This window comes from Rhizobium sp. WYJ-E13 (assembly GCF_018987265.1).
Taxonomy (GTDB): Bacteria; Pseudomonadota; Alphaproteobacteria; order Rhizobiales; family Rhizobiaceae; genus Rhizobium.
On record NZ_CP076853.1, the window covers coordinates 3,355,379 to 3,412,837 of the forward strand.

A 57,459-nucleotide genomic window follows, 5' to 3' on the forward strand; every position below is an offset into this window, starting at 1 on the left:
GCACTGCGCCGCGCCATGCACCTCTACGCGGATCAAAAAGTCTGGACCCAATTGCAAAAGCAGGGCATGAAGTCGGATGTCTCTTGGGAGAAGAGCGCCGAACGTTATGTTGCCCTGTATTCAAGCCTCGTCTCGAAAGGCATGTGAACTAAAATGATCAAGTCCGTTCCCACCACGCCCTATCAGGACCAGAAACCCGGCACTTCAGGTCTACGCAAGAAGGTTCCCGTCTTCCAGCAACCGAACTATGCTGAGAACTTCATCCAGTCGATCTTCGATTCGCTGGAAGGCTATCAGGGCAAGTGCCTGGTCATCGGCGGCGACGGACGCTACTACAACCGCGAAGTCATCCAGAAGGCGATCAAGATGGCCGCCGCAAATGGTTTCGGCAAGGTCATGGTGGGCAAGGGCGGCATTCTTTCGACACCCGCAGCCTCCCACATCATCCGCAAGTACAAGGCCTTCGGCGGCATCATTCTCTCGGCGAGCCACAACCCAGGCGGCCCGACAGAAGACTTCGGCATCAAGTACAATGTCAACAATGGCGGTCCGGCACCGGAAAAGATCACGGACGCGATCTTCGCCCGCTCCAAGGTGATCGAAAGCTACAAGATCGCCGACTTCGCCGACGTCAATATCGACCGCATCGGCAAGGAAGAGCTGCCCGGCGGCATGATCCTCTCGGTCATCGACCCGGTCGAGGACTATGCCGCGCTGATGGAAGAGCTCTTCGATTTCGGCGCGATCCGCAATCTGATCAGCCTCGGCTTCCGCATCGCCTTCGACGCCATGAGCGCCGTTACCGGCCCTTACGCCAAGGAAATCTTCGAGAATCGTCTTGGTGCTCCGTCGGGTTCCGTGCGCAACTTCATGCCGCTTCCGGATTTCGGCGGCCATCACCCGGACCCGAACCTCGTTCATGCCAAGGAACTCTATGACGAGATGATGGGTGAGGATGCGCCCGATTTCGGCGCCGCATCCGACGGCGACGGCGACCGCAACCTCATCATCGGCCGGGGCATTTTCGTAACCCCGTCCGACAGCCTTGCTATCCTCGCCGCCAATGCCAACCTGGCGCCGGGCTATTCCGGCGGTCTCGCCGGCATTGCCCGCTCCATGCCGACATCGGGCGCGGCCGACCGCGTCGCCGAAAAACGCGGCATCGGCATCTACGAAACGCCGACCGGCTGGAAATTCTTCGGCAATCTGCTCGACGCCGGCATGGCGACGATCTGCGGTGAAGAAAGCGCCGGCACCGGCTCCAGTCATGTCCGCGAGAAGGACGGGCTCTGGGCTGTATTGCTGTGGCTAAACGTTTTGGCCGTGCGCGGCGAAAGCGTGCAGGACATCGTCACCCAGCACTGGCAGACCTACGGCCGCAACTACTATTCCCGCCATGACTACGAAGGCGTCGACAGCGATGCTGCAAACGGCCTTGTCGATAATCTGCGCAGCCAGCTTTCCACCCTGCCTGGCAAGACCTTCGGCGATCTGACCGTCGAGAAGGCCGACGATTTCGCCTATCACGATCCGGTCGACAAGTCGGTCAGCGAACATCAGGGTATCCGCGTCCTCTTCCAGGGCGGCTCCCGCGTTGTCTTCCGTCTTTCCGGCACCGGCACGTCTGGCGCAACCTTGCGCGTTTATATCGAGCGCTACGAGCCGGATTCGACTCGCCATAATATCGAAACGCAGGAAGCGCTCGCAGATCTGATCGCAGCCGCCGAAAGCATCGCTAACATTCGTGAGCGCACGGGCCGCAACGAGCCGACCGTGATCACCTGATCCGGGGGGGCATATGGGGGGCAACAGTTCCGTGCAGGGCGGCGCCATCGTCTTCGAAACGGGCGTTGAATTTTCTGTTTGGTCGCATCATGCAGCGCAGATCGATCTCTGCCTCTTCGATGATGACGACAAGGAATATGCAAGGCTCCCCATGGCTCGCGACAGCGGCCATGTCTTCCGTCTTTTCGCCGACAGCGTGAAGGAGGGCGCCCGCTATGGCTACCGCGCGGACGGCATCTACGCCCCGGATAACGGCCTCTGGTTCGACCCTTCGAAACTGCTGATCGATCCCTATGCCAAGGCGGTGGACCGGCCCTTCCATTACGATCCGCGCCTCGGCATTTTCGGCGAGGATACGCAACATCTGATGCCTAAGTCGGTCGTTACCAAAGACGCGCCCGTCAAAATCCGAAAGCCGTTCTTCAAACCGGGCGGCTTTATTTATGAGGTGGCGGTCAAGCCCTTCACCGTCCTGCATCCGGAAGTGCCGGAAGTTCAGCGCGGCACGGTCGCCGCTCTTGCCCATCCCTCCGTTATCGCTCACCTGAAGCGCATTGGCGTCGATGCCGTCGAGCTGATGCCGATCACCGCCTGGATCGACGAGCGGCATCTGCCGCCACTCGGACTGACGAACGGCTGGGGCTACAATCCTGTTGCGTTCATGGCACTCGATCCGCGCATCGTGCCGGGCGGTATTGCAGAGCTCAGCGACACGGTGGAGAGACTGCATGAGGAAGGCATTGCCGTCATTCTCGACCTCGTCTTCAACCATACAGGCGAGAGCGACCGCTACGGCGCAACGCTGTCGCTGCGCGGCATCGACAATCTCAGCTACTACCGTCATGCGCCGGACCGGCCGTCTGTGCTCGTCAACGACACCGGCACCGGCAATACGGTTGCCTGCGATCATCCCTATGTTCAACAGCTCATCATCGACAGCCTGCGCCATTTCGTGCGCAATGCCGGTGTCGACGGTTTCCGCTTCGACCTTGCCCCCATTCTCGGCCGCACAGAAAACGGCTTTGAGCGGAATGGCACGCTGGCCGCGATCCTGACCGACGATCTGCTCACCGATCGCATCATGATCGCCGAACCCTGGGATATCGGCCCAAGCGGCTATCAGCTCGGCAATTTCCCGGCGCCCTTCCTGGAATGGAATGACCGCGCCCGCGATGACGTCAGATGCTATTGGCGCGGCGATGGCTGGAAGACAGGTTCGCTCGCAACCGTGCTGGCCGGCTCGTCGAACATCTTCTCAGCCAATGGCGGAACAGCGACCCGCAGCGTCAATTTCCTCGCGGCCCATGACGGCTTCACGCTCATGGATCTCGTCTCCTACAGCGGCAAGCACAATGAGGCGAACGGCGAGAACAATCGCGACGGTCACAACGAGAACCATTCGTGGAACAACGGCGTCGAAGGCGAGACGGCTTATCCCGTGATCCGCGAGCGCCGCAAGGCCGATGTCATGGCGCTCATCTCTACGCTCTTTGCCAGCCGCGGCAGCATTATGCTCACGGCGGGCGATGAAGGCGGACGCACACAGCATGGCAACAACAATGCCTATTGCCAGGACAATGAAATCACTTGGGTCGATTGGAAGCTGCTGGACGAAGACCTGATCGCCCATACCGCCTTCGTCGCTACGCTTCGTCGCCGCTTCTCGGTATTCTCCGATCTGACCTTCTTCTCTGGCAATGGTGATGTGGAATGGATATCTCCTTCCGGTGAACCGATGACAACAGGCGAATGGGAAACGCCCCCGCTCTCCACCCTCGGCATGATACTTGCGACCCGCGATCGTTCTTCCCGCAAGCAGACCCGCCTCGCCGTCCTGTTTAATCGCTCCGAGCAGCATCAGCTATTCACTCTTCTCTCAGCCGGCGAAGCAAACTGGCGCCAGCTTCTGCCCGGCGAGACGCGAAACGTCGCTGCCCGTGTCATGGTGGAACCGCGTTCAGTCGCCTTTTTCGTGGAAAATTGATCCACGTCACCGGCCTGCGAGAATCGTTGTCGCAATCGTCATGAATGCGCGATAAGGCTTGCGACTGCGGCTTTTTACGAGGAATGCATGGTCACGGAAATTTCGCTCTCGGATGTCCGGGAGCTGGTTCGCACGGAAACAGGATTATCTGACTGGATACTCGTCGATCAGAAGATGATTGATGCCTTTGCCGGGGCAACCGGCGACCATCAGTTCATTCACGTCGATCCTGTTCGCGCAGCAGCCGAAAGCCCCTTCGGCGGCACCATCGCCCATGGTTTCCTGACGCTCTCTTTGCTTTCGACGATGAACTACAACTGCTTGCCCAAGGTGCGCGAGCAGACCATGGGCATCAATTACGGCTTCGACAAAATCCGCTTCATGTCACCGGTCAAAAGCGGAACCCGCATCCGCGGCCACTTCGTGCTTTCGGATGCTCGCTTCAGGGGCGCCGGCATGCTGATGACGACCTATGACGTCTCGATCGAAATCGAGAACGAAAAGAAGCCGGCGCTCACCGCCCGCTGGATCACGATCATCCAGTTCGACCCAAAGGATCGACCGGAAGACGCTTAAGGCAAGCTGCGGAGCTTAGTGCCCCGCATCCTCGGCACCCTCTGCCAGCAGCCCGAAAACATAATCCGAAAACGACCGCCAGCATTCCACCCGGAACGTATCGTCCTCGGTTCGAAAGAGCACGATCTCGGCCTTACCGAAGATCGTCCGCGAGCAGGCGCCCACCGGAAAGACTTCGAGCGACAGGTCCTGCGGGCAACCAGCGGAAAGGGTTACCCCTGCGCCAGGTCCCGAGACGATGATACCGACATTGCGATGGGACACGTCAACTGCCGAATGAAGAGCGTCGGCACCAGTGAGAAGTGCAGGCAGGTCCGAGCCGGCCTCGTCGATCACAAGCCATTCATCCGGTCCAAGCCAAAGTACCGAGCGCCCCGCAGCGCGACTAGACGTCTTGGGTGCAGTCGGCAAAGCCACTCCCAAAGCGGAGGAGAGTGCCGATACGGATTCACCCGGCGCGCGCAGCGAAAGACGGCTGGCGACTGGCGCCACCGTCACGCGCACCGTCGCCGAACCGGCAAGGAGACCGGAAAGCGCCGGTTTGCGAATTGCGACCTCAGCCATGGATACGGCCTCCTTCCTTGTCAAAGAACACCAGATCCGTCACCTCGACCGGAATTGTCCGATCCGGCATAGGCACATAGAGCGTCTCGCCCATGAGGTTGCGCCCGCCTTCAACCAATGCAAAGGCGATGGAGCGGCCACAATTTTCCGACCAGTAGGCCGAGGTCACATGACCGAGCATCGTCATCGGCTTCGGCTGGTTCGGGTTGGCAACGATCTGCGCCCCCTCTTCGAGCACCAGCTTCTCATCCTTGGTGGCAAGACCAACGAGCTGCTTGCGACCTTCCTTCACAAGGTCCGGGCGCTTCAGGCCGCGGATACCGACGAAGTCCGCCTTCTTCTTGGAAACAGCCCAGGAAAGTCCCGCATCGTCGGGCGTCACGGTGCCATCCGTATCCTGGCCAACAATGATGTAGCCCTTTTCGGCACGCAGCACATGCATGGTCTCCGTGCCGTAGACGCAGGCGCCGAGCGGCTCGGCATTGGCCCACACGGCCTCCAGCACCGACTGGCCGTAGTCGGCAGGCACGTTGATTTCGAAGCCCGTCTCGCCGGTGAAGGAGACACGGAAGAGCCGCGCCGGAACGCCGGCTACATTGCATTCCGCAACACTCATATGCGGGAAGGCTTCATTGGAAATATCGAGACCCTCGACCAGCGGCGCTACGATGTCGCGCGCCTTCGGCCCCTGCACGGCGATCACGGCCCATTGCTCGGTCACCGAGGTCAGCCACACCTTCAGATGCGGGAATTCCGTCTGCAGGTAGTCTTCCATATGGTTGAGAACACGCGGCGCCCCCCCGGTCGTGGTCGTCACATGGAAGCGATCCTCGGAGAGACGGCCGACGACGCCGTCATCATAAACGAAACCATCCTCGCGCAGCATGATGCCGTAGCGGCATTTACCTGGTTTCAGCGTATCCCAGGCATTCGTGTACATGAGGTTCATGAATTCGGCGGCATCCGGCCCGACGACCTCGATCTTGCCGAGGGTAGAAGCGTCGAAAATACCGGCAGCGTCGCGTGCCGTCCGGCATTCGCGGGCAACGGCCTGATGCATCGTTTCGCCGGCACGAGGATAAAACCAGGCGCGCTTCCAGTTGCCGACATCTTCGAAGATCGCGCCCTTGGCCTCCTCCCAGGCGTGCAGGGGCGTCTTGCGCGTCGGGTCAAACAACGGCCCACGCGAATGCGAGATCAACGCACCATATGTCACCGGCGTATAGGGCGCGCGGAAGGTGGTGAGACCCACCTGCGGAATATCCTTGCCGAGTGTTTCGGCAGCGATCGCCAAGCCATGCATGTTGGAAAGCTTGCCCTGATCGGACGCCATGCCGTTCGTCGTGAAGCGCTTGATATGCTCGATCGAATGCATGCCCTCGCGCACAGCAAGGCGGATATCCTTGGCGCAGACGTCGTGCTGGAAGTCGATGAAGGCCTTGGCATTCGTGTCCGGCCCGGCACCTTCGGCCGCACCGATCATGCCACCCGTCCAGTTGAAGGCCTGCTCGACCGAAATCCCGATCTTGCTGCCCGCCTGTCTGCCAACAGCCCGCGCCATCAGCTCGCCGGCGGCAAGCGATTCCTCGACGGTTTGCTGCAGGCCGTCCGTCCCGTTGCATGCGCCGACGGAAAGGCAGTCCTGCGCGTAGGTGCCTGGCAGGAAACGCTGCGTCTCCGCATCGAAGGCAACCTTGCCCCGCGACTGCGAGAAGAGATGTACAGAGGGTGTCCAGCCGGCGCAGACGAGCAGCGCATCGACGGCGATCTTGCGTGGCGAACCACCGCCGTTGCGCGCCACCGTCATAGAGGAGATGCGCAACGCGCCCGATGTGTTGACGACCGACTGGCCGGTCATCACATCGATACCGAGCGCACGAGCCTCAGTGAGCACCGCCGCACCCGGCGCTTGCCTGATATCAACGATCGCTGCAATCGACACACCTGCGCGCTTCAGGTCAAAGGCAGCCTCGTAAGCCGAGTCATGCGCGGTATAGATACCGACCTTCTGGCCGACCGCGACTCCATAATGATTGAGGTACATGCGGCCAGCCGAGGCGAGCATGATACCCGGCCGGTCGTTATTCGGAAATACCATGTGCCGCTCGATCGCCCCGGTCGCAAGCACAACGCGCTTGGCGCGGACCTGCCACAGCCGTTCGCGCGGCAGATCGCGGGTGGGACGAGCAATATGGTCCGTGACCCGTTCGACGAGGCCGACGAAATTGTGGTTGTAGTAGCCGAAGGCTGTCGTGCGGGTCAGGACCTGCACATTCTCCATGGCCTTCAGCCGCGCAAGGGTCTTCTGTACCCAGGCGTAGCCGTCAAGCCCATCCACCTTGACGCCAACATCGAAACGCAACGCCCCGCCGGCTTCCGCCTGCTCGTCGCAAAGGATGACTTTGGCGCCGGCTTCTGCAGCGGCAAGTGCTGCAGAAAGCCCGGCAATGCCGGCGCCGGCGACCAGCACGTCGCAATGAGCGTAGCGGCTGGCGTAATGGTCAGGATCGCCCTCTGTGGGTGCGACGCCAAGGCCGGCAGCGCGGCGGATCATCGGCTCGTATACGCGTTTCCACGCAGCCCGAGGCCACATGAAGGTCTTGTAGTAGAAGCCCGCTGCGAAGAAAGGCGAGAACAGGTTATTGATCGCACCGATATCGAAGGAAAGCGACGGCCAGCGGTTCTGCGACTTCACGATCATGCCGTCGAAGACTTCCTGCACGGTTGCCCTGACGTTCGGCTGCTTGCGGGCGCTGTCGCGCGCGACATCGATCAATGCATTCGGCTCCTCGGCGCCAGCCGAAAGAATGCCGCGCGGGCGATGATATTTGAACGACCGGCCGACAAGGTGCACGCCATGGGCAATCAGGGCTGAGGCAACAGTATCGCCTTCGAGCGCCGTATAGCTGTTGCCGTCGAAGGTGAAACGCGCGGTCCTGGCGGGCGTCAGCCGGCCCTTGCCGGCAATACGGTTCGCGCCGCTCATTGGGCCTCTCCTTCAACAGCTTCATAAGTTTCGACCGGCGCATGCGGCTCGGCCGCAGTCCCGATGTCAGGCTTCGGTTCACCGGCCTTGTAGGTCATGATGAACTTGTCGCTCACGGTATCGCGCGCCGCGTTGAAGAAGCGCCCGCAGCCGTGCATGTGCCGCCAGCGTTCAAAGATCAGGCCTTTCGGATTGTCGCGCAGGAAGAAATATTCCTCGAACGCTTCATCCGAGATCGAAGCGATATTGGTCGGCCGAGCGATATGGGCGTCACCGGCTCCACGGAACTCGAGCTCGGAGCGCTCTTCCTGACAGTAAGGGCAGTAGATCAGCAGCATGTCGTCCTCCTGTCAGTGCGCGACGGCGGCAGCTGCCGCCTCGTCGATCAGCCGGCCGGATCGGAAGCGCTCCAGCGTCAGCCCGGCATTGAACTTGTGCGGCTCGTCGCGGGCGATCAGGTGGGCGAAGAGATTGGCCGAACCCGGCGTCGCCTTGAAGCCGCCAGTACCCCAGCCGCAATTGACGTAAAGCCCCGGAACGGGCGTCTTCGACTGGATGGCCGAACGATCCGGCGTGTTGTCGACGATACCGCCCCATTGGCGCATCATCTTCACGCGGCGGAACATCGGGAAGAGTTCGCAGATTGCATCCAGCGTATGCGTGATGATCTGCAGGCCGCCGGTCTGGGAGTAGGAATTATACTGATCCGTGCCAGCGCCGATGACGAGTTCGCCCTTGTCGGACTGCGAGATATAGGCATGCACCGTGTTCGACATCACGACGCAAGGGAAGATCGGTTTGAGCGGCTCGGAAACCAGCGCCTGCAGCGGGCTCGATTGCAGCGGCACGCGCACGTCCGCCATCTTCATGACCGTTGTCGTGTGACCGGCGGCCGAAACGCCGACCTTCTTTGCGCCGATGAAGCCCCTGTTGGTCTCGACACCGGTCACGCGTCCGTCCGGACCGCGGCGGATGCCGGTGACTTCGCAATTCTGTATGATGTGGACGCCACGATCGGACGCCGCACGCGCATAACCCCAGGCAACGGCATCGTGACGTGCCGTACCGCCGCGACGCTGCAGGGCTGCACCGTTGATCGGATAGCGCGCCGTCGCCGAAATATCGAGCGGCGGGCAATAGGCCTTGGCCTGCTCCGGCGTCAACCATTCATTGTCGATACCGTAAAGCCGGTTGGCATGGATATGCCGCTTGAAACTCTGCATGTCGTGCACATTGTGCGACAGCATCATGACGCCACGCGGCGAATACATGACATTATAGTTGAGCTCCTGCGACAGCCCTTCCCAGAGCTTCATCGAGTGCTCGTAGATATGCATGCTCTCTTCATAGAGATAGTTGGAGCGAATGATCGTGGTGTTGCGGCCGGTATTGCCGCCGCCGAGCCAGCCCTTTTCCAGCACCGCCACATTGCTGATGCCATGCTCTTTGGCGAGATAGTAGGCCGCGCCCAGCCCGTGGCCGCCGCCGCCGATGATGATGACGTCATATTCGGGTCGCGGCTCCGGCGAGGTCCACTGCTTTTCCCAGCCCCTGTGCCCGCGCAGAGCCTCCCGCGCTACGGCAAAAACCGAATATTTCCGCATCCGCCATCATCTCCTTCAGGCAAAAGCTGTTCGTCGTGGCCATACAAATCGCAAATCGAATTGCGGCACAACGGTTCTTTTGCGACGTGAAAGAGCTCTTGTTTTGACACGACGACAGCTGCACCGCCTCCATTTGTGGCCGTCTCCCTTCGCAAAAGCGGCATAACCCTTTTCTCACCCAACAGGGCAGGCAGAAGCGACCGACTGCAAATGCTAATGTTCCGATATGTGGAGTGTCACATGTTGGGTTTGCGTAGCAAAGGGATCGCGGGCTTCTGCCTCGCGCTGTTGAGCGCATGGCCTGCGCTTGCCGCAGAGCCCGTCGGCCAGGCAACCCTCATCAAAACCGAAGTAAGCGGACAGGCCGGTCCGATCATCGTCAATGACGAGGTCCATCGCAACGAGCGTATCCGCACCTCCCAATCGGGGCTCGGCCAGTTCGTCTTCCGCGACGGCACCAAGCTTGCCGTCGGGTGGGGCTCGTCCGTTGTCATAGACAAATATGTTTACGACGATTCCGACTCCGTCAAACGCCTCTCCATCAAGGCGGCCAAGGGCACGTTCCGCTGGGTCAGCGGCAACTCGAAATCCTCGGCTTACCAGATCCAGACGCCGGCGGGCACGATCGGCGTGCGCGGCACCGCTTTCGATTTCTATGTCGGCCCTGACGGTACGACTGCCGTGGTGTTGCTGAACGGTGCGGCCAGCTTCTGCGGCCCGGGCGGCTGCCGGCAATTGCAGCAGCGTTGCGATTGCGTCATTGCGCGGCCGAACGGCAACATGACGGATGCGCAACCCGTCAACCGCGCCGTGCTGCAGCGACTGGGCAACCAGCGCGCCCTTCCCTTCCTTTCCGGCAATCAGAGTCTATCAGGCGGCCTTGGCCTGCTTGGCGGCTGCCGGATGGCCTCGGTTGAGCCCGAGCGCAAAGACCGGCTTCGCCAGGAACCCCGGCCACGGGATCCGGATCCCCCACCCCAGCATCAACAGCAGAAGCCGGATGATCCGCCGAAGCAGCGGCCGGAAAAACCGCATCACGATAAGCCGCATCATGACAAACCCCACCATGACAAACCAGGGGACGGCTGGCACGACAAACACGACAAGCATGGCTGGAAGAATAAGGACGATAGAGGCGATCACGGAAGGCCGGACCGGCACGACGGGTCCAATCGTGCGGACAGACATGGCGCGTCTGACAGGCCAAGCCGTACGGAAAGGGCAGATAACCATCAGGACCAGCCGAGCAGACAGGAAAGAGGCGGTGGTGAAAACCAGACCGCCGGCAACGACCAGGGCACGGGAAGAGATCGGGATCGCGACCACCGTGGCCATGACCGGAATCACGGCTGGGGCGGAAACGGGAGCAGGGACTGGAATCGCAATCGCTGACTGATTATTCAACGGCCTGGTTTTCCGGCAGATCGATTTCCTCCCGGAAATGATCATTCCTGCCCGATATCCGCTCGTAGAATTCGGTGAGACCGGGCAAGACCTGTACTCCGGCGAGCTTTGCCGCACCGATCAGCTTGCGGCTGTTCCTCGAGCGCACACGCAAGGCACTCATCACGTCTTCATGGACGAGATGCAGGGCACCAAATTCCGGCGAGGTGGCGACCTTCTCGTCGCCGATCACGGCAAAGATCTGCGTTCGGCTGCTCTTTCCCTTGAGCGGAATGGCTCCCGCCTCCAAGAGCGCCGCGCCGCTCTGTGCCCGCGCCGTGCTGTCGGAGATCAGGATATCGAAACCGACGTCCTTGCAGCAGGATTCGATGCGCGCCGCGACATTCACGGCGTCACCAACCGCCGAATAGTTGAAGCGCGTCTTTGCGCCCATATTTCCGACACAGGCAAGGCCGGTATGGATGCCGATGCCGATCCTGACCTGCTGAGCGCTGCCGAAACCGAAGGCGTCACGCGCATTGAGCTCGGCTAACGTCTCACGCATGGCAAGCGCCGCTCGCAGCGCTTTTGTTCCATGATCCGAAACATCGACCGGTGCATTCCAGAACGCCATGATGGAATCGCCGATGAATTTATCGAGCGTTCCCTCGTTCCCGACAACATGACGGCTCAGCGCATCGAGCAGCGTATTGAGAAACTGGACGACGGCGGTCGGCGTCAGCCTTTCACTGATTTCGGTGAAATTGCGCACATCGACGAACATCATGGTGAGCTCTCGCTCGTCCCCGCCAAGCTTCAGCGCATCGGGCGTATGCTCGATCCTGTGGAGGAGCGAAGGCGAGAGGTAATGGCCGAAGGCGCGCCGCACCTCCCGTCGCTCCCTGTCGATGACGAGGATGCGGAACGATGTTGCTGCAAAATGCGTGATGGAGCCGCTGACGATCGGCGCCAACGGATCGAACAGCAGACCGGTATAGAGAAAGCAGAACCACGAAGCGGCAAGCGCCATCGCGGTGATCGCCAGGCCGCAGACCAAAGCCACGGCCGGACTGACGAAGGTTGTGACAAGAACAAGCAGGAAACCGAGCACGGCAATGGAGAGAATCTCCAGCCCGTCGGCCCAGTCCGGCCGTGACAGGTAGCGGCCCGAGAGGATCTGCTCGACCGTCTGTGCCTGTAGCGAAACACCGGGCACATTTTCTCCGAGCGCGGTGGTGCGGATATCCTGCAGTCCGACCGCCGACGTGCCGATGAAGATGATGCTGCCTTCGATCTGAGCAGCAACATCAGGGGCCGCTCCGCCGGCAGCAAGGACCTTTCGGGCCGAGATATAACGTTCCGCCCGGTTCGGCGTCACATAAAGCCAGATCTCTCCGGCAGCCGTCAGCGGGACGATGAAATCACCAATCTTCGCCGAGGTGATGATCCCTGCCCGGTCTGGCGCGCCGGCCAGCACATAGGTCGAAGCACTCTGCGCTACCCGCAACGCTTCGATCGCAAGATTGGGATAAAACTGCTCGCCATCGCTGAGGAACAACGGCACTGCGCGGACCACCGATGAGGGGCTGCCGGGATTGAGACTGACATGGCCAAGCCCCGCGGCATTCGCTTCCAGCCTCGGCCGGAGCGGCGTGGAAGCGTTAAGATGCGGAGGTGCGGCTAGCGGACTTTCGCCGGTAAAGGCAAAGCCGGCTTTTACCGGCGGCTTGTAATTGCCCTCGTTGGAAAGCCCGAAGCCCAGAACGACAGGCTTTCCTTCGATCGATTGCGCGAATATCTCGTCATTGTCGGGCAATTGCGCCGCGAGCGATGGATCGACGCCCTCCACCTCCTGGATGACATTGCGCGGCGACATTCGGTCGGGCTCGGCGAAGATGACGTCGAAGGCGATGGCCGCCGCTCCCATGTCGGAGAGACGCTCGACCAGCGTTGCCAGCCTGTCGCGCGGCCAGGGCCACTGGCCGAACTCCCGCAGGGAAGCCTCGTCGATATCGACCACCCGGACCGGCATCGCTGCGAAACTGCGCGGCACGAGGCGCTGATACTCATCGAAGGTAACGTCGCGGATCTGCTTCAGCACCGGCGGATCGCTTGCCCGGAACATCGTAAGCGCGGCCACGATGATCAGGCCGATCAGCACACCGATCTGCTGCAAGCGCGTCATGTTTTGCCCGACCTCCCCGCCGCAGGCAGGCTACGCCTGTTCGACGTCAAAGACCATTCGCTCATGCGCACAAGCTGAAAAACAAACAGACGGCAATGCAGAATCCGCCCATCGGCACTGGCTCAGTATTTTCGCTGAGATGTAACGGCAACACAGCGTGGAATTACTTCCAGATTTGGTCCTCGCTTTCAGCCCGACCTTCAAGCGTCGGCCTTGCCGCGCACGCGACGAAATGTTTCTGTGTCTCAGGGGATTTAACAATGCGATTGATGTCGAGGGGATGAGCCATGGCAGATCCGCAAGGAGAGACCACGGCAAGAACTGCCGAAGATTCGGCTTTCAGCGCGCGCAGAAGCGGCTACTGGCTGATCGTCGTCGTGCTGGCGATGCTTGCCGGACTGCCGCTCGCTGTCTGGCTTGATATCAGCGACCTCTCCGAAAGCGCCCTGCGCCGGCAGGCGCGGGACATGAGCTCGCTCGTCACAAGCATCCGCTCCTATTATTCGGCCAATGTCGTCGGCCGGGTGCTTGCTGCCCATCAGGCAGGTGACGTCAGCGGCACCGTCGTCTCCCACAACTATGCCAATATTCCAGGCGCCATTCCGCTGCCGGCGACGCTTTCGCTGGAACTCGGCGACGTCATCAAGGAGCAGCAGGCCAATATTACCTATCGCTTCCTCTCCGACCTGCCCTTCAAGAACCGTGCGCCTCACGATCTCGATAGTTTCGAAAAGGCGTCGCTCACGACTCTGCGCACCAATTCTGGCCAGACGTTGACGGATCTCACCCGCGTCGGATTTACCGATACCCTGCGGCTCATCACACCTGTCGTCATGGGTCAGGCCTGTGTAGCCTGCCACAATACCCATCCTGAAAGCCCGAAGAAAGACTGGAAGGTGGGCGATGTGCGCGGCATCCAGGAAGTCATCATCCGTCAGCCCTATGCGAGCAATATTCTCGCCTTCAAATATCTGCTCTGCTACTTCTTCTTCGTCGCCATCATCGGCATCAGCTTCATCGTCCTGCAGCGTCAGCAGACGCGCGTCATCCATAGCGCCAACCGCGACCTTGAAGCCGCAAACGAATTCCTCGCCAGCGTTTCTCTCAAGATTTCCCGTTACCTGCCGCCGCAGATCTACAAGAGCATCTTCAGCGGCCAGAAGGATGTGGTCGTCCACACCGAGCGCAAGCGCCTGACGATCTTCTTCTCCGACATCAAGGATTTCACCGCGACGACAGAGCGCCTGCAGCCGGAAGCACTGACGGAGATGCTGAACGAATATCTGACCGAAATGTCCGCCATCGCACTTAACCACGGCGGCACGGTGGACAAGTTCATCGGCGATGCGATGCTGGTGTTCTTCGGCGATCCCGAGACCAAGGGGCCGGAGGAAGATGCCAAGGCATGCCTGCGCATGGCGGTGGACATGCAGCACCGGCTCGGTGAACTGAAGGACAGATGGCGCAGGAACGGCACCGAGGAGCCCTTCGTGGTACGTATGGGGATCAACAGCGGTTACTGCAACGTCGGCAATTTCGGCAGCAACGACCGCATGGACTATACGATCATCGGCGCCGAAGCGAACCTCGCCGCCCGCCTTCAATCGATCGCCCAGGGCGGCGAAATCGTCATCAGCTACGAAACCTATGCGCTGGTGAAGGATATCGTCGACGCCCATCCCCTGCCGCCGATCACCATGAAGGGGATCCAGCGGGAGATCGTACCTTACGCCGTGGACGGGCTGATGCTCGGCACCAATCAGAAGAGCCGCGTTCTGAGCGAACATCTGGCCGGCCTGGACCTGCATCTGGACATGGCCCGGCTTGAGCCCGCCGACCGTTCCCGCGTGATAGCCGCGCTGAAGGAAGCGATCGCCGCGCTCGACGAAACCAAGCCCGAGACGGCGCGTTCCTAGCGCCCTGTAATCATGGGCGGCATTTTTCCGCCCATTCGCACATGCCGTCTGGACTTCACTCCCTCGATCTGCTATCCCGCTTCACCAATCGCAAGGCTGCGGCCGCGCGAACGTTATATTTTTGCCCCAGGCGCTGCGCCGCCTTCCGGCATCAACCAAACCAAAGGAACGTGATTCTCGTGCAGGTACTTGTCCGCGATAACAATGTTGACCAGGCTCTCCGCGCTCTCAAGAAGAAGATGCAGCGCGAAGGCATTTTTCGCGAAATGAAGATGCGCGACTACTACGAGAAGCCGTCGCAGAAGCGTGCTCGCGAAAAGGCCGAGGCTGTTCGTCGTGTTCGCAAGCTGGCCCGCAAGCGCGCGCAGCGCGAAGGTCTGGTTGCAGCACGCTGAGGCGGTGCCGTCGTTTTTTCGACGTTTTCAGGTGCATGTGTGGCGGGGGCGATGAGTTTCGCCGCCGCCTTTTTTAGTTTGCTGCTGAAGATTGCATATCCGCCTTGCCGGATATGATGCATGGGGAAAGCGAGCCCGAATGGCTATAATAACCTTCAATCCGTCCCGCTCGTTGCGTTCGCAGAAATCGGTCTTATTTGCCTCTTTGGCTCTTATCGCCGCCCTTGGCCTTGCCGGTTGCGAAACGACCAACACGTCTGATGCTGTGATCCGCATCGACAAGGCGCAGGGCTCGCAGGAAAACATCGCGTCGCTGACGGCCGTCATCAATGCCAATCCGCGCGATCCGGAAGGCTATAATGTCCGCGGTTCCGCCTATGGTCGCGCCGGCGAGTTCCGCAAGGCGCTCGACGACTTCAATACCGCGCTGCAGATCAATCCGCGTTTCTTCCAGGCCTATGCCAACCGCGCGCTGGTTTACCGCAACATGGGTCAGCAGGCGCAGGCGATCGGCGATTACAATGCCGCGCTGCAGATCAATCAGAGCTATGACGTCGCCTATATCGGCCGCGGCAATGTCTACCGCATGGCCGGCCAGGACGATCAGGCCTTTAACGATTTCTCGAAAGCGATCCAGCTCGGCACGACGGATGGCCGCGCCTACCACAACCGTGGCCTGATCTATCAGAAGCGCAATCAGCAGGATAAGGCGATCGACGACTTCTCGAAGGCGATCTCGCTCTCGCCGAACTCGCCCGAGCCCTATAATGGCCGCGGCATTTCCTATATCGCGCTGAACGACGACGACAACGCCTTCGCGGATTTCAACCACGCGATCGAACTGAATGGCAACCTCGCCGAATCCTGGGCAAACCAGGCTCTCGTCTACGAGCGCCGCGGCGAGAAGGATAAGGCAATCCGTTCCTACCGCCACGCTGTCGGCCTCGATCCGAAGTACCAGCCGGCCCGGGACGGCCTTGCCCGCGTCGGCGGCACGGCCGGCTAGCAGAAACAGGAAGAGGTGATGACGATGACAGCGAAACCGCATGTAATCGTCGTCGGCGCCGGCATCATTGGCGCCTCCATCGCCTGGCATCTCACACGCAAGGGTGCAGCAGTCACCATCATCGGCGAAGAACTCGGCGGCGTGGCGACACCTTGCTCTTTTGCCTGGATCAATGCGAGCTGGGGCAATCCTGAATTCTATTTCCATTTCCGCCGCAGGGCGATGGCCGAATGGAAGCGGCTGGCGCGGGAACTGCCCGGCCTGCCGCTTGCCTGGTGCGGCGGTCTCTGCTGGGATATGCCGCCGGCCGATCTCGAAGCCTATGCCGATGAGCATGGCCGTTGGGGCTACGGTATCACCCGGCTGAACCGGGAGGAAAGCGCGCTGCTCGAACCCGGCCTCGGCGAGTATCCGGATTTCGCCCTCCATGTCGCAGAAGAGGGCGCGGTCGAGCCCATTGCCGCCGCACGTTTGCTGCTTGCGGATGCCGAGGCGCATGGTGCGACGTTCGTTCATGCCACGGTCAACGGTCTGCTGCAGAGTGGCGGACGAATCATCGGGGTCGTCACGTCGGAAGGCATGCTCGAAGCCGATCATGTCGTGCTGGCCGCAGGCGCAGGCGCAGTTCCGATCGCTGCCTCGGCGGGAATAACATTGCCGCTCTCCACGCCGGCCGGCCTGATCGTGCACTCCCGTCCTGTCTCGAAACGCTTGAACGGCCTCGTCATGACACCGCGTCTGCATATGCGCCAGACAGCGGAGGGCCGAATCATCGCCGGCACGGATTTCGGTGGCGGCGACCCCGGCGAAGACCATCAGGCAAGCGCTGCGGAACTCTTCGCACGCGTGAAGGCGACGATCATAGACAATGGCGATTTGACGTTCGATTTCTTCACTATCGGCTATCGCCCGACACCGGCTGATGGTTTCCCCATCATCGGAAATGCTGGCCTGCCGGGTCTTTATGCCGCGGTGATGCACTCCGGTGTCACACTTGCTCCGCTTGCAGGCCTGCTTGCCGCCGACGAGCTTCTGTCAGGCAAGAGTGACGAAAGCCTCATGCCCTTCCGGTTGCAGCGCTTCGCCGACGCAGAACAGTCGGCAAAAAATTGACGATTTTACACCTGACTATTTTAGTAGGTTGCAACCAAATGCCCTGCCCCCTAACATGGCCTTGCTTTAATAGCGGGCTATTGGGCGGTACGAATGTAAGGGGCGTTTGCGAGTGATGCGGATTCTTGCTTTCGTGACGGCAGGCGAAACCGTGCTTCCGCAACATCAAGCCCCGACAGACCGGGGGCGGCATCGATGAAGTTTGCCGTACGTCTTTTCCCGAAAGCTTCGATCGGAACATATCTCGTCGCCATGGCCGTGGCGATTGCACTGCCGATCTTCGCCTTCGTTGCCCTTCTCCTCATGCAGCTAGAGGACAATCAGCGGTCCACGCTCAAGCGCGAAACCGCGCAGGATGCGCTGGCGCTGTCGCGAACCATCGATCGCCAGCTTCAGGATATGGCCACGACATTGCGGCTGCTGTCCTCCTCTCCCGAGCTGGAGGGCGGCGACTATGAGTCTTTCTACAACCGTACGGAAACGGCACTGCGCGGCGATACGCTCTATGTGATCGCCGTCGACAGGACCGGGCAGCAATTTCTCAATACTCGTCGCGACTTCGGCACCCCGCTTGGCAAGATGACGAATCCAGCGGCTCTCGAAGCCGCCATGAAATCTGGCCGGATCGAAGCCTCGGACGTCTTCATGGGCGCAACGAGCGGCACGTGGGTCTATAACGTCACGCTGCCGCGTGACGAGGATCCTGTCGCCGCGCTGATCATCACCCAGAATGCCAGCGACCTCGCAAAACTCGTCACGACCGAAGGTCTTGCATCCGGCTGGTCGGCAGCGGTGATCGATCAGGGTGGTCATGTCGTAGCAAGCCGCGGCCCCGCCAATCTGCAGCCCGGCGAACCCTTCGACCCGCGCATTCTGCCATCGCTCGTCGCTTCCAGCGGCGTTTTCGAAGACAGCGACATCCTCCCGCACGCCATGCTGGGCTATGCGCAGATTCCCGGCTGGTCCTGGAAGACGGTGGTATGGGGGCCGATCGCAACTGCACAAGCACCGATCGTCAGCACTTGGCGCTTCCTGCTGATCGGCGGCCTCGTGCTGCTGCTCGTCGCCGTGCTTGCCACCTATGCCGTTGCCCGGCAGGTCCGCTCCACGATCCGTGAAATTGCCGACATGGCGAACCGGCTCGGCGAAGGCCATATCGTCTCGCCGGTCGAAACCAGCGTTATCGAGGCCAACCAGGTGGCGATTGCGCTTTCCAATGCCTCTTTCGACCGTAGCCAGAGCGAGGACCGGCTGCGCTTCGTCATGCATGAACTGGTCCATCGTACCAAGAACCTGCTGACGCTTGTTCTCGCCATGATGCGTCAACTCTCGAAGCGGGCCGACAGCGTCGAGACATTCCGGCTAGCCGTCGCCCATCGCCTTGAAGGGCTCGTGCGCTCGATCGAGCTTCTGACAGGCGAGCAGTGGTCCGGCGTCTCGCTGCATCGCGTCATCGATATTCATCTTCAGGCTTTTCCGCAGGCCCGTGAACAGGTGAAAATCGAGGGTACGGATTTTATCCTCAAGCCCGATGCCGTTCAGAACCTCGGCCTGGCACTGCATGAACTTGCTACCAACTCGGTAAAATACGGAGCGCTGTCCGTGCCTCAAGGCCGTGTGCGTTTCGAATGGCAGCCGGCAGAGGACAACATGCTGCGTTTCACCTGGACTGAAAGCAGTGGTCCGGTGGTGAAACCGCCGGCGCGCACCGGCTTCGGCACCACCGTCATCAAGGCACATGCCGCCGCCGCTTTCCGGGGCAAGGTCGATATTGACTTCCGCCCGGAAGGTCTCGTCTGGATCCTCACCGCCCAGCGTGGGATGATGGAGCGCGATTAGCGCGACCGGAACAATCACTGCAACCGCCCGTTTCGAACAGGTCATTCAGAAGGAGAAGGACCATGTTCAAGCAAACCATGATTGCTGCGGCAGTCGTTTCGGCTGCAGCCTGGGCCGGGTCCGCCGCAGCTGCCGACTATATATCGCTTGGCCGACTCGTGTGCGGATCGGATGGCGGCCAGGGGCTGATCGTCACGTCTGAGAAGAACCTGATCTGCACCTATACGCCAGCTTCCGGCGGCCCGAAGGCGGTCTATGCCGGCAAGATCGAGAAATTCGGCATCGATATCGGCCAGACCGGCAAGAGCGTGATGATCTGGCAGGTGCTTGCCAAGACCGGCACCAATGTTCCCGATTTCGCGCTGGCAGGAGAATATTACGGCATTGGCGCTGATGCCAGCCTCGGTGCCGGCGGAGGTGCCAAGGTCATTGCCGGCGGCACCAACAAGGCCTTCATGCTGCAGCCACTGAACCTGCAGGCCCAGGAAGGTCTCAATCTCGCCGTCGGTGTCGAGAAGATGACACTGGTGCCTGGCGAAATCTGATCGCTCGCGGCGCAAATGAAAAGCCCGCCGAAGCGGGCTTTTCGATTAATGACCGATCGCCTTGTTGATCTCTTCCGTCACCTTCTTGGCATCGCCAAGCAGCATCATCGTGCCGTCCTTGTAGAACAGCGTGTTGTCGATGCCGGCGTAGCCCGAGCCGAGCGAACGCTTGACGAACAGGCAGGTCTTGGCCTTATCGACGTCGAGGATCGGCATGCCGTAGATCGGCGAGGTCTTGTCGTCGCGCGCCGCCGGGTTGGTGACGTCGTTGGCGCCGATGACATAGGCGACATCGGCCTGGGCGAATTCCGAGTTGATGTCCTCAAGCTCGAAGACTTCGTCATAAGGCACATTGGCCTCGGCAAGCAGCACGTTCATATGGCCGGGCATGCGGCCGGCAACCGGATGAATCGCGTACTTCACTTCCACGCCGTTCTTCTTGAGATTATCGGCGAGTTCGCGCAGCGCATGCTGTGCCTGCGCCACCGCCATGCCGTAGCCAGGCACGATGATGACTTTCGAGGCATTCGCCATCAGGTAGGCCGCATCCTCGGCCGAGCCGAGCTTGACGGTCTTGTCCGAGTTATCCGCCGCACCACCCGACGTCTCGCCGCCGAAACCGCCAAGGATAACGGAGATGAAGGAGCGGTTCATACCCTTGCACATGATATAAGACAGGATCGCGCCCGAGGAACCGACCAGCGCGCCGGTGACGATGAGCGCCAGATTGCCGAGCGTGAAGCCGATGCCGGCGGCGGCCCAGCCCGAATAGGAATTCAGCATCGACACGACGACTGGCATGTCGGCGCCGCCGATCGGCACGATCAGGAGCACGCCGAGCGCCAGCGACAGAGCCACGACCGCCCAGAAGTCGAAATGGCTTTCCGTCACCGCCAGCCCAATGATGAAGAGCACGATCAGGGCAAGCAGGGTGATGTTGATCAGATGCCGGAAGGGCAGCAGGATAGGCTTGCCGGACATGCGCCCGTCGAGCTTAAGAAAAGCGATGATGGAGCCGGTGAAGGTCAGCGCGCCGATCGCCACGCCGAGCGCCATTTCGATGCGTGCTTCGGTATGGATCTGACCGATCTCGCCGATTCCGAAGGCATCAGGCGTATAGAGCGCCGATGCGGCGACCAGAACCGCGGCAAGGCCGACCAGCGAATGGAAGCCGGCCACAAGCTGCGGCATCGAAGTCATGGCGATGGTGCGGGCGATATAGGCGCCCGCACTGCCGCCGATGGCAAGGCCGAGGATGATGAGCACGAAGCCGCCGAAATCCGGCGTTGCCAGCACCAGCGTCGTGAGGATCGCAATCCCCATGCCGATCATGCCGTAGAGATTGCCCTTGCGGCTGGTGGCTGGATGCGAGAGCCCGCGCAGCGCCAGAATGAACAGCACGCCGGAGACGAGATAAAGGAAGGCTGCAAGATTGGTCATCGATGCCTCACTTGTCCTTCTTGCGGTACATCGCCAGCATGCGCTGCGTCACGAGGAAGCCGCCGAAGATATTCACCGAGACGAGCACGAGGGCCACGAAACCGAAGCCTGTCGCAAGCCCGCTGGTCGAAATGCCGACTGCAAGCAGCGCACCGACGACGATGACCGAGGAGATCGCGTTGGTCACGGCCATCAGCGGCGTATGCAGCGCCGGCGTCACCGACCAGACGACGTAATAGCCAACGAAGATCGACAGCACGAAGATCGCGAACTGGAAGACGAAGGGATCGATCGCCCCGCCGGTTGCGGCGCTTGCCGCCTCAGGTGCCTGGGCAGCAGCGGTGATAACCGCGGTGACGGCTTGGTCGAGCTGTTCCAGCGCCTTGTCCATTGCTTCACTGGCCATCAGTTATCCCCCTTCTTGGCGCCGCCGAATGCCGGATGCACGACATCCCCCGCATAGGTCAGCATCGTCGCCTTGATGAGCTCGTCTTCGAGGTTGAGCACGACAGATTTCGTTTCCTTGTTCACCATCGTCTCCAGGAAGGTGAGAAGGTTCTTGGCATAAAGCGCGGAGGCACTGGCGGCCACACGGCCCGCCATGTTCGAGAAGCCGACTACCTTCACGCCTTCGACATCGGCGACGTCGCCCGCGACCACGCCTTCGATATTACCGCCACGCTCGACCGCGAGATCGACAGCCACCGCACCCGGCTTCATCGAAGCCAGCATGGCGCGGGACACCAGCCGCGGCGCCGGACGGCCGGGGATGAGTGCGGTCGTGATGACGATGTCCTGCTTGGCGATGTGCTCGGCAACGAGTGCCGCCTGCTTGGCCCGGTATTCGGTGGACATTTCCTTGGCATAGCCGCCGGCGGTTTCCGCCGCCTTGAACTCTTCGTCCTCGACGGCGATGAACTTGGCGCCGAGCGAGGCGACCTGTTCCTTGGCCGCGGGGCGAACATCTGTCGCCGAGACGGCGGCGCCAAGGCGGCGCGCCGTCGCGATCGCCTGCAGACCGGCAACGCCCGCACCCATGACGAAAACCTTGGCGGCGGGAACCGTGCCTGCCGCCGTCATCATCATCGGCATGGCTCGGTCATAAACGACGGCGGCTTCGATGACGGCCTGATAGCCGGCAAGATTGGCCTGGGATGACAGCACGTCCATCGACTGCGCGCGGGTGATGCGCGGCATCAGTTCCATGGAGAAGGTGGAAAGGCCCGATCGCGCCATCGCGGCAACCGCCTCGTCATTGCCATAGGGATCCATGATGGCAATGACGACGGCACCGGTCTTGTAACCGGAAATTTCGCTTTCGCTCGGCCGGCGGACCTTGAGGATGACATCGGCGGACGCTGCATCCGCGAATGTGCCGATTGCAGCACCCGCGGCCTCGAACTCGCTGTCCGGAATGCGGGAAAGCGTTCCAGCGCCTGCTTCGACGATAATATCGAAGCCGAACGACTTCATCTTTTTCACGGTTTCGACAGACGCGGCAACGCGCGTCTCATCATCAGTGATTTCCTTTGCTACGAAAATGGTATTCGCCAACTGCCCCTCCTCCGGGTCAGCTGGACCGTCGCAGGCTGCTCGCCTGCGTGGGCCAAGCATCTACTTCACAAAGTTCGGAAAACTTGTCTTCCCGCGGGCCGCACTTAGCGGAGCAGGAAGATGCCGGCGACGAGAATGATGAGGAAGACGAGGATGCCGCCGAGGAAGCCGGCGCCGCCGAAGAAACCTGCAGTCATGGCAAGCATCAGGGCAATTAGAAGCATCGTGCCGTATTTCGTGCCGGCAATGAACATGTCGTAGGTCTTTTCATGTTCCTTGTAGTCCATCGGCGCGCCGGTCTCGACCGGTCCGGTATGATGTTCGGCCATGAATATCGTCTCCCTGAAATGCCTTAGCGCTGCCTGATTCCCTTGCCTCAGCAAGGCAAATCCCTACCCGCAGGGATTACACAATGACGGGCGAAAGCGCAATGCATGAGAATGCCGCAGGAACGCCCTTCTCCTGATACGGAGAGGGCATTCCCTATGGAAGAGTCAAAGCGGCAGATCCGTTCCGAGCTGGCCTTCCGGCACGAAACGGGCGGTGGGAACGATGGTGAGCGACGGCAGCGTGTTTTCCGCGCCGCGCGCGAACATCATCCGCTGCTCGCTGGCGCTGGAAATGAAGAAGGGATAACGCGTAAGAAGCTTGCGGCCGACCTCGATGACGTTGGTCGCCATCAGCGTCATGTCGATCCCGTAATTTTTGGCCTTCTGGCCCGGCACGACGGTGTCTGCATAGAAAACACGCTTGTAGAATGCCGCATGCGGCGGGCGGACGAACTGCAGAACCCGATGTGCGCGGAAATGCGCGGCCGCGACGATGCTTGGCCGCAGCGTCAGGTAGGGAATCCAGGTCAGATCGGCAGTCAGATCGGGATCGGCGGCAAAACGCGCCGGATCGATTAAGCTTAGGCCTGCATCGAGAAGCGCATCGATTGCTTCTGGGAAGGCGCCGGCCGACTGGCTAACGCGATGTTCCGGTGTCACATGGTGGATACGGATCGTGCTGACGAGTTCGCCGTAATAATAAAGCCCGAAAACATGAGCATGGCTGTCGAAATCCGTGTCGTCGAGCAGTCCCTTCGGGGCCAACGCCAGCGTGTCATGCGCCTTGTAGGCCTTGTAACGCAGCCGCTCGACATCCTCCATGTCTTCAGTGCTTTCGACGCGGCGATATTCGACATTATCAAGAACTTCGAGAACCTTTTTCGAAAAGTCACTCGTACTCAAAGGGACAGACGCCATAGATGCACCCCGTTGTTAACGGGTCATTAATCATACCACATTCATTAAAGCGCAAGATTTGATAAAAATTTGGGGCATATTTGAATCATTAAGGTTAATGGCCGCGAATATGCCCGTGGTCGTACCGCCAGATATGGCCCTGATCAGGCGACCTTGGCGCGGCGACGCGGCGCCGCGCGGCGGTTGAGAGCTTGGGAGAGGATGCCGATTTCCTTCGAGGGAACCGGCGGGGAAAAGACATAACCCTGTATGAGATCTGTGCTGCGGTGCTTGTTGAGAAGCGCCAGCTGCTCCGGGGTTTCGACCCCCTCGACGACGATCTTGAGACCGAGCTCGCGGGCAAGGTGGACCGTGCCGCGCAACAGTTTCAGGCGGCGCGTATCTTCGACGATGTTACGTACGAAGGAGCGGTCGATCTTGACGATATCGAGCGGCAGAGTGTCGAGATAGCTGAGGCTGGAGAAGCCCGTGCCGAAATCGTCGATGGCGATGGTGATGTCGCGGCTGCGCAATTCGGCAAGGATGGCGCGCACGACCGCCGGCTCGTCGATCAGGCTGCTTTCGGTGATTTCCAGATGCAGGCGCGATGCCTTAAGACCCGAGTGCTCCAGCGCGTCCGAAACGACCGACAGGATGTCCGCATCGCGCAAGTCGCGCGCCGATAGGTTGACCGAAACGGCGATATGATCCGGCCAGCTCATGCATTCTTCGCAGGCCTTGAAGAGTACGAACCGCGTAATCTGCGAGATGATGCCCATCTCTTCGGCAAGGCGGATGAAGACGTCGGGCGGAATGTATCCCTTTTCCGGATGTACCCAGCGAGCCAGCGCTTCAGCACATTCGATGCGCAGGCCATCGGCCTTGAACATCGGCTGGAAGACGAGATGAAGCGCATTTGCAGCCACGGCCTCGCGCAGATCCGCCTTGAGCTTCTGCTGCTCGATATAGCGGCCATCCATTTCGCGCTCGAAACCGGCAATTCCGCCCTTCAAGCGCGACTTGCTTTCGAACAGTGCAAGATCAGCCTTAACGCTCCATTCGTCCATGGCGAAGGCGTTGCTTTCGAGAACGGCGTACCCGGCACTGAGCGAGACGAGGAAGGTTACCTCGTCGACTTCATATTGACCCTGGATCGTAGCGTGCAGCTTACGGATGTCGGCATCCAGCACCTGCCGGTCACGCGCATGCGGGAAGAAGAGGATGAATTGATCGCCCATCAGGCGGCCGACGATGGCGTTGCCGGCCATCTCCTTGACCCGCATGGCGATGGCGCAGAGCAGGTGGTCGCCGGTCACGTGGCCCCGCATGTCGTTGACATGCTTGAACTCGTCAATATCGAGGATCATGAAGCCGACAGGACCGCGTTTCTTCGGATGTCTGGCGAGATAATCCTGCACGAGATGGCCGAAATATTCGCGGTTTGGCAGGCCGGTCAGTGCGTCGAAGCGCACCATGTGCAGGATCTTCTGCTCGGCCTTCACACGGCTCGAAACGTCTTCGAAGATCAATACGGCACCGCCATCTGCGCGTCGGCTCGCGGAAAATTCCAGCGACAGTCCCTCGGGGAAATGGATGAGCGTCCGCGACAGGCTGCCTTCGGCCACCTGTGTCAGCTGCCGCAGGATCAGCTCCGGCTGCGAAGCGTCCATGAAGCTGTAGCGGGCGCCATAACGCAACACCGCGCCGAGATCGCGATCCTTCAACCGATCCGGTGCCCCGATCTTGAGGAGCTCGCAGGCCTTGCGGTTGATGACCTGGATCCGGTTCTCCGTATCGACCATGACGAGGCCGTGCGGCATGTTGTTCAACGCAGTGTCAAAGCGCTCGGCGATCGAGGCAATCTCACGGCGCGCGATCACATTCTCATAGAGGAATTCACGTACACCGGTCGCCATGGCCCGTGTCGTCAGCCAGAACGGTATGAGGAAGACCGACAGGATGCCGCGGTAGAAATCGAGCGTCATCACGCTGCAGATGATCATCGGCAGGCAACAGGAGAATGTCTGCAGGTCGACCGCCATGCGCGAGCCATAATTGCGGCCGACGACGGAAACCATCGTCGCCATGGTCACTGCGATGCAGGCGAGCTCGGCAAAGGAATCGCGCGTGAAGAAGATGGCATAGCCGCTGCCGATACCGAGGAGTGTCGTCGTGCCCGCTGCTCCGACCACAAGAACCTTCTCCCACCGCTCGATCTCCGCAAAGGACAGCCTGTCCTTGTTTACCTTGTCGAACAGGCGGAAGATCGCCATGCGGGCGCAGAACACCACGATGAAGGCAACTGCCAGGAGTATATAAACGGAAGACTGAGTTTTGGCGGCGACGGCAAGGAAAGTTGCCGAATGTACAATGACGCCAGCCAAAAGCGTCATGCGGTTCCCGGAGAGAGAACTCACAAACGACAGATACACATCCTTAGGGACCCTGTTCGGGTTATGTGGCTTCATCCATACTTTCCCTGTGCGCGGGGAATGTAAACCGAACCCTTTAAAAATTGATTTCAAACGGTTCAAACATTTGGTCAATTTTTCTAAAACCACAGGATGAACTGCACATCCGGCACGCGATATTGCAGCTTTATCGCGAGATTAATGAAAAATATATCCGCGCGAAAGTTGCCGGAATTTTCACCGGGATCACAGGGGTCTGGCCGCATAAGACTATACTCCAAGGCGGGTCATTTATCCTTCCAATTTCAAAAACCCTGGTCTACACCGGTTGCAGGGGAGAACTGCCGAAACGGCAAGACAATAAGGGGAGGCGAATGTCGGTATTCCTGGCCGCCAGTCGGCTGATCGACTCGATCAGCCAGTTCATGGGCAAACTTTCCGAATACATGGTGCTTTTCTGCTGCCTGATCAGCGCCGGAAACGCCATCGTCCGCTATGCCTTCAACTACAGCTCGAACGGCTGGCTCGAGATCCAGTGGTATCTCTTCGCCTTCGTCGTGCTGCTCGGCGCCTCGCATGCGCTGCGCAACAACGAGCATGTCCGCGTCGACCTGATCTATGGTTCGGTTTCCGACAGGGCGAAGATCTGGATCGACGTCATCGGCCTCATCCTCTTCCTCATTCCCGTCTGCGTCTTCCTCACTTGGGTCTGCTGGCCCTTCTTCGCGCTTTCCTACCAACAGGGGGAAATATCGGGCAACGCCGGCGGGTTGATCCGCTGGCCAGTCAAGCTGATCCTGGTCGCCGGTTTCGGCCTGCTTTCCCTTCAGGGCGTTTCCGAGCTGATCAAGCGGATCGCAGCCCTTACCGGCCATATCAACATCGACACGAAATACGAAAAGCCGCTGCAATAACGCGCGCCTGGAGGAACGGATTTGTTTGATTTCGGTATCATTCCGCCGGCCATGTTCCTGGGCATGGTCGTCTTCATGCTCTACGGCTTTCCGGTCGCCTTTTCGCTGACCGCCGTCGGCCTGTTCTTCGGCATCGTCGGCATCGTCACCGGCCATTTCGGTGCGGTCTGGTTACAAGCACTGCCGCCGCGCTTCTTCGGCATCGTATCCAACGACCTCTTGCTCGCCATTCCCTTCTTCACCTTCATGGGTGCGATACTGGAGCGCTGCGGGCTGGCCGAGGATCTGCTTGAGGGCACCGGCAAACTCTTCGGCGGCATTCCCGGCGGCCTCGCCTATGCAGTCATCCTCGTCGGCGCCGTACTCGGCGCGATCACCGGGACGGTCGCCGCCTCGGTCATCACCATGGGTGTGATTTCGCTGCCGATCATGCTGCGCTACGGCTACAATCCGCGCCTTGCCACCGGCGTCATCGCCGCCTCCGGCACAATCACTCAGGTGATCCCGCCCTCGCTGGTACTCGTCGTTCTCGCCGACCAGCTCGGCAAATCGGTCGGCGACATGTATCGCGGCGCAATCGGCCCCTCGATCCTGCAGGTGGCGATCTTCGTGCTCTTCATCCTGGTGCTGTCGATCGTCCGGCCAAAATCGATGCCACCGCTGCCAAAGGAAGTGCGCGGCGACTTCAATTGGGCGCTGCTCATGAAAGTGCTGATGGGCATGGTGCCCTCGATCGTGCTGATCTTCCTGGTGCTCGGCACGATCTTCATGGGACTTGCGACGCCGACGGAAGCCGGCGCGCTCGGCGTCGTCGGCGCCATGGCGCTCGCAGCCATGAACCGGCGCCTGACGTGGCCGCTGATCCGCGAGGCGATGACATCGACCACGCACATCACCTCCATGGTTGTGATGATCCTGATCGGCTCCACCTGTTTCAGCCTGGTCTTCCAGGGCATGGACGGCTCGCGCTGGATCGAGCACATGCTATCGGGTATTCCCGGCGGCCCGGTCGGTTTCCTGATCTTTGTCAACATCTTCATCTTCGTGCTCGCCTTCTTCCTCGATTTCTTCGAAATCGCCTTCATCGTCATCCCGATGCTCGCCCCCGTCGCCTCCAATCTCGGCATCGACCTGATCTGGTTCGGCGTGCTGATTTGCGTCAACATGCAGACGAGCTTCATGCACCCGCCCTTCGGCTTCGCGCTCTTCTACCTGCGCTCGATCGCCGGCCGCGAGGTCAAAACCTCGGATATTTACATGGGTGCGCTTCCCTGGGTTGGCATGCAGCTCATTCTCGTGGCGATCGTGATCTTCTGGCCGGAATCGGTCACCTACTGGTTGGACCATGGCCCTAAGATCGATCCGAACTCGATTAAGATCGAAGTACCGGACTTCGGTGGCCAGCTGGGCCTGCCGCCATTGGGAGCCCCAGGTGGAGGAGGGTCTCCGCAGATTCCAGGCCTGACCTTACCGACGCTGCCAAGCACACCTCCGTCGCCACCTGCGCAGTAGAGCAATTCCAGCAAAAATGCGCAGCGGTTCCTAACCATGAATTCTTTGTGAAAACAAAGGGATAGAGCATCCCCGTATTCGATGAAAACTGGAAATGACCCATCGAAAACAAAAGCCCCGGATTTTTGTCCGGGGCTTTTTTGATCGGTGGCCTGACTAAGAAGCGACAGTCGCCTTACAGTTTGCCTGCACGCTGCTGGATCATCATGAACGTATCGAAAGTGTATTCCGAGAGCTGCATCCAGAGATAGGCATCCCGCTTGAATGCCGTCTGATCGTCGTAGATCTTCCTGAAATACTGGTTCTTCGAGGAGATGTCGCCATAGATGCCGGTTGCAGCCTGGAAGGATGCTTCCATGATTTCCTGGCTGAAGGGACGAAGTGTGGCACCCTCCGCGACGAGCTGCTTCAGCGCGCCAGGGTTCTTCATATCGTATTTCGCCATCATCTTCGTGTTGGAATAAGTGCAGGCATCAGCCAGGATCGTCTGGTAATGCTTCGGCAGGCTGTTCCATTTTTCGAGATTGAAGAAGGCGTGAATCGCCGGACCGCCTTCCCAGAAGCCGGGATAATAGTAGTACTTGGCAACCTTGTGCAGGCCGAGCTTCAGGTCGTCATAGGGGCCAACCCATTCGGATGCATCGATCGTGCCCTTTTCCAGAGCCGGGTAGATGTCGCCGCCAGCAATCTGCTGCGGGATGACACCGAGCTTTTCGAGCACTTTGCCCGCAAGACCGGCAATACGCATCTTGACGCCCTTGAGATCGTCGAGCGTGTTGATTTCCTTGCGGAACCAGCCGCCCATCTGCACGCCGGTATTGCCTGCCGGAAGGCCGTAAATGCCCTGCGTAGCATAGAACTCGTTCATCAGGCTGATGCCGTTGCCTTCGAAGAACCAGGCATTGGTCAGGCGCGCATTGAGGCCGAAGGGAAGGGCCGTACCGATCGCATAGGTCGGATCCTTGCCGACAAAATAGTAGGAGCAGGTATGCGCTGCCTCGACTGTGCCGGCGCTAACCGCGTCGGCTGCCTGCAGGCCGGGCACGATTTCACCGGCTGCGAAAGGCTGGATCGTGAAATTGCCGCCAGTGGCATCGGAAACATGCTTGGCAATATCTTCAGCGCCGCCATAGATCGTATCCAGGCTCTTCGGAAACGACGAGGTCATACGCCAGGCAATCTTTGGGTTTTCCTGCGCAATTGCAGGTGCTGCCAAAGCAGTTGCGGCAACGGCTCCGGCGCCGGCTGTTCCCGCCTTTTTCATAAATGAACGACGATCCATCAAAAACCTCCCGTACAGATGGCACTGCGTGGCAATCCTCACCCCTACCCGCAGTAGGGGCAAAGCTAAGCATGGCGGAAGAAGCGTTTCAAGCTTTCGTCTATTAGTCTTTGGGATCACGACGCTTCTGTGGCAGGCCTCGCCCATCCATCGGAATCAGCAGCTTAGCGCGCCCTGATATCAGTCGCACAGCTGGAACCGCCGCAATTTGGCCACCGCTTGAAACCAAGCGTTGACTTACCGGCCATTCTGGCCGCAGAAACGTCCGATATCTTTCTCAGGGGCGAAAATGACGAAACCGATCGTTGCGATTCCTGCCGATATCCGCAGTCTCGACGGTGCGACTTGGCATGCCGTACAGCATCAATATGTACGCGCGGCCCTGAATGCCGCCGGCGTGATGGCTTTCATCATTCCCGCCTTCGAGGAAGGGTACGACACGGATGCGATCCTCGACCGGGTAGACGGCGTGCTGGTATCCGGCTCAGCCAGCAATGTGCACCCCTCGCTCTACGGCCTCGAAGCTACCGAAGCCGACGGCCCCTTTGACCCGGCCCGCGACGCCACGAGCCTGCCGCTGATCCGCCGTGCGATCGACCGCGCCATTCCACTTCTTGCCATCTGCCGCGGCATTCAGGAATTGAACGTTGCCCTTGGCGGCTCGCTTGCCAGTGAAATCCAGGAGCAACCTGGCATCTGGGATCACCGTAAACCCGATGTCACGGATCGCGACCATATGTACGCGATCCGCCAGAGCGTTTTCATCAGGGAAGGCTCCTGCATTGCCGGTATCGTCGGCGCCGGCGAGATCCGCGTGAACTCCCTGCATCGGCAGGCAATCGCCAGGACCGCGCCGCGCCTTCAGGTGGAAGCAACGGCAGAAGACGGCACGATCGAGGCCGTTTCCGTCATCGGCGCCAAGGCCTTTGCCGTCGGCGTTCAGTGGCATCCGGAATATTGGGCTGAGACCGACAAGCCCTCAAACAAGCTCTTTACCGCTTTCGGCGACGCGGTCCGGGGTTACGCCGCGAGCAGGCTGCCGCCGTTGCGGGCGCAGGCGACCGCGTGAAACAGAAAGGCCGCCGGATCGCTCCGACGGCCTTGTTTCTTTCTGATCGAATGGCTCAGCGACCGCCTTCGATCTTGCGATGACGCTGATTGGCGCCGTGGACACCATAGGGATATTGCCCCGGTGTCGGCGCACTGATCTCATTGAGCGTCGCCGTCTCCTCCTGTGACAGCACCAGTTTCGCAGCCTCGAGATTGTCGGCAAGCTGTTCTGAGGTGCGGGCGCCGAGGATGACAGACGTCACGGCCGGACGTGCCGCGACCCAGGCGAGCGCCACCTGCGCCATGCTGACGCCACGTGCCCTGGCGATCTCTTCGACTGTGGCGATGATCGCCCAGGTGCGCTCCTGCGCATTGCGGGCCGCATAGGCTTCGCCGCCGCGATTGGGATTTTCGCCGAGGCGTGTAGCACCCGTCGGCATCTCGTCACGCTTGTACTTACCGGTCAGCCAGCCGCCGCCGAGCGGCGACCATGGCAGCAGCCCCATGCCGGCATCCTTGCAGGCATCGACGATCTCGTGCTCGATGTCGCGCATCAGCAAGTTATATTTCGGTTGCAGCGTTACCGGACGCGTATAGCCCTGGGCCTTGGCGATTTCGGAGGCCTTGGCGATATGCCAGCCGACGTAGTTGGAGAAACCATAATAGCCGATCTTGCCGGCGCGGACGGCATCGTCAAGGAAGCGCAGCGTCTCCTCAATCGGTGTCAGGGCATCCCATGCATGCATCTGGTAGAGATCGATATGCTCGACGCCCAGACGGCGCAGCGAGTCGTTGAGCGCCTGATTGAGGTGACGGCGGGAAAGACCGATATCGTTCGGCCCGTCTCCCATCGGGAAACGGCCCTTGGTGGCGATCACCGCCTGTTGTGCCTGCGTCGGGCGAGCCTTGAGCCAACGGCCGATGATTTCTTCCGATGCACCGGCGCTGTAGACGTCTGCAGTATCAATAAAATTGCCGCCCCAGGCGAAGTAGTCGTCGAGCATTTTGAAGGAAGCCGCCTCATCGGATTCCTTCCCGAAAGTCATGGTACCCAGGCAATATGCGGTGACGACGGCCCCGCTGGGACCGAGCTTGCGATAATCCATTTCTGCCTCCTTCCAGAAAACGCCGGCTGCCGGCGTGAAAAAAACGCCGGACGGAGCAGACGCTCCCCGATCAAATCGCTATGTATAAGCTTGAGACGGCGAAATGCCGCCGATGACAGTTACGGCCGCAACAAACGGGCGCGACCGGAACTGACCATAACCAATCCCTCCCGGCCTACCAAGTAGGGAAACGGGAAAAACTCCAAGGAAAAAAAGGAAAAAGCGAAAGCTCCCGCCGTCTTCGCAGAGGGAGTGCATGGGTGCCTAGTTCTTGACGGGCGTTTCCGCCACCGGGGTAACCGGCTTGCCCTGTTCGAACCAGGTGATCAGGTTTGCTGCCACCAGATCCGCCATGGCATTGCGCGTCGGAACCGAAGCCGAGGCCACATGCGGCAACAGGACCGTATTCGGCGCGGCGATCAGCCCCGCCGGCACGTTCGGCTCGTCATAGAAAACATCCAGGCCGGCAGCACCGATCGTGCCGGCATTCAGCGCGGCGATCAGGTCATCCTCATCGACCGTCCATCCACGGCCGACATTGACCAACACGCCGTCAGGGCCGAGCGCGGAGAGAACTTCCGCATTGATCGTCTTATGCGTCTGCGGCGTCTTCGGCACGATCGCAATCAGCGTATCGACGGCCTCGGAAAGCCCTTTCAGTGTCGGCTGGTAATCATAGGGCGCATCGGCATGACGCGAGCGGGTGTGATAGCTGATCTTCACCTTGAAGGGTTCCAGCCGCTTGGCAATCTCAAGGCCGATACGTCCGAGGCCGTAAAGGCCGACATGCCGGCCCTTCAGCGAAAAGCGCGTCAGCGGATAGGAAGCGCCCTGCTTCCAGTTGCCGTCCCGCAGCCAGTTCTCCGCCTTGGGGATTTCGCGGATGGTGTTGAGCAGAAGCGCAATCGCCGTATCGGCAACCTCGTCGTTCAGCACGTCGGGCGTATTGGTGACGATGATGCCTCTCGAGCCTGCGAGCTTGGCATCGATGCCATCATACCCGACGCCGAAACTGGCGACGATCTCGATAGAAGGCAACTGCTCGAACCACGCAGCCGGAAAGGCTCCGCTGACTGCCACACCGCGAATGTGTTTCGCTGTCTCGGCATCGAGCTTGAGCGTCTCGTCGCGATCGACGGTTATCACCTCGAAGCGGTCCTTAAGCTGGGCGAGAACGCGATCATGCATCTTCCCGGGAACGAGAACGGCGATACGGGACATGGCTTTTCCTCTTGGATTCGGCGGTCAGCTACGCGGCCGATAGGGACTGGTGGACTGGCGGATACGCATTTCCGGCTTGATGAGATGGATGCCATCAGGCTCATGGCTGCCGGCAAGCCGATCAAGTAGGGCGCGGGCGGCAAGACGTCCAACCTCGGTCTGGCCGTTCCAGACGGTGGTCAGCGCCGGCGTCGCAATCGAGGCCTCTTCCAGGTCGTCATAGCCTGTGACCGAAATATCGCGACCGGGCACGAGACCGGCGCGGGCAATGCCGTTCATCAGGCCGATGGCGACCAGATCGTTCCAGCAGACGGCCGCCGTCGGCTTCTGCGGCAGGGAAAGGAAATGCACCGCGGCTTCGAAACCGCCCTGCTTGGAACGCGGGCCGGGAATGCGCAGGTTCGGGTCGACCTCGATGCCGGCCTTGCGCAGCGCATTGACGTAACCCTGATAGCGGTCGCGTCCTGTCGAGGTCTGGTCCGTGCCACCGATCATCGCAATCGTCCGATGGCCGAGACCGATCAGGTGGTTGGTGGCAAGCGAAATACCGTAACTGTCGTCGCCGCGATAAGTCGGCACATCCTGACTGTCCATGGAGCGGGCGACGAGGATGGCCGGCATGCCGTTTTCCTCCGCAAGCTGGATATCTTCCGGCGGCGTACCGATCGCGGGCGACATAATCACGCCATCGCCGCCAAGCTGCAGCAGGGTCTCGATGAAGGTGCGCTGCTTTTCGACGGAATCGTAATGGTTGGAAAGAATGAAGGTGTGTCGGCTGCGGTCGAGTTCGCTTTCGATCGCCTTCAGGATCTCCCCGTAGAACGGGTTCATGATGTCGTGGACGACGACACCGATAATGCCGGAACGCGAGGTACGAAGGCTGGCAGCGCGGCGATTGTAGATATAACCTAATGCGCGGGCCTGCTCCTTGATCTTTTCGCGAGTATTACCTGCCACGAGGGGACTATCGCGTAAGGCCAGGGAAACGGTCGCCGTTGATATGCCGAGCGTTTCGGCAATCGTCGAAAGCTTGATCTTCTGAGCCACGTCTCCTCCTCCAGGCAACGCGTGAAGCCGACAAAGGACTGCCGCAGCGCAGCGACCGCCTTAAAAAATTTAATTAAAAGATTTAAGCGGCACAGGCAATTCGCCTTTTGAGGAAATTTTCAATCTTCCTCATCTTCCTCGGCATGCATCGCCTCGGCCTGCAGATTGGCATCGATCGCCTTCAGCAGCCGCACCAGATTGCGGATTTCCTTTTCGGAGAAATCGAGTGTCGCAAGCTTGTCGCAGGAGGAGGCGGCAAGCTCGATCGCCTGCACGCTGCCGCGGCCGAGTTCAGTGAGATAGACCTTGGTGAGCCGGGCATCCTCGGCATCGGGCTTGCGCTCGAGGAAGCCTTGCGCCTCCATGCGGCCGATGGTGCGGGTCATGGTGGGTGCCTTCACGCCAAGCTTCTGGGCAAGCCCGCCCGCCGTCATGCCATCGCTTTCGGCAAGCGAAAGAATGACACCGTCCTGGCCGGCATAGAGACCGCTTTCGAGCAGGTTGCGTGACAGGACCGTGCGCATGGAACGGGCAGCCTGCGTCAGGGCCGGCGAAAGATCGGCGAGCGTATACTCGGTCTGATCCTTCTTTTTCTTGTGCTTCTTGCCGTCCTTATGCTTCTTGCCCATTGCCATCCCTTTGATCTTTAAGCACTGCCCAGGCTGCGCTATGACATTGCCCATCATCTCGTCATAAACAAGAGGCAACGCCCGTGTTGGTTCCGCCGTTCCGTTTCGAGGACAATGATCCGGCGCTCGCTCCTGAGGCTCGCCACCACTGGATCGCGGTCCTGCCGCTCGGCGCCCATGAACAGCACGGTCCGCATTTGCCCTTCGAAACCGACACATTGATCGCGCAGGGCATCGTCAACAGGCTGAAAACCGCCCTTCCGGCCGGTTTGCCCATCACCGTACTCCCCATCGAATCGGTCGGCTACTCCTTAGAGCACATGGATGTTGAAGGAACGAAGACGCTCTCTTTTGATTCAGCCGTAAAGCGTTGGCTCGATATCGCTGAAAACCTCTCGAAGCTCGGCATCCGCAAATTCGTGATGCTGAATGCCCATGGCGGCAACTCACCGCTCATGACCATCGTCGCCACGGAAGCGCGCGTGCGCTTCAACATGCTGGCCGTCGCCACCAGTTGGACCCGCTTCGGCCTGCCGGAGGGTATCATTTCACCTCAGGAAAAGGCGATCGGCGTTCACGGCGGTGATATCGAAACATCCGTTATGCTGGCCTTGTATCCGGACAGGGTGGATATGGACAAAGCTGCCGATTTTCTCTCTCGCCAGACAGACTTTGCCGAGCGCTTCAAGCACCTGCGCGCCTATGGCCCGCATGCCTTCGGCTGGAAGATGTCGGATCTCAATCCGCAAGGCGTGGCCGGCAATGCCGCTAAGGCTACGGCGGAAAAGGGCGAAGCGCTGATTATCCATGCCGTTAACGGGTTGGTGGAGCTGCTGCAGGATATCGACGCCTTCGACCCAGAAACGCTGCGATGACCATCAGCTTTGCACAAAGGGCAATGTGATCTTATAACATACAAAACCCTTTGAACTGCCGCTTCCAAGCGCCTATATGAAACCGACCCATTCAGGCCCCGGACTTTGCCCTCGGGGTCAAGGCCCTATTCCCAGAGGTTCTCATGACCGACGCGATCCAGACACAGCAGAAGCCCATCCCCGTTACCGTGCTCACCGGTTATCTCGGCGCGGGCAAGACGACACTGCTCAACCGCATTCTTTCCGAAAGTCACGGCAAGAAATATGCTGTCATCGTCAACGAGTTCGGCGAGATCGGCATCGACAACGACCTGATCGTCGAATCCGATGAAGAAATCTACGAAATGAACAATGGCTGTGTGTGCTGCACGGTCCGCGGCGACCTGATCCGTGTCGTCGAAGGCCTGATGCGCCGTCCCGGCCGCTTTGACGGCATCATCGTCGAAACCACTGGCCTTGCCGATCCGGTTCCGGTTGCCCAGACATTCTTCATGGATGACGATGTCCGCGCCAAAACCGAGCTCGACGCCGTTGTTGCCCTTGTCGATGCCAAGCATCTGCCGCTGCGCCTGAAGGACAGCCGTGAAGCCGAAGACCAGATCGCCTTCGCCGACGTCGTCATCATCAACAAGACCGACCTCGTGACGCCGGAAGAACTGGCTCAGATCGACGATATCGTGCGCGCCATCAACCCGGCCGCCCGCGTCTACAAGACCAGCCGCTCCGGCGTCGATATCGCCCGTGTGCTGGATCAGGGTGCCTTCAATCTTGAGCGCGCACTGGAAAACGATCCGCATTTCCTCGAGCACGGCCATGACGATCATGTCTGCGGCCCGGATTGCGATCATGACCACCATCATCACGATCATGACCACGACCATCATCACCATCACCACGGCGAGATGTCGGCCATCCATGACGTGACGGTTCAGTCCGTTTCGCTGCGCGGCGGCGAAATGAACCCGGAGCGCTTCTTCCCTTGGATCCAGAAGATCACCCAGACGCAAGGCCCGAACATCCTGCGCCTCAAGGGCATCATCGCCTTCAAGGATGACGCCGAGCGCTATGTCGTCCAGGGCGTGCACATGATCATCGAAGGCGATCACCAGCGTCCCTGGAAGGAAGGTGAAAAGCACGAGACCCGTCTCGTCTTCATTGGCCGCGATCTCGATCGCGCAAAGCTCGAAGAATCCTTCAAGGCCTGCGAGGCTGCCGCCTGATGCCAACAGTTGCACCGCTTGATCTCGACGGCCACGTTCTGGCCGTCGAATTTTTAGGTGATGTCCCTTTCTTTGCGAATGCCAGCGGTACCTTCCACCGGCTCGAAGGCAGCGACAAGGTCATCGAAGCCCATCAGGGCATGCTGACGGCGATCCGCGATCCCTACAGCGAGAGCCTGATTTCGGGCGGCGAGGATGGCAAGGTGCTGCGCATCGATGCTAATGGCGATGTCAGCGAGATCGCCTCCGCCCCGCGCAAGTGGATTTCGCAGGTCGCAGCCGGCCCGCAGGGCGCGATCGCCTATTCCTACGGCAAGAGCACGCTGGTGCGCCTCGCCGATGGCACGACCAAGGATTTCGCGGAAGAGCGCACGGTCGAAGGCATTGCCTTTGCACCGAAAGGCCTGCGCATAGCCGCAGCCCGCTATAACGGTGTTTCGCTGCACTGGGTCGGCATGAGCGCCAAGCCTGTTGATCTCGAATGGAAGGGCGCCCATACCGGCGTGACCTTCTCGCCTGATGGTAATTTCCTCGTCACCTCGATGCAGGAAAACGCGCTGCATGGTTGGAAGCTTGACGTAAAATCGGGCACCGAAGCCCGCCATATGCGCATGACCGGCTATCCCGCCAAGGTCAAATCGCTCTCCTGGTCCGCCAAGGGCAAGTGGCTCGCATCGTCGGGTGCACCGGCCGCCATCGTCTGGCCCTTCCAGGGAAAGGACGGCCCGATGGGCAAGGCGCCGCTGGAACTCGGCACCCGCGCCAACATCATGGCGACCGCAGTGAAATTCCATCCGGCCGAGGATATCCTCGCCATCGGTTTCATCGACGGCATGATCCTCGCCGTCCGTCTCGCCGACAGCAAGGAAGCGCTATTGCGCCGCCCCGGCAAGGGCGCCATCACCAGTATGAGCTGGAGCAAAAACGGTAAGCTGCTCGCCTTCGCCTCCGAAGCCGGCGATTGCGGCGTGGTGGATATCGCAGCGGACTGACTCCATGACGGTCGAAGTATCACAACTTGATAGCGGGCATGCGTATCAGGGGGTGATGGTCGAGCGTACCGCTCTCAACCATTGGCATCGCCTGCCGGAACCGGTGGATAGTGCTGATCCACTCCGCCGCTGAACACTTGGCCGTGCGCAGACTGCAAGAACAAGGATCCGGGAATGCAAGCTCCGAATAACGCCGCCGCCAAGGAGTTGGGCGCCTTCGCGTCCGTCTGGTCGGCGATCCGTGCCGAAGCGTCGGATCTCGCGACGCGTGAGCCGGCGCTGCAGACTTTGCTCGAAACGCAGGTCATCGGCGCAGAAAGCGATGCTGATATCATCGCGCATGTGATCTCCGCGCGCCTCGCGGTGGCAAAGATCGATGCCCAAGACCTTTTCCGGCTGTTTCACGGCATATTGCTGGAGCATGCCGATATCCGCGCCGCCATTGAAGCCGATCTTCTGGCGGTGCGCGAACGCGACCCCGCCTGCACCACCTATCTGCACGCGCTTCTGAACCTCAAGGGCTTCCACGCCCTGCAGACGCATCGCATTGCCCATGCCCTCTGGACCGACGGCCGCTTCGAGATTGCGAGCTGGCTTTCCAACCTCGCCTCGCTGGTCTTCGGCCCGGATATCCATCCGGCGGCAAGGATCGGTTCCTCGATCATGCTGGACCATGGCTCTGGCATTGTGATCGGTGAAACAGCCGTCATCGAAGATGAAGTCTCTATCCTGCAGAACGTGACGCTTGGCGGTACGGGGAAGGAGACAGGTGATCGCCACCCGAAGATCCGCCACGGCGTGATGATCGGCGCCGGTGCGAAGATCCTCGGCAATATCGAGATCGGTGCTTTCAGCAAGGTCGCGGCTGGAAGTGTCGTGCTGAAGCCGGTCCCCGCGCATTGCACAGTTGCCGGGGTCCCGGCAGTTGTCGTGCGCATCCATCGCAATGATGAGATCCCCGCAGAGACCATGGATCAGAATATCTGAAAGCCAGGCCGCTCAGGCAGCTTGCTGGTTTTCCCCTGAGGCTTCGACACGGTTGCGGCCCTCGCGCTTCGAACGATAAAGCGCTTCATCTGCTCTCTGCACCAGCCGGTCGAAATCCACGGTGTTTTCCCTGCGCGTGGCGACGCCAATGCTGAGCGTCGGAAAGATTGCCAGATCCGGCATCTGCATGACGGCTGCCGCAAAGGAGAGACGAATGCGGTTGGCAATCGTGACGGCCTCGTCCTGATCGACATTCCGAAGCACCGCAAGGAATTCATCGCCGCCCTGCCGAGACAGCAGATCACTGGACCGCATGATGCCCTTCGACACGGCAGCAAAGAGCCGCAGGACCTCGTCGCCGGTGGCATGACCGTGCTGATCGTTCAACTGCTTGAAATGATCGATATCGATGACGAGCAGCGATACCGGCTGAGCGCCAAGCAACGGCACACGCTGAGCAAGGCCACTGCGGTTGAGCGTTCCAGTGAGTGGGTCGTGATGGGCAAGCTCGATGAGCTGATTCCGGCTTCGCTCCGCCGCCATCAACACCATCGCCATGCTGCGCAGCATGATGAAGGCGACGGCCGATACCGCCATCCAGCTGTGGATCACGCTGCTGCCGAAGGGATCCGGTCCGCCGATGTCACCGGTGGCGGCCAAGAAGCTGCGGACCGCGAAGATGGCCGCGGTGGCGACGTAGAGGCCGCAAAGAATGGCCGCCGAATAGAGCTTCTCACGGCGGACGATGCCTGCAGCTTCCCTGACGATGGTGAGATCGCAAAGGCAGCAGATCACCGAGACATAGAGCAGGCGTTCAGATATCGCCGAGGGATCGCTGATGAAAAGCGCCACCGGCATGCTGGCGCTGACGATCACGATCCAGAAATAACGCCGATGGATGGGATGGCCGGCAAAAGCGCGCACCGCAAAGAACATCAGCATGTAGCCGACGATGGTCAGCACATTGCCGGCGTCGACGGAGACATAATTGGGAACGAGATTGCGCAGCGCGACGAGGAAAGAACCGATGCCGACGAGCAGGTTGCTCGCACCCCACCAGAGCGGCCAGCGTTCGAAGCGGCCTGTTGCATAGGCGGCAAACTGCAGAGCGCTCAAAACGACGCAGCTCACCGCAACGATGAAATAGATTGTCCGCAGATCCAGCAGCATCGAGCCTGTCCCGAAGTCCCATGCGGCGAACCCTACAGGAAGCGATTTGCAGTTTGATTGGACGCTTCGCTAAAAATTTAGCGACGTCTCGTTTTTCTGCGTCAGGTTGCCCGTACCGTGCCGATGATGTCAGCCAGCAGGCCGTGCAGCGAATCACGGTAGCCGTTGCGGGCGGAAGGGCCGCTCTCTTCCGAGGTCATGACCACGGTGAGATTGAGCGACGGTACGATATAGAGCATCTGCCCACCGTAGCCCCAAGCGAAATGCACGTGCTCTCCGCCGATCTGCCGAGTGAACCAGCCATAGCCATATTCGTCGCCGGAGAAGCGCGAATTGGTGCGGTACTGCCAGGACTGGGCGACCCAGTCCGCCGGAACCACCTGTTTGCCATCGGCCGTACGCCCGCCATTGCGGTAGAGCTCGCCGAAGGCAAGCAGGGATCGGGCGCTCATCGCCATCTGGTTGCCGCCGAGATAGATGCCCTGCGGGTCACGCTCCCACGCACCGATGCGGAAACCCTCGACAGGGCCGAGCCATTCCCGCGCCAGCGCCAGCGTCGACTTGCCACCAACCTTGGTGAGAATGGCTGAGAGAAGATGCGTGGAGGCCGTGGAATAGAGCATCTCCCCGCCCGGCTGACCGGTGAAAGGTTGCGCCAGTGCAAAGCGCACCCAGTTGCGAGAGGAAACCCAGCGCCCGTAATTCGCCCCCGACAGGCGATCCAGCCCCGCCTGCATGGAGAGAAGATTGCCGACCGTGATCTCGTTGAGGCGAGGATCCGGACGAACGGGCAGATCCGCCTTCAGGATCGGCGCGATCTTCTGGTCCGGTCCTTCCAGCAGGCCCTTGTCGATGGCAATCCCGACCAGTGCCGAAATGATCGACTTCGAGGCGGACTTGATATTGGTCGATTCCGATGGCTTGTGGCCGCGATAGCCATGCTCTGCCACCACGCGCCCATCACGAGCGACAACGACGGTTTTCAGAGGCTTCAGCTCGTCCCGACTTCCGAGGCTGTCCAGAAGAACTGGGACGGAGCCCGCCGCCTGCTGAGCGGCAGCGGCAATCGGGACGAGCAGTAGAAGAAGTAAGAAAGCAAGGCGCTTGATCATGGAGCGATGAGCTAGCGCAAGTGGGCGACGAAATCAGCAGCAGAGACCGGCGATTCACGCAGACGTGAAACTATATGATCCGCGCACTGACCACTTGCAGTCTCGCGAAGCGGCACGACATACTGCACATGACCAGCCCACCTGCGCATCTGGAGGAGACAGCATGGCCCGCGTGATCGTCATCGGAGCAACAGGACATGTCGGCACCTATCTCGTGCCTCGCCTGGTCGAGGCCGGCCATGAGGTGGTGGCGATCAGCCGCGGCGCGGCCGCGCCCTACAAGACGAGTGAAGCGTGGAGCCGCGTCGATATCAGACACATGGATCGCGCAGCGCTCGAGGCCGAAGGCCGCTTCGGCCATGAGATCCGTGCGCTGAATGGCGAGATCGTCATCGACATGATCTGCTTCACGCCTGACAGCAACGAACAACTGACAACCGCCCTCGAAGGCCATGTCGGCCATTTCCTTCACACCGGGACGATCTGGACGCATGGTTTCTCCACCGTCGTCCCGACGCCCGAGGAAGCGCCGAAGAAGCCCTTCGGCGACTACGGCGTGAAGAAAGCGGCGATCGAAGCCTATCTGTTGCGGATGGCGCGGGAGAGGAACTTCCCCGCAACCCTCATCCATCCCGGCCATATCGTCGGTCCCGGCTGGAGCCCTCTGAACCCGGCAGGTCACTTCAATCCCAATGTTTTCACGACACTGGCGCGCGGCGAAACCCTCGCCCTGCCGAATTTCGGCATGGAAACCGTACATCACGTCCATGCCGACGACATTGCCGAACTCTTCATGGCCGCCATTGCCAAGCCGCAGGCGGCGATCGGCGAGGCCTTCCATGCGGTTTCGGAAAAGGCAATCACGCTACGAGGTTATGCTGAGGCGATGGCCGCATGGTTTGGCGAGGAAGCGAAGCTGGAATTCCTCGCATATGACGCCTGGGCGGAAAAACAGATCCCGGAAGAAGCGAGAGCCACCTGGGAACACATCGCCCGCAGCCCCAATTGCTCGATGGAAAAAGCCCGTCGGCTGCTTGGCTTCACCCCACGGCACAGCTCGTTGCAGGCTGTGCAGGAAGCCGTCCGCTGGCTGATTGACAATGGCCGGATACAGACAACGGCTCCCTGATCCCCAGACGACGGCCCCGAAGCAAAAAGCCCCTCCCGGAGATTGGGAGGGCCTTTGCCGGTCAGGCCGCCTTCCGGACCGTCGCGCCAGCCAGCATACGTCCCGAAGGGACGATCATACCAGCCGCGCCGCCAAGCCAGCCCTCAACAAGTTCGAGCGCCAGAAAACGCGAACGTTCGAAGGGGCCGGGCATGACAAGGTGACGAGCCTTTTCGGCGAAGAAGCCGAAACGCTCGTAATAATCCGCATCTCCGACGAGGAGGATTGCACCGTGGCCGCGCTTTTTTGCTTCGAGGATCGCCGCTCGCATCAGTGCAGAGCCGACACCCTTGCCGCCATGTTTGCCATCCACGGCGAGCGGGCCGAGCAACAGCGCATCGAGCGGCGAGCCTTCGTAATTGATGCCGGCTTCGACATTCCACAAGCGCACCGTGCCGATGACACGGCCGTCGCGGTCACGCGCGACCAGCGCTAGGCCCTCGGCCGGGACGCGGTTGCGGCGGATCATTTCCGACGACTTCTTGCGACGATCCGGACCCATGACGCGATCGAGCAAGCTCTCGCGAGCGACGACATCGGACGGATTTTCCACGTCGATGGTGAAAGCAACAGGCGCAAAGAATGCGCGGACAGAATCAAGAACAGCGGCCATCTTGGCCTCCCGTACCCAATACCGTTATCAGCGGTGATGACTGGAAATTGTGAAGTTGCCGCCCCGGCTGATTACGGGGCTGGCAGAAACAGGACCTTAGATGACGTAGGCCTTCAGCGGCTCGAAGCCGTTGAAAGCGACCGCCGAGTAGGTCGTCGTATAGGCGCCGGTGCCTTCGATCAGAACCTCGTCGCCAATCGTCAAGGATATCGGCAGCGGATAGAGGTTCTTTTCGTACAGCACATCGGCAGAGTCGCAGGTCGGGCCGGCGATCACGCAGGGTTCCATTTCGTCGCCGTCACGCTCGGTGCGGATCGGGTAACGGATGGCCTCGTCCATCGTTTCGGCGAGACCGCCGAATTTTCCGATGTCGAGGAAAACCCAGCGGGCGTCGTCATTATCAGACTTCTTGGAGATCAGCACGACTTCAGCCTTGATGACGCCGGCATTGCCAACCATGCCGCGACCCGGCTCGATGATCGTCTGCGGGATCTGGTTGCCGAAATGCGTGCGCAGCGCCTGGTAGATCGACTTGCCGTAAGCTTCTGCCGACGGAACGTCGCGCAGGTACTTGGTCGGGAAGCCGCCGCCCATGTTGACCATCTGCAGGTGGATGCCCTGCTTGGCAAGCTGGACGAAAACACGCTTGGCATCGGCAAGGGCCGAATCCCAAGCATCGACCTTAGTCATCTGCGAGCCGACATGGAACGAGACGCCGTAGGACTGCAGGCCGAGCTGATGAGCGTAGACGAGAACGTCGACGGCCATCTGCGGAACGCAGCCGAACTTGCGCGACAGCGGCCATTCGGCACCTTCGCCATCGGTCAGCACGCGGCAGAAAACGCGAGCGCCTGGAGCCGCACGGGAAATCTTCTCGACTTCTTCGTGGCTGTCGACGGCAAAGAGGCTGACGCCAAGCGCATGGGCGCGGGCGACATCGCGTTCCTTCTTGATCGTGTTGCCGTAGGAAATACGGGCCGCGGTCGCACCGGCTTCGAGCGCCATTTCGATTTCTGCGACGGACGCGCAATCGAAATTGGAGCCGAGGCCCGCGAGCAGTTTCAGCACTTCCGGGGCCGGATTGGCCTTGACGGCATAGTAGATAGCGCTGTCCGGCATGGCGTGACGGAAGGCATGGAAATTGTCGCTGATGACGTCGAGGTCAACCACGAGGCAGGGACCGTCGGGACGTCGGGTTGCGAGAAAGTCGCGGATGCGCTGGGTGGTCATATCGATTCCCTCTTCCAATTCCAGAGCTCCGGCATGAACCGGAGGACAAAGGGCATACAAGAACCGCTCAGGAACCAGCCGGTGGAGACCCCGGATCCTTGACGGCGCTTGATGCGCGAATAGTGAACCAACGCCGCTGACGCGGTATAGGTTCGGCTTTGTCTGCCATGGATTGGAGGGAGTATCCCTGCCGCACTTCCGGCAATGAAGGTGTGCCTCTTCAGTAACCCCCGCTGATGGAAAGCAGGGAGAGAACAAAAAGGCCCGCACCGTCGTTGCTTCAGGCGTCCTCGCATTTTCCGGTTGGCCGGAATAGCGACTGGAGGGGTTAATTCCAGGTACCTTACCGATTTCCTCACCAATTCGAGGGTTCGGCGGACACCCATGGGCACGTGCGACTTTGGGCTGACTGGGAAATAAGAATATTCGCCGACATAATCAAGAGAATTTTTGATGACGCCCAAAAAATAAATTGAACAGAACAGCCAGATTTGTTCAATATTCTGAAACAGATCGGAGGAATCATGGACACGCTGACCCGCATACGCGCCTTCATCGATGTGGTCGAAGCGGAGGGTTTTTCCGCTGCTGCACGGCGCACCGGTCGCTCCAAGGCGTTGCTCTCGAAATACGTGCGCGAACTGGAGGACGAACTCGGCGCCTTGCTGCTCAATCGCACCACCCGTCAGTTCTCGATGACCGAGGCGGGACACACCTACTATCGCACGGCGTCCGACATCCTGAAGGAGATCGACAACCTCGCAGACCTCGTGCGCGAGAACAATGCGCAGCTGAAGGGCCGCCTCAAGGTCTCCGTACCGCGCACCTTCGTCGATGCGGATGTCGGCCAGTCGTTGATCGATTTCGCCAAGGAAAATCCGAACCTGCAGCTGGAGATCGCCGCTGATGACCGTTTCGTCGACCTGATCGAGGAAGGCTTCGACGTTGCGGTCCGCGTCACCAAGCTTGAAGATTCCGGCATGATCGCCCGCAAGATTTCCGATTTCCGCGTGCATATCTGCGCCACGCCGGAATTCCTGGAGCGGTACCCCAATATCGAGCACCCGAGCGACATCTCCAATGTGCCGTTCATCGTCGACACCAATTCCCGCAGCCAGGCAAGCATCCGCTTCTACAATCCCGACAGCACCTCCTTTGCGGTCGCCGTTTCCGGCCCGATGGAAGTCAACAGCCCGCATGCCACGCTGCGCGCCGCGCTGTCGGGGATCGGTATTGCGTTGATTCCTGACTTTATCGCCCGCAAGCCAATCGAAGACGGCCGGCTGGTGACGTTATTCAACGATTATATTCCGACCGACCGCGGCATCTATGCCGTCTATCCGCACCGGCGTTATCTGCCGGCAAAGGTGAGAATCTTCGTGGATTACCTCCACAACTGGTTCAAGAAACATCCCTGAAGCGGGCGGGTGCGCGCCCAAGCGTCGCAGAGGCGGTCCCAATTCCGTCCCATTTTCTGGTGAGAGATCACTCCAACCGAACAGGGCAGCGGGTAAACATGAAACGATCGACACTTCTGACGGCTGGGCTTCTTTCGCTTGTCCCCGCCACCGCCTTCGCCCATCCGCATATCTTCGTGGAGGCCCGGCTGGAAGTCGTCGCAGCACCTGACGGCAGCATTCAGGAACTGCGCAACGTCTGGCGTTTCGACGAGGTCTTCTCCTCCTCGGTCGTCATGGATTTCGACAAGAACACCGATCTGAAGCTGGAGCCGAACGAACTTGCCGAGGTCGGCAAGACCGTTCGGGATTCGCTTGCCGATTACGATTACTACATGAACCTGACGATCAACGGGAAGAACATCACCGTCCAGAAGCCCGATATTATCCATGTCGATTACAAGGATGGCCAGCTCTTGATGTTTTTCGCCGTCAAGCCGGTCGAAAAGATGCCGCTGAAGGGCAAGCTCACCTTCGGCGTCTACGACCCGACGCTCTACACCTCAATCGATTTTCCGACCGACAACGAGCTTGCCATGGTCGGGACGAACTTCCAATCCTGCAAGCACGCGGTCGTGCGCCCGGATGCGGACGAGGTGATCTCGGAAAACAAGCAATCGCTGACCGACGCATTCTTCAACGATCCGACCGGCACCAATATGTCGAAGCTCTTCGCCACGCGGCTGGAGATCACATGCTGACAAAACGCCTGCCTCTCGCCCTGCTCGCGCTTGCCATCATGGCTGCCGCCGCCCACGCCCAATCGCCGCTCGGCATCGGCACTGCGGAGCCGAGCTTCCAGCCGACGGGCGGGCCGCTGGAGCCTCTTTTTCTCTATGTCAACTACGAGCAGCAGGCCTTCTACCGCGCCCTGACCAATGCGCTGAAAGCCATGCGGCAGGATCCCTGGCAGCTCTCTTCGCTCATCGGTCTTTCCTTTGCTTATGGCGTCTTTCATGCCGCCGGCCCCGGCCACGGCAAGGCCGTCATCTCGTCCTACATGATCGCCAACGAAGTCGAGCTTCGACGTGGCGTCTTCATCTCCTTCATCTCCGCCGTGGTCCAGGGCGTCATGGCGGTCGTGCTCGTCGGCGGCGCCTGGCTGGTGCTGCGCGGCACCGGCATCACGCTGACCATGGCAACACAGGCCATGGAAATTGCCAGCTTCGTGATGGTGATCCTCTTCGGCGGTTGGCTGCTTTTCCGCAAGCTGCGCTCGATCGCCGGTAGCCGGCCGCATCGGCAGCTGATGGCAACGCCAGCCGGCCCCGTCAGCATGATGCTGAATTGGAAGGATAATGTCGCCGAGCGCCAGAGCGCCGATTTCAGCTTCAACGGCAAGGCGCAGGCGGTCGAGCGCGGCCACACCTATGTGCCCGGCATGGTCTGCGAGACCTGCGGCAACGCCCATGTGCCCGATCCTTCGCTCGTCAGCGGCGACAAGTTCAGCATGCGCGAAGCCTGGTCGGCTGTCATCGCCGTGGGCTTACGCCCCTGCTCCGGCGCATTGCTGGTCATGACCTTCTCACTGCTGAACGGGCTTTATCTCGGCGGCGTGCTCTCGGTCGTCGCCATGTCGCTCGGCACCGCGATTACGGTTGCGGTTCTCGCCACACTTGCCGTCACCGCCAAAAGTACTGCTGTACGCCTCTCCGGCCGCGGCTCGTCAGCCTCCATCTGGATCGGCAATGCGATCGAGATACTGGGCGCAATTCTCGTAATCCTGATGGGTGTGTTGCTGCTCGGAGCCTCCCTGCAGGGATAGGCCCTCAGGGCTTCTTGCTGTGCTGGTAGCGTGCCCGCAGCCAGAATATACCGAAGAAGCACATCAACAGGCAGACGCCGACGATGACGGCCAATGTCGGCGAGAAACTGCCGATCCATAGCACGATGGTCGGCAGGAAATAGATCACCAGCCCAGCACAAACCAGAATGATAGCGGCTGCAATTGCCTGCGAACGGCTTTCCGGGCTCATGGACATGCTCACTCCTCTTGTCCGGGAGTGGAATAGGCCAGCCGCCTCGCAAAGGCAACCGGCCCTGATACTGCTGGAATCGTGATGCTATTGGGACAAAGTGACCTTGGCGGAAGAAACCGTCGCCTCGATATGATCGACAAGCTGATCGGGAAGACCCAGCCTGCCGGCGAGCAGATCGAGATAGCCGCGTTCGGCACGCGAATCCGGATCGATCGTCAGGCGCGAGGCGGTGTAGAGTTCGACCTTCTGCTCCTCGGTAACGGCGGCTGAGACAAGCGCATCGATATCCGTCGGCTCCGAAAGCTCGTGCTCGATGAAGGTCGCTGCCTCCCCGCTGACATCGGCGGCCTTGACCTTGTCCATGATGAGGGCGCGCTCCGCATCGTCGATATGGCCATCGGCCTTGGCGGCGGCGATCATCGCACGGATGAGGACGAGCACGAATTCATTGCTGTTCGCGGGTGAACCCGAGCCGAAACCGGATTCTGCAGGCGGCGGCAGGAGCACGGGATTGTTGGCCGTCGGCGCATCTGACGGTGCTGCAGGCGCCTGTCCGGCCTGATAGTTCTTCCAGGCCTGGTAGCCGAGACCTGCAATGGCTGCGAGACCGCCGATGGTGATGGCATTGCCCGCGATGTTGCGGCCGGCCTTGGTGCCCAGAAGGACGGCGGCAAGCGCGCCAGTCTTCAAGGGATTGTCCTTCGCCATCTGGATCGCATCGCCGGCCCGGTCGCGCACACTGCCGCCCACACCCGGCACCTGAGATCCCAGAAGCTGGTCGAGTAGTTTCTTCGCGTCGAACATGTCCTCACCTTCTCCCTGTTTTAGAGGCTGGAGCAGAACATAGGTTTGCGACTGCCGAAATACAAACGAGGGCGGCGCGGCCACCCTCGTTCAAAATCTATCGGCGTTCAAAACCGGAAAGCCTCGAGAGCTCAGCCCTTCAGCGCGAAAGCTTCCGAAGCGAGCTTGGTGATACCTGCCCAGTCGCCCGCCGCGACCAATTCCTTCGGCGCGACCCACGAACCGCCGACGCAGATGACGTTCGGCAGAGAGAGATAGTCATTGGCATTCTTCAGCGAGATGCCCCCGGTCGGGCAGAAAAGCGTGCCAGACAGCGGCGAGGACAGCGCCTTCAGATAGGCAGCACCGCCGGCCTGCTCAGCCGGGAAGAACTTCAGAACCTGGTAGCCTTCTTCGCGCAGCGCCATGACCTCGCTTGCGGTCGCTGCACCCGGCAACAGCGGCACCGGAGAATCGGCGGCGGCATCCAGAAGCTCCTGGGTCGTACCGGGGCTGACGATGAACTTGGAACCTGCCTGCACGGCGGCTTCCCAATGAGCAGCGTTGAGGATCGTGCCGGCGCCGACTTCCGCGCCTTCCACTTCAGCAGCAACGGCGCGGACGGCATCGAGAGCGGCCGGCGTGCGCATGGTGATTTCGATGGCCTTGAGACCACCGGCGACAAGCGCGCGCGCAAGCAGCACGGCCGACTTGGCGTCATCGACGATAAGAACCGGAACGACAGGCTGGAGTTTCAGGATGGAAAGGAGTTTCTCTGTCTTCTCGCCCATGGCCGCAGTTTCCTTGAAACGATTGAAATCGGGTTTCGAATAACGCCCTCATAAAGGCTTGTCGAGATAAAACCATCCTGCGCGACAAGACGGGTGTTAAATCACTATAAATTGGGTTACCGTACCGCAATCGTCACAAAAGGTTCATTCGTATGGCGAAAGAGATCGAACGGAAGTTCCTCGTGCGCAGCGATGTTTGGCGCTCCGCAGTTCAGTCGAAATCGGTCCTGAAACAAGGCTATATCGCCTCGATGGACGACCGCTCGGTACGCGTCCGGATATCGGATGAAAAGACCGCGCGGTTAACGCTGAAAATCGGCCGGAGCACCCTTACCCGCGACGAATTCGAATATGAGATCCCCGTCTCTGACGCCGAGGAATTGCTGGAAACCGCCATCGGCATCGTCATCGAAAAGACGCGTTACCGCGTGCCCCACGAAGGTTTCGTCTGGGAAGTCGATGTCTTCGCCGGCGCCCATCGCGGTCTCATCATAGCCGAGGTCGAGATGCAGGCCGAGACTGACAATCCCTCCCTGCCGGCCTGGATCGGCCGGGAGGTAACAGGTGACTTCCGCTACTCCAATCAGGCACTTGCCACAGAATTCGAGCACGACAGGCATGGGCTATCGCATACGGCCTGAGGCCGACTTTACGGACGAGTTCCAAAGCGCGGCCGTAGAACAGCTCACGCGTGCCATCACCGTTCTGGAGAAACGGCCGGAAGGCACCCATGAGGCGATCCACTCTTTTCGCAAGAATATGAAGCGGCTGCGTTCGCTCTATCGCCTCGTGTCCCACCAAGCGCCGGATTTCCAGAAGCGGGAGAATGCGCGACTGAGAGACACAGCAAGGTCGCTCTCGGCCATCCGCAATGCCGCAGCAATCGTCGACACTGGTCGTTACCTGCAGGAGAATGCTCGCAACGCGGAAGAGGCAGAGGCGCTCGGTCGCATCGTGTTCATTCTGGAAGCGCGTCGCGACTGGATGGCGGAAGCCGAAAGCGACCTCGAGCAGCGGCTGCATGATACCGCCGGCACGCTGCGGGAGGCGATCGCAGCACTCGACGATATCACCTTCGACAAGAGCCACCGCAAGAATGCCCGCATGTTGGCAAAGAGCTGGCGCCGGACGGCATCGCGTGCACGGAAGGCGCTGGATGCCTGCCACGAGGATGCAGCGGCTGAAGATTTTCACGAATTGCGCAAGCGCACCTATGACTACCGGCTCTATCACGCGCTTCTGCGCGATCTCTGGCCGAGCGCGATGAAGGCCAAGCGCGACTGCGCCAAGGACCTCGTCGAACGCCTCGGGCATATCAACGATCTCTCTGTGCTTTCAGGTCTCGTGGAGGCAGAACCGCAGCTCTTCACCCGCAACGACGATCTCGCCCATCTGCTGGATTCCATCATCTTCCGCCAGCAGGAGGCTCGGCGCGAGGCGCTGCTCTGCGCCGAAACGCTCTACGGCGATGAGCCGGATGATGAAGCGCAACGTCTCGAGCTGCTCTGGATCTCGATCCGCAATTGATGCAATTGTCTGTTGACCTCAACAATAGTTGAGGTTCTAGCCTCAGCCTGTCGATAAAACTGCTGAGGAAGATATGTCTGCCAATAACGCCATGACGCCGCAAATCCAGGGCATCTACGAAACCCATCTCACCGTCGCCGACCTCAGGACTTCCATATCCTTCTACCGCGATATTCTGGGCCTGGAGCTCGCCGCGGAATTTCCCGAGCGCCGTATTGCCTTCTTCTGGGTGAACGGCAAGAAGAACGCCATGCTCGGCCTCTGGGAAACCGGTACCGGTCCCTTGAAGATGCGCCTGCACATGGCCTTCCGCCTGTCGCAGGAGGAAATGATGCGGGCGCCGGCGCTGCTGATCGACAAGGGCCTGAAGCTGCATGGCTTTCACGGCGAGCCGATCACCGAAGCGATCGTCATCGGCTGGATGCCGGCGCTGTCGCTTTACTTCCACGACCCTGACGGACATTCGATCGAATTCCTGCACGTGCTCGACGAAGAACCGGATGCTGCGTTTGGCATGCGATCCTATGCCGAGTGGAAGGCGCGCGGATAGGCCGCAATCCCACAATACCGTCTTTGCGTAATGTCATTGCGCAGGGACGGCATATTCTGTATTTCCACGCGCATGACCGACAATGCGACCCAAACAAGCCCCTTCCTGGTGGCGGCGCTCTATCATTTTGTATCCCTGCCGCGCTTCGAGAGCCTGCAGGCGCCGTTGCAGGCCCTATGCGAGGAGAATGGCGTGAAGGGCACGCTTCTGCTTGCCCATGAGGGTATCAATGGCACGATTGCGGGACCGGATGCCGGCATCCATGCCGTCCTTTCCTTCCTGCGCGCCCAGCCGGAATTTACTGCCTTGGAGCATAAGGAAAGCCGTGCTTCCAAAATGCCGTTCCTGCGTATGAAGGTGAAGCTGAAGAAAGAAATCGTCACGATGGGCGTCGAGAACATCGATCCCAACAAGGTGGTCGGAACCTATGTCGATCCCAGTGACTGGAATGCGCTGATCTCGGATCCCGACACGATCGTCATCGACACCCGCAACGACTACGAGACGGCGATTGGCATCTTCCGCGGCGCGGTCGATCCGAAGACCAAGACTTTCCGCGAGTTTCCGAATTGGGTTCGCAACAATCCCGGTCTGCACAACAAGCCGAAGATCGCCATGTACTGTACCGGCGGCATCCGCTGCGAGAAGGCGACGGCCTTCATGAAGGAACAGGGCTTCGATGAGGTCTATCACCTCAAGGGCGGCATCCTGAAATATCTGGAAGAAGTGCCACAAGAAGAAAGCCTGTGGGATGGCGCCTGCTTCGTTTTCGACGAGCGCGTTTCTGTCGAGCACGGACTGAAGGAAGGCGAGCACAAGCTCTGCCACGCCTGCCGCAACCCGATCATGGCAGAAGAGCTCACCTCGACCTACTACGAGGAAGGCGTTTCCTGCAGCAATTGTTACCATACGCGGAGCGAAGAAGACCGCCTGCGCTATCGTCAACGCCAGCACCAGATCGCGCTCGCCAAGAAGCGCGGCCAGAAGCATATCGGCACCTAAGGCGGACTTTAACGGGCAAGGCGGCGCTGCGGCTGAACCTCGCGGCGTTCCCGCAACAGCTCGTTGATCTGGTCGGCAGCCATCGGCTTGCCGAAGAAATAGCCTTGCAGGCTGTCGCAACCAAAGAGGCGAAGCGCGATCGCCTGCTCCTCCGTCTCGATGCCTTCGGCGGTGACGGGAATATCCAGCGCGCGAGCAAGTGCGACCGTCGCCTGCAGCATTTCCCGCTGCTGGCCGTTGCCGGTGATGTCGGTCACCAGCGAACGGTCGATCTTGATGCGGTCGAAGCCGAATTGCCGCAGGTAGCCGATCGAAGAGAAGCCGGAGCCGAAGTCGTCGAGCGCCACCTTGACGCCGAGCGACTTCAATCGCTCGATCGACTGGCGCGTACGCTGCGGGTTCTGGATCATGTAGCCTTCGGTGATCTCCAGCGTGACGCGGCTCGCCTCGATCTCAGTCTGCTTCAGCACATAGCGAACATAATCGGTGAAGGCCGGATTGCGGAACTGGCCCGGTGAAACGTTGACCGAGATCTTCAGCTCCGGCCACTGTTTTGCCGTTTCGCAGGCCTTGCGCAGCACGAATAGCCCGAGGGATTCGATGAGCCCGCTGGTCTCTGCGATCGGAATGAAAACCTCTGGCGAAACCGGACCGTGGCCAGGCCGATTCCAGCGTACCAGTGCCTCCACGCCATTCGTCTCATGAGACGCTGCGTCGACGAGCGGCTGATAGGCAAGGGTGAGATCGCCGCTTTCGATCGCCATGCGCAGATCGAGCTCCAGCGCATTGCGCTGCGCGCGATCGGTATCCATGGCCGGATCGTAGAGCGTCATGCGGGCGCGACCGGCTTCTTTTGCCTTGTACATGGCGAGATCGGCGCAGCGCACCAGTTCTTCGCGGTCGATCGAGCCGAGCGGCGACATGGCGATGCCGATGCTGGCGCCGACCACGACGATCCGCCGACCGACCTCCAGGGGTTCGGCGAGGAAATCGAGGATCTGCTCCGCAAGCTGAAGTGCGGCGGCATTTTCCGCATCCGAAAGGAAAGCGATTGCGAATTCGTCGCCGCCGATGCGCGCGAGTACGGCACCATCGGGGATCAGCACATCCAGTCCCGCCGCAACAGCGCGGATCAGCTGATCACCGGTGCCGTGGCCATAGCTGTCGTTGACTTCCTTGAACCCGTCGAGATCGAGATAGAGCAGCAGGACATTCCGCTTCGTGTGCCGCGCTTCCGCGACGAAACTGTCCACCGCAAGGCTCAAGCCATCGCGGTTGGAAAGACCACTCAGGCGATCGCGAAGTGCTTCTTCACGCGCACTGTTTTCCTCCGCCTTCAGGCGCCGCCCGGCCAGCCAGCCGATGATGAGCAGGACGACGAAGAACAGGCCGACAAGACCAAGCGCCTGAATGACCATGGGCCGGACCTGCGCATAGCCGATATCGCCAGGCGAACGCGACACCCAGACAAGCCTGCCAAGAACCGCACGAGCGGGGTCTGCGATCTCGACGGAATAGGCCGAAGCAGAATCCGCAGGCACGAGCCGCAACCCGTTCAGCACATAAGTAGTGCCGAGAGCAGATACCTTGGCATCATCGAGATGCCGAGCGAAAATCAGATAGCGATGCTGACCGGCAGGTGCGTTCAACGCACCGGACTTCTCGCGCACAAGCGCGATGCCGACAGCCGCGATACCCTTTTCGGTCCTGATGAAGCCGGTCGCCTCCGGCTTGCCGTTGGCGTCAACTGCACGAACCTTATCCAAAAGCAGCCAGAGGGACGGGGTAAAGAAATCGCTGACCGGCTTTTGCATGGGCAGGCCGTCCTGATAGGCGATGACGGTCTTCTTCTCGTCGTCGATGACGATAGCCATGTCGAAGAGAGAGCTGTTGACGGACATCTCACCGTAATTGCTGATCGTCCATGGCGTGCCATCCGGCTTGTAGACATTGGCAGCCGCGTCATCCCAGGCGGCATAATCGTCGAGCGTGGCGGCAAGCTGATTTTCGAAGGTCTTGAGTGCACCGATCGTGGTTTCGCGCGAACGCTCTTCGTCGAGCACATTGGCATTTTCGGAAACACGTTCCAGCGCCGTCAGCACCATGACGGTGACAACGGCGACAATGACCGCAAAGGAAAAAAGCACACCAGTAACCGTGGTATGACGGCCCAAACCCGATCCGTTGCTTCTAGACCTCAAGACTGGCGGCAATTCATATAACTCCCCGTTCAGGAAACCTTCGCAGTCAACGGTCAAGAAACGCTTAAAATCATGAGAACAATCGAGAATCCGGCTCAGGATCTACCTGAATATCGCACACCACGGCATATTGACAACCAGTTTCCAATAATGGTAACTAGTTTCCATAAAATCGCTATGGAGAGCCGAAAGTTTTGAAGCGCACGATCGAAGCGGACCTGCTGACGGACATTATGCTGATGGTCTTCCGAATCAATGGACGACTATTGGATGGCGGCGATCGGCTCGGTGCACCGCTGAACCTCACCAGCGCTCGCTGGCAGGTGCTTGGTGCGATCTCGCTGTCTTCCGGAAACGTCACCGTCCCGGTCATCGCCGAGATGATGGGCATGACGCGACAGGGCGCCCAGAAACAGGTGAACAAGCTGGAAGAGGACGGCTTCATCGAAAAACGAGCGAACCCGCGCCATCAGCGCTCGCCTTTTTATGGACTGACACCGCAAGGCGCGGAAAGCTATGCACGGATAACCGACTTGCATACCGGTTGGGCCAACAGACTTGCCGATGGGCTGGATGCATCGGATCTCCGCACCGCGCTCAGTCTCCTGAACAGTTTCGACCAACGGCTGGCGCTCGACGCCACGGAAAGCGAGGAGCAGACATGAAAACGATCATTCATGCCGGCGCAGGCACTCTGGCGATGATCCTGATTGCGGGTTTTCTGACCGCAACGCTGATCTGCGAACTGCTTCTGAAGGAGACGGCCGTCCTTCTGGTCAAAGAGGCGATCCTTGCCGGCATCTGTTTGCTGATCCCAACGATGGCAATCACCGGCGGCAGCGGCTTCTCGCTGGCCGGCGGCCGTCATTCGCCGGCTATCGACAGGAAACGCAAACGGATGAAGCTCATAGCCGCAAACGGGCTGCTGATCCTCCTGCCATTGGCAATCCTGCTCTATCTGCGCGCGGCGGCGGGTCTGTTTGACGGTCTTTTCTACACTATGCAGGCGCTGGAGGTACTGGCCGGATCGGTCCAGTTCGCGCTCCTTGCCCGGAACTTCCGCGATGGACGAAGGATGACGAGGAGCAAACGCCGCGCCACGGCAAAGACGTTCCGCACGATCTGAAACGGCGGGGCACCCGTGCCCCACCGGAAATCTTCCGTTCTCACACGGCCTTGTGGTTGCCCTTCGGGAATTGGCTCGCTAATTCGCGATACCACTTGCCGCTCTTCTTGACCGTACGAACCTGCGTCTTGTAATCGACGTGAACGAGGCCGAAGCGCATGCGATAACCTTCTGCCCATTCGAAATTGTCCATCAGGCTCCAGGCGAAGTAGCCGCGCATGGGATAACCGTCCTTGATCAGATCGGCGACGACATTGAGATGGTCGCTGACATAGTCGAGGCGCATCACATCGTCGACCTCGCCGTTGACGACGCCGGTATTGTCGCAGGCGCCGTTCTCGGTGATGTAGCACTCCGGCAAATCGTAACGGCGATAGAGGTCCTCGACGACCAGCTTCAAGCCCGGCGAATAGACTTCCCAACCGATATCCGTCTTCACGTCGCTTGCCGGAGGCGCTTCCACCGTCCAGGGGAAATCGCCCCTGCGGCTGGCATCGTCGACAACGCGCTCGGGCTTGTAGTAGTTGAGACCCCACCAATCGAGCTTCTGGTTGATGATCCTGAGATCGCCATCTTCGATGACGGGCATGCGGTCGCCGAGCGCTTCGACGAATTCCTTTGGATATTCGCCCTTGAAGACCGGATCGAAGAAGGCGCCGTTGTGGAACTGATGGGCACGCTCACCGGCAGCAAGATCGGCAGCACTGTTAGACCCCGGAATGATCGAGGAGGCGTTAAGCACCAGGCCGACCGGCACGCCAGGCGCCTCCGAACGGATCGCCTCGACGCCGAGGCCGTGCGCCAGGTTCATGTAATGCATGGCGTGAAGGGCCGCCTGCACATTGCGCTCGCCTGGCGCATGAATGCCGTAGAGGTGGCTGAGCCAGACGATGCACCACGGCTCGTTGAAGGTCGCTACGCTGTCGAGGCGGTCGCCAAGGCGGCTCATGACAGTCTTTGCATAGCGCTGATAGGCATAAGCGGTCGAACGCGCCGTCCAGCCGCCGTCACCGGCGAGCAGCAGCGGCAGATCCCAGTGGTAGAGCGTCGCGAAAGTCTTGATGCCGCGTGCCTTGCAGCCATCGACGAGACGATCGTAGAAATCGAGGCCGGCTTCGTTCACCGGGCCTGTGCCATCAGGGATGATGCGCGGCCAGGCGATCGAGAAGCGATAGGCGTCGACACCCATATCCTTGATGAGATCGAGGTCCTGCTCCAGCCGGTTATAGTGGTCGCAGGCGACATCACCGTTATCGCGATTATAGACGCGGCCGGGCATGTTGCAGAAGGCGTCCCAGATGGACGGCTTGCGGCCATCGGCCTTGCTGCCGCCTTCGATCTGAAAGGCAGCGGTGGCAACACCGAAGGTGAAATCACCGGGGAAGCGGTCGGCAAGCTTTTTC

Annotated in this window: 53 protein-coding genes (2 of these 53 only partly in view); 28 read left to right on the top strand and 25 right to left on the bottom strand. The window is 60.1% G+C overall.

Annotated features, from left to right (window positions below; translation table 11 throughout):
• The 4 genes from glgA to KQ933_RS16775 all read left to right on the top strand — a co-directional run.
• Positions 1-147, top strand: the 3' portion of a protein-coding gene (glgA, locus tag KQ933_RS16760; protein WP_216755919.1) for a glycogen synthase GlgA. Its footprint begins 1,296 nt before the window's first position; only the last 147 of its 1,443 coding nucleotides appear in the window; the start codon falls outside the window, past its left edge; its stop codon occupies positions 145-147.
• Between the two features lie 6 nt (positions 148-153).
• Complete coding sequence (locus tag KQ933_RS16765) at positions 154-1,785, top strand: alpha-D-glucose phosphate-specific phosphoglucomutase (protein WP_216755920.1); 1,632 nt, start codon at positions 154-156, stop codon at positions 1,783-1,785.
• Positions 1,786-1,798: 13 nt separating this feature from the next.
• Positions 1,799-3,769, top strand: coding sequence for a glycogen debranching protein GlgX (gene glgX, locus KQ933_RS16770; protein WP_216755921.1), 1,971 nt, complete (start codon positions 1,799-1,801; stop codon positions 3,767-3,769).
• Positions 3,770-3,856: 87 nt separating this feature from the next.
• Positions 3,857-4,345: a MaoC family dehydratase gene (locus KQ933_RS16775; protein WP_216755922.1), complete on the top strand. Its 489-nt coding sequence runs from the start codon at positions 3,857-3,859 to the stop codon at positions 4,343-4,345.
• A gap of 15 nt (positions 4,346-4,360) precedes the next feature.
• On the opposite strand, the gene KQ933_RS16780 is transcribed toward KQ933_RS16775, so the two are convergent.
• Genes KQ933_RS16780 through KQ933_RS16795 form a run of 4 tightly spaced genes read right to left on the bottom strand, consistent with a single transcriptional unit; the run spans position 4,361 to position 9,499 of the window.
• Positions 4,361-4,909, bottom strand: coding sequence for a sarcosine oxidase subunit gamma (locus KQ933_RS16780; protein ID WP_216755923.1), 549 nt, complete (start codon positions 4,907-4,909; stop codon positions 4,361-4,363).
• On the bottom strand, positions 4,902-7,895 hold the full coding sequence (locus tag KQ933_RS16785; RefSeq protein WP_216755924.1) for a sarcosine oxidase subunit alpha: 2,994 nt from the start codon (positions 7,893-7,895) through the stop codon (positions 4,902-4,904). The genes KQ933_RS16780 and KQ933_RS16785 overlap by 8 nt, the downstream gene beginning before the upstream one ends.
• Positions 7,892-8,233 carry a sarcosine oxidase subunit delta gene (locus KQ933_RS16790; RefSeq protein ID WP_183735305.1) on the bottom strand — a complete coding sequence of 114 codons (342 nt, stop codon included), beginning with the start codon at positions 8,231-8,233 and terminating at the stop codon, positions 7,892-7,894. The genes KQ933_RS16785 and KQ933_RS16790 overlap by 4 nt, the downstream gene beginning before the upstream one ends.
• 12 nt (positions 8,234-8,245) lie before the next feature.
• Entirely contained in the window at positions 8,246-9,499 is a 1,254-nt protein-coding gene (locus KQ933_RS16795) for a sarcosine oxidase subunit beta family protein (protein ID WP_216755925.1), read from the bottom strand.
• A gap of 240 nt (positions 9,500-9,739) precedes the next feature.
• Between KQ933_RS16795 and KQ933_RS16800 the strand changes: the two genes are divergently transcribed.
• The gene (locus KQ933_RS16800) at positions 9,740-10,891 is read left to right on the top strand and encodes a FecR domain-containing protein (protein ID WP_216755926.1); all 1,152 of its coding nucleotides are present in this window, start codon (positions 9,740-9,742) and stop codon (positions 10,889-10,891) included.
• A 4-nt stretch (positions 10,892-10,895) separates the two neighbouring features.
• Here the strand turns inward: KQ933_RS16800 and KQ933_RS16805 are convergent, their stop codons facing one another.
• Entirely contained in the window at positions 10,896-13,067 is a 2,172-nt protein-coding gene (locus KQ933_RS16805; protein WP_216755927.1) for a CHASE2 domain-containing protein, read from the bottom strand.
• 287 nt (positions 13,068-13,354) lie between these two features.
• Here KQ933_RS16805 and KQ933_RS16810 point away from each other — a divergent pair, with 287 nt between their 5' ends.
• From KQ933_RS16810 to KQ933_RS16835, 6 genes are all read left to right on the top strand, one after another.
• Positions 13,355-14,983, top strand: coding sequence for an adenylate/guanylate cyclase domain-containing protein (locus KQ933_RS16810; RefSeq protein WP_216755928.1), 1,629 nt, complete (start codon positions 13,355-13,357; stop codon positions 14,981-14,983).
• A gap of 179 nt (positions 14,984-15,162) precedes the next feature.
• Positions 15,163-15,378, top strand: a complete 216-nt coding sequence (rpsU, locus tag KQ933_RS16815) for a 30S ribosomal protein S21 (RefSeq protein ID WP_003542939.1) — start codon at positions 15,163-15,165, stop codon at positions 15,376-15,378.
• Between the two features lie 139 nt (positions 15,379-15,517).
• Positions 15,518-16,384, top strand: a complete 867-nt coding sequence (locus KQ933_RS16820; RefSeq protein WP_216755929.1) for a tetratricopeptide repeat protein — start codon at positions 15,518-15,520, stop codon at positions 16,382-16,384.
• Between the two features lie 24 nt (positions 16,385-16,408).
• Positions 16,409-17,497 (top strand): FAD-binding oxidoreductase, encoded by a 1,089-nt coding sequence (locus tag KQ933_RS16825; protein ID WP_216758934.1) that lies wholly within the window; start codon positions 16,409-16,411, stop codon positions 17,495-17,497.
• A gap of 195 nt (positions 17,498-17,692) precedes the next feature.
• Positions 17,693-19,336: a sensor histidine kinase gene (locus KQ933_RS16830; RefSeq protein WP_216755930.1), complete on the top strand. Its 1,644-nt coding sequence runs from the start codon at positions 17,693-17,695 to the stop codon at positions 19,334-19,336.
• 62 nt (positions 19,337-19,398) lie between these two features.
• A complete protein-coding gene (locus KQ933_RS16835; protein WP_216755931.1) occupies positions 19,399-19,881 on the top strand; it encodes a DUF992 domain-containing protein in 483 nt (160 codons plus the stop codon).
• A 45-nt stretch (positions 19,882-19,926) separates the two neighbouring features.
• Here KQ933_RS16835 and KQ933_RS16840 read toward each other — a convergent pair whose 3' ends face one another.
• The 6 genes from KQ933_RS16840 to KQ933_RS16865 all read right to left on the bottom strand — a co-directional run bounded on the left by KQ933_RS16840 (position 19,927) and on the right by KQ933_RS16865 (position 26,569).
• Positions 19,927-21,321, bottom strand: coding sequence for an NAD(P)(+) transhydrogenase (Re/Si-specific) subunit beta (locus KQ933_RS16840; protein ID WP_216755932.1), 1,395 nt, complete (start codon positions 21,319-21,321; stop codon positions 19,927-19,929).
• A gap of 7 nt (positions 21,322-21,328) precedes the next feature.
• Positions 21,329-21,727, bottom strand: coding sequence for a proton-translocating transhydrogenase family protein (locus KQ933_RS16845; protein ID WP_007817406.1), 399 nt, complete (start codon positions 21,725-21,727; stop codon positions 21,329-21,331).
• On the bottom strand, positions 21,727-22,875 hold the full coding sequence (locus KQ933_RS16850) for a Re/Si-specific NAD(P)(+) transhydrogenase subunit alpha (protein ID WP_216755933.1): 1,149 nt from the start codon (positions 22,873-22,875) through the stop codon (positions 21,727-21,729). Before KQ933_RS16850 ends, KQ933_RS16845 begins: the two co-directional genes overlap by 1 nt.
• Before the next feature lie 104 nt (positions 22,876-22,979).
• Positions 22,980-23,204: an aa3-type cytochrome c oxidase subunit IV gene (locus KQ933_RS16855; protein ID WP_216755934.1), complete on the bottom strand. Its 225-nt coding sequence runs from the start codon at positions 23,202-23,204 to the stop codon at positions 22,980-22,982.
• A 165-nt stretch (positions 23,205-23,369) separates the two neighbouring features.
• On the bottom strand, positions 23,370-24,122 hold the full coding sequence (locus KQ933_RS16860; RefSeq protein ID WP_216755935.1) for a hypothetical protein: 753 nt from the start codon (positions 24,120-24,122) through the stop codon (positions 23,370-23,372).
• 143 nt (positions 24,123-24,265) lie between these two features.
• The gene (locus KQ933_RS16865) at positions 24,266-26,569 is read right to left on the bottom strand and encodes a bifunctional diguanylate cyclase/phosphodiesterase (protein ID WP_216755936.1); all 2,304 of its coding nucleotides are present in this window, start codon (positions 26,567-26,569) and stop codon (positions 24,266-24,268) included.
• Between the two features lie 317 nt (positions 26,570-26,886).
• On the opposite strand from KQ933_RS16865, the gene KQ933_RS16870 reads away from it, so the two are divergent.
• On the top strand, positions 26,887-27,426 hold the full coding sequence (locus KQ933_RS16870; RefSeq protein WP_216755937.1) for a TRAP transporter small permease subunit: 540 nt from the start codon (positions 26,887-26,889) through the stop codon (positions 27,424-27,426).
• 21 nt (positions 27,427-27,447) lie between these two features.
• Positions 27,448-28,938 carry a TRAP transporter large permease subunit gene (locus KQ933_RS16875; RefSeq protein WP_216755938.1) on the top strand — a complete coding sequence of 497 codons (1,491 nt, stop codon included), beginning with the start codon at positions 27,448-27,450 and terminating at the stop codon, positions 28,936-28,938.
• 175 nt (positions 28,939-29,113) lie between these two features.
• Here the strand turns inward: KQ933_RS16875 and KQ933_RS16880 are convergent, their stop codons facing one another.
• Positions 29,114-30,220, bottom strand: coding sequence for a TRAP transporter substrate-binding protein (locus tag KQ933_RS16880; RefSeq protein ID WP_216755939.1), 1,107 nt, complete (start codon positions 30,218-30,220; stop codon positions 29,114-29,116).
• A 289-nt stretch (positions 30,221-30,509) separates the two neighbouring features.
• Between KQ933_RS16880 and KQ933_RS16885 the strand changes: the two genes are divergently transcribed.
• Positions 30,510-31,289: a gamma-glutamyl-gamma-aminobutyrate hydrolase family protein gene (locus KQ933_RS16885; protein WP_216755940.1), complete on the top strand. Its 780-nt coding sequence runs from the start codon at positions 30,510-30,512 to the stop codon at positions 31,287-31,289.
• Positions 31,290-31,344: 55 nt separating this feature from the next.
• Here KQ933_RS16885 and KQ933_RS16890 read toward each other — a convergent pair whose 3' ends face one another.
• The 4 genes from KQ933_RS16890 to KQ933_RS16905 form a co-directional block, all read right to left on the bottom strand.
• Positions 31,345-32,376, bottom strand: a complete 1,032-nt coding sequence (locus KQ933_RS16890; protein ID WP_216755941.1) for an aldo/keto reductase — start codon at positions 32,374-32,376, stop codon at positions 31,345-31,347.
• 264 nt (positions 32,377-32,640) lie between these two features.
• Complete coding sequence (locus KQ933_RS16895; RefSeq protein WP_216755942.1) at positions 32,641-33,597, bottom strand: 2-hydroxyacid dehydrogenase; 957 nt, start codon at positions 33,595-33,597, stop codon at positions 32,641-32,643.
• Positions 33,598-33,621: 24 nt separating this feature from the next.
• On the bottom strand, positions 33,622-34,644 hold the full coding sequence (locus tag KQ933_RS16900; RefSeq protein WP_216755943.1) for a LacI family DNA-binding transcriptional regulator: 1,023 nt from the start codon (positions 34,642-34,644) through the stop codon (positions 33,622-33,624).
• A gap of 119 nt (positions 34,645-34,763) precedes the next feature.
• Positions 34,764-35,273 (bottom strand): MarR family winged helix-turn-helix transcriptional regulator, encoded by a 510-nt coding sequence (locus tag KQ933_RS16905; RefSeq protein WP_216755944.1) that lies wholly within the window; start codon positions 35,271-35,273, stop codon positions 34,764-34,766.
• A gap of 83 nt (positions 35,274-35,356) precedes the next feature.
• On the opposite strand from KQ933_RS16905, the gene KQ933_RS16910 reads away from it, so the two are divergent.
• The 4 genes from KQ933_RS16910 to cysE all read left to right on the top strand — a co-directional run bounded on the left by KQ933_RS16910 (position 35,357) and on the right by cysE (position 39,347).
• Positions 35,357-36,148, top strand: coding sequence for a creatininase family protein (locus tag KQ933_RS16910; RefSeq protein WP_216755945.1), 792 nt, complete (start codon positions 35,357-35,359; stop codon positions 36,146-36,148).
• A gap of 143 nt (positions 36,149-36,291) precedes the next feature.
• A complete protein-coding gene (locus KQ933_RS16915) occupies positions 36,292-37,368 on the top strand; it encodes a GTP-binding protein (RefSeq protein WP_216755946.1) in 1,077 nt (358 codons plus the stop codon).
• Positions 37,368-38,360: a WD40 repeat domain-containing protein gene (locus KQ933_RS16920; RefSeq protein WP_216755947.1), complete on the top strand. Its 993-nt coding sequence runs from the start codon at positions 37,368-37,370 to the stop codon at positions 38,358-38,360. Before KQ933_RS16915 ends, KQ933_RS16920 begins: the two co-directional genes overlap by 1 nt.
• Positions 38,361-38,534: 174 nt before the next feature.
• Entirely contained in the window at positions 38,535-39,347 is an 813-nt protein-coding gene (cysE, locus tag KQ933_RS16925) for a serine O-acetyltransferase (protein WP_216755948.1), read from the top strand.
• A 12-nt stretch (positions 39,348-39,359) separates the two neighbouring features.
• On the opposite strand, the gene KQ933_RS16930 is transcribed toward cysE, so the two are convergent.
• Positions 39,360-40,517 carry a GGDEF domain-containing protein gene (locus tag KQ933_RS16930; protein ID WP_216755949.1) on the bottom strand — a complete coding sequence of 386 codons (1,158 nt, stop codon included), beginning with the start codon at positions 40,515-40,517 and terminating at the stop codon, positions 39,360-39,362.
• A 101-nt stretch (positions 40,518-40,618) separates the two neighbouring features.
• Positions 40,619-41,629 carry a serine hydrolase gene (locus KQ933_RS16935; RefSeq protein WP_216755950.1) on the bottom strand — a complete coding sequence of 337 codons (1,011 nt, stop codon included), beginning with the start codon at positions 41,627-41,629 and terminating at the stop codon, positions 40,619-40,621.
• 163 nt (positions 41,630-41,792) lie between these two features.
• Here KQ933_RS16935 and KQ933_RS16940 point away from each other — a divergent pair, with 163 nt between their 5' ends.
• On the top strand, positions 41,793-42,758 hold the full coding sequence (locus KQ933_RS16940; RefSeq protein WP_216755951.1) for an NAD(P)-dependent oxidoreductase: 966 nt from the start codon (positions 41,793-41,795) through the stop codon (positions 42,756-42,758).
• Positions 42,759-42,819: 61 nt separating this feature from the next.
• Here the strand turns inward: KQ933_RS16940 and KQ933_RS16945 are convergent, their stop codons facing one another.
• Together KQ933_RS16945 and odc2 are read right to left on the bottom strand one after the other, a co-directional pair.
• Positions 42,820-43,410, bottom strand: a complete 591-nt coding sequence (locus KQ933_RS16945; protein WP_216755952.1) for a GNAT family N-acetyltransferase — start codon at positions 43,408-43,410, stop codon at positions 42,820-42,822.
• Between the two features lie 96 nt (positions 43,411-43,506).
• A complete protein-coding gene (odc2, locus tag KQ933_RS16950; protein ID WP_183735340.1) occupies positions 43,507-44,640 on the bottom strand; it encodes an ornithine/lysine decarboxylase in 1,134 nt (377 codons plus the stop codon).
• Positions 44,641-45,164: 524 nt separating this feature from the next.
• Between odc2 and KQ933_RS16955 the strand changes: the two genes are divergently transcribed.
• From KQ933_RS16955 to KQ933_RS16965, 3 genes are all read left to right on the top strand, one after another.
• On the top strand, positions 45,165-46,058 hold the full coding sequence (locus KQ933_RS16955; protein ID WP_216755953.1) for a LysR family transcriptional regulator: 894 nt from the start codon (positions 45,165-45,167) through the stop codon (positions 46,056-46,058).
• A 98-nt stretch (positions 46,059-46,156) separates the two neighbouring features.
• Entirely contained in the window at positions 46,157-46,798 is a 642-nt protein-coding gene (locus tag KQ933_RS16960) for a DUF1007 family protein (RefSeq protein ID WP_216755954.1), read from the top strand.
• Complete coding sequence (locus KQ933_RS16965; RefSeq protein WP_216755955.1) at positions 46,792-47,862, top strand: nickel/cobalt transporter; 1,071 nt, start codon at positions 46,792-46,794, stop codon at positions 47,860-47,862. The genes KQ933_RS16960 and KQ933_RS16965 overlap by 7 nt, the downstream gene beginning before the upstream one ends.
• Before the next feature lie 4 nt (positions 47,863-47,866).
• Here KQ933_RS16965 and KQ933_RS16970 read toward each other — a convergent pair whose 3' ends face one another.
• From KQ933_RS16970 to KQ933_RS16980, 3 genes are all read right to left on the bottom strand, one after another.
• Complete coding sequence (locus KQ933_RS16970; protein ID WP_216758935.1) at positions 47,867-48,073, bottom strand: hypothetical protein; 207 nt, start codon at positions 48,071-48,073, stop codon at positions 47,867-47,869.
• A gap of 87 nt (positions 48,074-48,160) precedes the next feature.
• Positions 48,161-48,880, bottom strand: coding sequence for a tellurite resistance TerB family protein (locus KQ933_RS16975; RefSeq protein WP_216755956.1), 720 nt, complete (start codon positions 48,878-48,880; stop codon positions 48,161-48,163).
• A gap of 131 nt (positions 48,881-49,011) precedes the next feature.
• On the bottom strand, positions 49,012-49,650 hold the full coding sequence (locus KQ933_RS16980; protein WP_183805307.1) for a 2-dehydro-3-deoxy-phosphogluconate aldolase: 639 nt from the start codon (positions 49,648-49,650) through the stop codon (positions 49,012-49,014).
• A gap of 152 nt (positions 49,651-49,802) precedes the next feature.
• Between KQ933_RS16980 and KQ933_RS16985 the strand changes: the two genes are divergently transcribed.
• The 4 genes from KQ933_RS16985 to KQ933_RS17000 all read left to right on the top strand — a co-directional run bounded on the left by KQ933_RS16985 (position 49,803) and on the right by KQ933_RS17000 (position 52,729).
• Positions 49,803-50,291, top strand: coding sequence for a CYTH domain-containing protein (locus tag KQ933_RS16985; protein ID WP_216755957.1), 489 nt, complete (start codon positions 49,803-49,805; stop codon positions 50,289-50,291).
• The gene (locus KQ933_RS16990; RefSeq protein ID WP_216755958.1) at positions 50,269-51,177 is read left to right on the top strand and encodes a CHAD domain-containing protein; all 909 of its coding nucleotides are present in this window, start codon (positions 50,269-50,271) and stop codon (positions 51,175-51,177) included. The genes KQ933_RS16985 and KQ933_RS16990 overlap by 23 nt, the downstream gene beginning before the upstream one ends.
• A gap of 73 nt (positions 51,178-51,250) precedes the next feature.
• Positions 51,251-51,727, top strand: a complete 477-nt coding sequence (locus KQ933_RS16995; RefSeq protein ID WP_216755959.1) for a VOC family protein — start codon at positions 51,251-51,253, stop codon at positions 51,725-51,727.
• A 72-nt stretch (positions 51,728-51,799) separates the two neighbouring features.
• Positions 51,800-52,729 (top strand): rhodanese-related sulfurtransferase, encoded by a 930-nt coding sequence (locus KQ933_RS17000; protein ID WP_216755960.1) that lies wholly within the window; start codon positions 51,800-51,802, stop codon positions 52,727-52,729.
• 8 nt (positions 52,730-52,737) lie between these two features.
• On the opposite strand, the gene KQ933_RS17005 is transcribed toward KQ933_RS17000, so the two are convergent.
• Positions 52,738-54,942, bottom strand: a complete 2,205-nt coding sequence (locus tag KQ933_RS17005) for an EAL domain-containing protein (protein WP_216755961.1) — start codon at positions 54,940-54,942, stop codon at positions 52,738-52,740.
• Positions 54,943-55,124: 182 nt separating this feature from the next.
• Here KQ933_RS17005 and KQ933_RS17010 point away from each other — a divergent pair, with 182 nt between their 5' ends.
• Both KQ933_RS17010 and KQ933_RS17015 read left to right on the top strand, forming a co-directional pair.
• A complete protein-coding gene (locus KQ933_RS17010) occupies positions 55,125-55,595 on the top strand; it encodes a MarR family winged helix-turn-helix transcriptional regulator (protein ID WP_216755962.1) in 471 nt (156 codons plus the stop codon).
• The gene (locus KQ933_RS17015) at positions 55,592-56,056 is read left to right on the top strand and encodes a hypothetical protein (RefSeq protein ID WP_216755963.1); all 465 of its coding nucleotides are present in this window, start codon (positions 55,592-55,594) and stop codon (positions 56,054-56,056) included. The genes KQ933_RS17010 and KQ933_RS17015 overlap by 4 nt, the downstream gene beginning before the upstream one ends.
• A gap of 40 nt (positions 56,057-56,096) precedes the next feature.
• On the opposite strand, the gene KQ933_RS17020 is transcribed toward KQ933_RS17015, so the two are convergent.
• Positions 56,097-57,459 carry the 3' portion of a GH1 family beta-glucosidase gene (locus KQ933_RS17020; protein ID WP_216755964.1) on the bottom strand. The gene runs 11 nt beyond the window's last position, so 1,363 of the gene's 1,374 nt are visible here — the last part of the coding sequence; its start codon lies beyond the right edge, outside the window; the stop codon is at positions 56,097-56,099.

Bases quoted from the DNA above. Each gene is read 5' to 3' on its own strand.
- KQ933_RS16765 (WP_216755920.1), top strand. From the start codon at position 154: ATGATCAAGTCCGTTCCCACCACGCCCTATCAGGACCAGAAACCCGGC.
- glgX (WP_216755921.1), top strand. From the start codon at position 1,799: ATGGGGGGCAACAGTTCCGTGCAGGGCGGCGCCATCGTCTTCGAAACG.
- KQ933_RS16775 (WP_216755922.1), top strand. From the start codon at position 3,857: ATGGTCACGGAAATTTCGCTCTCGGATGTCCGGGAGCTGGTTCGCACG.
- KQ933_RS16780 (WP_216755923.1), bottom strand. From the start codon at position 4,909: ATGGCTGAGGTCGCAATTCGCAAACCGGCGCTTTCCGGTCTCCTTGCC.
- KQ933_RS16785 (WP_216755924.1), bottom strand. From the start codon at position 7,895: ATGAGCGGCGCGAACCGTATTGCCGGCAAGGGCCGGCTGACGCCCGCC.
- KQ933_RS16790 (WP_183735305.1), bottom strand. From the start codon at position 8,233: ATGCTGCTGATCTACTGCCCTTACTGTCAGGAAGAGCGCTCCGAGCTC.
- KQ933_RS16795 (WP_216755925.1), bottom strand. From the start codon at position 9,499: ATGCGGAAATATTCGGTTTTTGCCGTAGCGCGGGAGGCTCTGCGCGGG.
- KQ933_RS16800 (WP_216755926.1), top strand. From the start codon at position 9,740: ATGTTGGGTTTGCGTAGCAAAGGGATCGCGGGCTTCTGCCTCGCGCTG.
- KQ933_RS16805 (WP_216755927.1), bottom strand. From the start codon at position 13,067: ATGACGCGCTTGCAGCAGATCGGTGTGCTGATCGGCCTGATCATCGTG.
- KQ933_RS16810 (WP_216755928.1), top strand. From the start codon at position 13,355: ATGGCAGATCCGCAAGGAGAGACCACGGCAAGAACTGCCGAAGATTCG.
- KQ933_RS16820 (WP_216755929.1), top strand. From the start codon at position 15,518: ATGGCTATAATAACCTTCAATCCGTCCCGCTCGTTGCGTTCGCAGAAA.
- KQ933_RS16825 (WP_216758934.1), top strand. From the start codon at position 16,409: ATGACAGCGAAACCGCATGTAATCGTCGTCGGCGCCGGCATCATTGGC.
- KQ933_RS16830 (WP_216755930.1), top strand. From the start codon at position 17,693: ATGAAGTTTGCCGTACGTCTTTTCCCGAAAGCTTCGATCGGAACATAT.
- KQ933_RS16835 (WP_216755931.1), top strand. From the start codon at position 19,399: ATGTTCAAGCAAACCATGATTGCTGCGGCAGTCGTTTCGGCTGCAGCC.
- KQ933_RS16840 (WP_216755932.1), bottom strand. From the start codon at position 21,321: ATGACCAATCTTGCAGCCTTCCTTTATCTCGTCTCCGGCGTGCTGTTC.
- KQ933_RS16845 (WP_007817406.1), bottom strand. From the start codon at position 21,727: ATGGCCAGTGAAGCAATGGACAAGGCGCTGGAACAGCTCGACCAAGCC.
- KQ933_RS16855 (WP_216755934.1), bottom strand. From the start codon at position 23,204: ATGGCCGAACATCATACCGGACCGGTCGAGACCGGCGCGCCGATGGAC.
- KQ933_RS16860 (WP_216755935.1), bottom strand. From the start codon at position 24,122: ATGGCGTCTGTCCCTTTGAGTACGAGTGACTTTTCGAAAAAGGTTCTC.
- KQ933_RS16865 (WP_216755936.1), bottom strand. From the start codon at position 26,569: ATGAAGCCACATAACCCGAACAGGGTCCCTAAGGATGTGTATCTGTCG.
- KQ933_RS16870 (WP_216755937.1), top strand. From the start codon at position 26,887: ATGTCGGTATTCCTGGCCGCCAGTCGGCTGATCGACTCGATCAGCCAG.
- KQ933_RS16880 (WP_216755939.1), bottom strand. From the start codon at position 30,220: ATGGATCGTCGTTCATTTATGAAAAAGGCGGGAACAGCCGGCGCCGGA.
- KQ933_RS16885 (WP_216755940.1), top strand. From the start codon at position 30,510: ATGACGAAACCGATCGTTGCGATTCCTGCCGATATCCGCAGTCTCGAC.
- KQ933_RS16890 (WP_216755941.1), bottom strand. From the start codon at position 32,376: ATGGATTATCGCAAGCTCGGTCCCAGCGGGGCCGTCGTCACCGCATAT.
- KQ933_RS16895 (WP_216755942.1), bottom strand. From the start codon at position 33,597: ATGTCCCGTATCGCCGTTCTCGTTCCCGGGAAGATGCATGATCGCGTT.
- KQ933_RS16905 (WP_216755944.1), bottom strand. From the start codon at position 35,273: ATGGGCAAGAAGCATAAGGACGGCAAGAAGCACAAGAAAAAGAAGGAT.
- KQ933_RS16915 (WP_216755946.1), top strand. From the start codon at position 36,292: ATGACCGACGCGATCCAGACACAGCAGAAGCCCATCCCCGTTACCGTG.
- KQ933_RS16920 (WP_216755947.1), top strand. From the start codon at position 37,368: ATGCCAACAGTTGCACCGCTTGATCTCGACGGCCACGTTCTGGCCGTC.
- cysE (WP_216755948.1), top strand. From the start codon at position 38,535: ATGCAAGCTCCGAATAACGCCGCCGCCAAGGAGTTGGGCGCCTTCGCG.
- KQ933_RS16930 (WP_216755949.1), bottom strand. From the start codon at position 40,517: ATGCTGCTGGATCTGCGGACAATCTATTTCATCGTTGCGGTGAGCTGC.
- KQ933_RS16935 (WP_216755950.1), bottom strand. From the start codon at position 41,629: ATGATCAAGCGCCTTGCTTTCTTACTTCTTCTACTGCTCGTCCCGATT.
- KQ933_RS16940 (WP_216755951.1), top strand. From the start codon at position 41,793: ATGGCCCGCGTGATCGTCATCGGAGCAACAGGACATGTCGGCACCTAT.
- KQ933_RS16945 (WP_216755952.1), bottom strand. From the start codon at position 43,410: ATGGCCGCTGTTCTTGATTCTGTCCGCGCATTCTTTGCGCCTGTTGCT.
- odc2 (WP_183735340.1), bottom strand. From the start codon at position 44,640: ATGACCACCCAGCGCATCCGCGACTTTCTCGCAACCCGACGTCCCGAC.
- KQ933_RS16955 (WP_216755953.1), top strand. From the start codon at position 45,165: ATGGACACGCTGACCCGCATACGCGCCTTCATCGATGTGGTCGAAGCG.
- KQ933_RS16960 (WP_216755954.1), top strand. From the start codon at position 46,157: ATGAAACGATCGACACTTCTGACGGCTGGGCTTCTTTCGCTTGTCCCC.
- KQ933_RS16965 (WP_216755955.1), top strand. From the start codon at position 46,792: ATGCTGACAAAACGCCTGCCTCTCGCCCTGCTCGCGCTTGCCATCATG.
- KQ933_RS16970 (WP_216758935.1), bottom strand. From the start codon at position 48,073: ATGAGCCCGGAAAGCCGTTCGCAGGCAATTGCAGCCGCTATCATTCTG.
- KQ933_RS16975 (WP_216755956.1), bottom strand. From the start codon at position 48,880: ATGTTCGACGCGAAGAAACTACTCGACCAGCTTCTGGGATCTCAGGTG.
- KQ933_RS16980 (WP_183805307.1), bottom strand. From the start codon at position 49,650: ATGGGCGAGAAGACAGAGAAACTCCTTTCCATCCTGAAACTCCAGCCT.
- KQ933_RS16985 (WP_216755957.1), top strand. From the start codon at position 49,803: ATGGCGAAAGAGATCGAACGGAAGTTCCTCGTGCGCAGCGATGTTTGG.
- KQ933_RS16990 (WP_216755958.1), top strand. From the start codon at position 50,269: ATGGGCTATCGCATACGGCCTGAGGCCGACTTTACGGACGAGTTCCAA.
- KQ933_RS16995 (WP_216755959.1), top strand. From the start codon at position 51,251: ATGTCTGCCAATAACGCCATGACGCCGCAAATCCAGGGCATCTACGAA.
- KQ933_RS17000 (WP_216755960.1), top strand. From the start codon at position 51,800: ATGACCGACAATGCGACCCAAACAAGCCCCTTCCTGGTGGCGGCGCTC.
- KQ933_RS17015 (WP_216755963.1), top strand. From the start codon at position 55,592: ATGAAAACGATCATTCATGCCGGCGCAGGCACTCTGGCGATGATCCTG.